The organism is Duganella sp. FT27W, assembly GCF_009295655.1.
GTDB lineage: Bacteria > Pseudomonadota > Gammaproteobacteria > Burkholderiales > Burkholderiaceae_D > Rugamonas > Rugamonas zoogloeoides.
Map to the genome: position 1 here is coordinate 170613 of NZ_WHIV01000001.1, position 57671 is coordinate 228283.

At 65.3% G+C, this 57671-nt stretch carries 52 protein-coding genes (1 of these 52 only partly in view); 33 read left to right on the forward strand and 19 right to left on the reverse strand.

What is annotated here, in order from left to right; all coding sequences use genetic code 11:
* Nucleotides 1-38 precede the first annotated feature (38 nt).
* The 6 genes from F8197_RS00770 to F8197_RS00795 form a co-directional block, all read right to left on the reverse strand.
* Nucleotides 39-932 (reverse strand): LysR family transcriptional regulator, encoded by an 894-nt coding sequence (locus F8197_RS00770; protein ID WP_152879191.1) that lies wholly within the window; start codon nt 930-932, stop codon nt 39-41.
* Between the two features lie 130 nt (nt 933-1062).
* Nucleotides 1063-1518 (reverse strand): nuclear transport factor 2 family protein, encoded by a 456-nt coding sequence (locus tag F8197_RS00775; protein ID WP_152879193.1) that lies wholly within the window; start codon nt 1516-1518, stop codon nt 1063-1065.
* A 221-nt stretch (nt 1519-1739) separates the two neighbouring features.
* A complete protein-coding gene (locus tag F8197_RS00780) occupies nt 1740-2033 on the reverse strand; it encodes a KilA-N domain-containing protein (RefSeq protein ID WP_227012002.1) in 294 nt (97 codons plus the stop codon).
* Between the two features lie 236 nt (nt 2034-2269).
* On the reverse strand, nt 2270-4768 hold the full coding sequence (locus F8197_RS00785) for a TonB-dependent receptor (protein WP_152879195.1): 2499 nt from the start codon (nt 4766-4768) through the stop codon (nt 2270-2272).
* Between the two features lie 96 nt (nt 4769-4864).
* Nucleotides 4865-6208, reverse strand: coding sequence for a sigma-70 family RNA polymerase sigma factor (locus tag F8197_RS29350; RefSeq protein ID WP_152879197.1), 1344 nt, complete (start codon nt 6206-6208; stop codon nt 4865-4867).
* A 27-nt stretch (nt 6209-6235) separates the two neighbouring features.
* Entirely contained in the window at nt 6236-6673 is a 438-nt protein-coding gene (locus F8197_RS00795) for a VOC family protein (protein ID WP_152879199.1), read from the reverse strand.
* Nucleotides 6674-7061: 388 nt separating this feature from the next.
* Between F8197_RS00795 and F8197_RS00800 the strand changes: the two genes are divergently transcribed.
* The 3 genes from F8197_RS00800 (at nt 7062) to F8197_RS00810 (ending at nt 9282) form a co-directional block, all read left to right on the forward strand.
* On the forward strand, nt 7062-8285 hold the full coding sequence (locus F8197_RS00800; protein WP_152879201.1) for a hypothetical protein: 1224 nt from the start codon (nt 7062-7064) through the stop codon (nt 8283-8285).
* 83 nt (nt 8286-8368) lie between these two features.
* Nucleotides 8369-8773 (forward strand): DUF2384 domain-containing protein, encoded by a 405-nt coding sequence (locus F8197_RS00805; protein WP_152879203.1) that lies wholly within the window; start codon nt 8369-8371, stop codon nt 8771-8773.
* Nucleotides 8770-9282 (forward strand): RES family NAD+ phosphorylase, encoded by a 513-nt coding sequence (locus F8197_RS00810; RefSeq protein ID WP_152879205.1) that lies wholly within the window; start codon nt 8770-8772, stop codon nt 9280-9282. The genes F8197_RS00805 and F8197_RS00810 overlap by 4 nt, the downstream gene beginning before the upstream one ends.
* On the opposite strand, the gene pbpG is transcribed toward F8197_RS00810, so the two are convergent.
* Nucleotides 9279-10298, reverse strand: coding sequence for a D-alanyl-D-alanine endopeptidase (pbpG, locus tag F8197_RS00815; protein ID WP_152879207.1), 1020 nt, complete (start codon nt 10296-10298; stop codon nt 9279-9281). The genes F8197_RS00810 and pbpG overlap by 4 nt on opposite strands.
* A 149-nt stretch (nt 10299-10447) precedes the next feature.
* Between pbpG and F8197_RS00820 the strand changes: the two genes are divergently transcribed.
* Together F8197_RS00820 and F8197_RS00825 are read left to right on the forward strand one after the other, a co-directional pair.
* A complete protein-coding gene (locus F8197_RS00820; RefSeq protein WP_152879209.1) occupies nt 10448-11110 on the forward strand; it encodes a response regulator transcription factor in 663 nt (220 codons plus the stop codon).
* The gene (locus F8197_RS00825; RefSeq protein ID WP_152879210.1) at nt 11107-12462 is read left to right on the forward strand and encodes an ATP-binding protein; all 1356 of its coding nucleotides are present in this window, start codon (nt 11107-11109) and stop codon (nt 12460-12462) included. The genes F8197_RS00820 and F8197_RS00825 overlap by 4 nt, the downstream gene beginning before the upstream one ends.
* Here the strand turns inward: F8197_RS00825 and F8197_RS00830 are convergent.
* From F8197_RS00830 to F8197_RS00850, 5 genes are all read right to left on the reverse strand, one after another.
* Nucleotides 12446-14017 (reverse strand): methyl-accepting chemotaxis protein, encoded by a 1572-nt coding sequence (locus F8197_RS00830; protein ID WP_373996748.1) that lies wholly within the window; start codon nt 14015-14017, stop codon nt 12446-12448. The genes F8197_RS00825 and F8197_RS00830 overlap by 17 nt on opposite strands.
* 225 nt (nt 14018-14242) lie before the next feature.
* Nucleotides 14243-15415 carry a PAS domain-containing sensor histidine kinase gene (locus F8197_RS00835; protein ID WP_152879212.1) on the reverse strand — a complete coding sequence of 391 codons (1173 nt, stop codon included), beginning with the start codon at nt 15413-15415 and terminating at the stop codon, nt 14243-14245.
* Nucleotides 15412-16224: an alpha/beta fold hydrolase gene (locus F8197_RS00840; protein WP_152879215.1), complete on the reverse strand. Its 813-nt coding sequence runs from the start codon at nt 16222-16224 to the stop codon at nt 15412-15414. Before F8197_RS00840 ends, F8197_RS00835 begins: the two co-directional genes overlap by 4 nt.
* Nucleotides 16225-16405: 181 nt before the next feature.
* Complete coding sequence (locus F8197_RS00845) at nt 16406-17038, reverse strand: superoxide dismutase (RefSeq protein WP_152879217.1); 633 nt, start codon at nt 17036-17038, stop codon at nt 16406-16408.
* A 112-nt stretch (nt 17039-17150) separates the two neighbouring features.
* A complete protein-coding gene (locus F8197_RS00850; protein ID WP_152879219.1) occupies nt 17151-19190 on the reverse strand; it encodes a PAS domain-containing protein in 2040 nt (679 codons plus the stop codon).
* A 135-nt stretch (nt 19191-19325) separates the two neighbouring features.
* On the opposite strand from F8197_RS00850, the gene F8197_RS00855 reads away from it, so the two are divergent.
* Entirely contained in the window at nt 19326-21326 is a 2001-nt protein-coding gene (locus F8197_RS00855; RefSeq protein WP_193333296.1) for an ATP-binding protein, read from the forward strand.
* Between the two features lie 33 nt (nt 21327-21359).
* Here F8197_RS00855 and F8197_RS00860 read toward each other — a convergent pair whose 3' ends face one another.
* Together F8197_RS00860 and F8197_RS00865 are read right to left on the reverse strand one after the other, a co-directional pair.
* Complete coding sequence (locus F8197_RS00860) at nt 21360-22265, reverse strand: tetratricopeptide repeat protein (RefSeq protein ID WP_152879223.1); 906 nt, start codon at nt 22263-22265, stop codon at nt 21360-21362.
* Nucleotides 22266-22475: 210 nt separating this feature from the next.
* Nucleotides 22476-22766, reverse strand: coding sequence for a c-type cytochrome (locus F8197_RS00865; RefSeq protein ID WP_152880731.1), 291 nt, complete (start codon nt 22764-22766; stop codon nt 22476-22478).
* Between the two features lie 238 nt (nt 22767-23004).
* Between F8197_RS00865 and F8197_RS00870 the strand changes: the two genes are divergently transcribed.
* From F8197_RS00870 to F8197_RS00930, 13 genes are all read left to right on the forward strand, one after another.
* Nucleotides 23005-24099: an LLM class flavin-dependent oxidoreductase gene (locus F8197_RS00870; RefSeq protein ID WP_152879225.1), complete on the forward strand. Its 1095-nt coding sequence runs from the start codon at nt 23005-23007 to the stop codon at nt 24097-24099.
* Nucleotides 24100-24142: 43 nt separating this feature from the next.
* A complete protein-coding gene (locus F8197_RS00875) occupies nt 24143-26515 on the forward strand; it encodes a glycoside hydrolase family 3 protein (protein WP_152879227.1) in 2373 nt (790 codons plus the stop codon).
* Nucleotides 26516-26539: 24 nt separating this feature from the next.
* Complete coding sequence (locus F8197_RS00880) at nt 26540-27145, forward strand: NADPH-dependent FMN reductase (protein WP_152879229.1); 606 nt, start codon at nt 26540-26542, stop codon at nt 27143-27145.
* A 115-nt stretch (nt 27146-27260) separates the two neighbouring features.
* Complete coding sequence (locus F8197_RS00885; RefSeq protein WP_373996749.1) at nt 27261-29480, forward strand: TonB-dependent receptor; 2220 nt, start codon at nt 27261-27263, stop codon at nt 29478-29480.
* A gap of 14 nt (nt 29481-29494) precedes the next feature.
* Entirely contained in the window at nt 29495-30160 is a 666-nt protein-coding gene (locus F8197_RS00890) for a gluconate 2-dehydrogenase subunit 3 family protein (RefSeq protein ID WP_152879231.1), read from the forward strand.
* Between the two features lie 16 nt (nt 30161-30176).
* Complete coding sequence (locus tag F8197_RS00895; protein WP_152879233.1) at nt 30177-31880, forward strand: GMC family oxidoreductase; 1704 nt, start codon at nt 30177-30179, stop codon at nt 31878-31880.
* Nucleotides 31881-31934: 54 nt separating this feature from the next.
* Complete coding sequence (locus tag F8197_RS00900; protein ID WP_152879235.1) at nt 31935-32585, forward strand: TetR/AcrR family transcriptional regulator; 651 nt, start codon at nt 31935-31937, stop codon at nt 32583-32585.
* A 98-nt stretch (nt 32586-32683) separates the two neighbouring features.
* The gene (locus F8197_RS00905) at nt 32684-33646 is read left to right on the forward strand and encodes a sugar phosphate isomerase/epimerase (protein ID WP_227012003.1); all 963 of its coding nucleotides are present in this window, start codon (nt 32684-32686) and stop codon (nt 33644-33646) included.
* A 24-nt stretch (nt 33647-33670) separates the two neighbouring features.
* Nucleotides 33671-34639: a sugar phosphate isomerase/epimerase gene (locus F8197_RS00910; protein WP_152879237.1), complete on the forward strand. Its 969-nt coding sequence runs from the start codon at nt 33671-33673 to the stop codon at nt 34637-34639.
* A gap of 18 nt (nt 34640-34657) precedes the next feature.
* Complete coding sequence (locus F8197_RS00915) at nt 34658-35896, forward strand: MFS transporter (RefSeq protein ID WP_152879239.1); 1239 nt, start codon at nt 34658-34660, stop codon at nt 35894-35896.
* Between the two features lies 1 nt (nt 35897).
* On the forward strand, nt 35898-36671 hold the full coding sequence (locus F8197_RS00920; protein WP_152879241.1) for a TIM barrel protein: 774 nt from the start codon (nt 35898-35900) through the stop codon (nt 36669-36671).
* Nucleotides 36668-37642: a TIM barrel protein gene (locus F8197_RS00925; protein ID WP_152879243.1), complete on the forward strand. Its 975-nt coding sequence runs from the start codon at nt 36668-36670 to the stop codon at nt 37640-37642. The genes F8197_RS00920 and F8197_RS00925 overlap by 4 nt, the downstream gene beginning before the upstream one ends.
* A 132-nt stretch (nt 37643-37774) precedes the next feature.
* A complete protein-coding gene (locus F8197_RS00930) occupies nt 37775-38251 on the forward strand; it encodes a hypothetical protein (protein ID WP_152879245.1) in 477 nt (158 codons plus the stop codon).
* Nucleotides 38252-38293: 42 nt separating this feature from the next.
* Here the strand turns inward: F8197_RS00930 and F8197_RS00935 are convergent, their stop codons facing one another.
* Nucleotides 38294-39055, reverse strand: coding sequence for an SDR family NAD(P)-dependent oxidoreductase (locus F8197_RS00935; protein ID WP_152879247.1), 762 nt, complete (start codon nt 39053-39055; stop codon nt 38294-38296).
* A gap of 165 nt (nt 39056-39220) precedes the next feature.
* Here F8197_RS00935 and F8197_RS00940 point away from each other — a divergent pair, with 165 nt between their 5' ends.
* Both F8197_RS00940 and F8197_RS00945 read left to right on the forward strand, forming a co-directional pair.
* Entirely contained in the window at nt 39221-40033 is an 813-nt protein-coding gene (locus F8197_RS00940) for a DUF4019 domain-containing protein (RefSeq protein ID WP_152879249.1), read from the forward strand.
* Nucleotides 40034-40056: 23 nt separating this feature from the next.
* On the forward strand, nt 40057-40455 hold the full coding sequence (locus F8197_RS00945) for a VOC family protein (RefSeq protein WP_152879251.1): 399 nt from the start codon (nt 40057-40059) through the stop codon (nt 40453-40455).
* A gap of 12 nt (nt 40456-40467) precedes the next feature.
* Here the strand turns inward: F8197_RS00945 and F8197_RS00950 are convergent, their stop codons facing one another.
* Genes F8197_RS00950 through F8197_RS00960 form a run of 3 tightly spaced genes read right to left on the reverse strand, consistent with a single transcriptional unit; the run spans nt 40468 to nt 43907 of the window.
* Entirely contained in the window at nt 40468-41931 is a 1464-nt protein-coding gene (locus tag F8197_RS00950; protein WP_152879253.1) for an MFS transporter, read from the reverse strand.
* A gap of 26 nt (nt 41932-41957) precedes the next feature.
* Nucleotides 41958-42872 (reverse strand): LysR family transcriptional regulator, encoded by a 915-nt coding sequence (locus F8197_RS00955; RefSeq protein ID WP_152879255.1) that lies wholly within the window; start codon nt 42870-42872, stop codon nt 41958-41960.
* Between the two features lie 15 nt (nt 42873-42887).
* A complete protein-coding gene (locus F8197_RS00960; protein ID WP_152879256.1) occupies nt 42888-43907 on the reverse strand; it encodes a LacI family DNA-binding transcriptional regulator in 1020 nt (339 codons plus the stop codon).
* A gap of 197 nt (nt 43908-44104) precedes the next feature.
* On the opposite strand from F8197_RS00960, the gene F8197_RS00965 reads away from it, so the two are divergent.
* The 10 genes from F8197_RS00965 (at nt 44105) to F8197_RS01010 (ending at nt 55396) form a co-directional block, all read left to right on the forward strand.
* On the forward strand, nt 44105-45343 hold the full coding sequence (locus F8197_RS00965) for an MFS transporter (protein WP_152879257.1): 1239 nt from the start codon (nt 44105-44107) through the stop codon (nt 45341-45343).
* A 29-nt stretch (nt 45344-45372) separates the two neighbouring features.
* Entirely contained in the window at nt 45373-46362 is a 990-nt protein-coding gene (locus tag F8197_RS00970) for a sugar phosphate isomerase/epimerase (RefSeq protein ID WP_152879258.1), read from the forward strand.
* Nucleotides 46363-46382: 20 nt separating this feature from the next.
* Nucleotides 46383-46760, forward strand: a complete 378-nt coding sequence (locus F8197_RS00975; RefSeq protein ID WP_152879259.1) for a DUF6379 domain-containing protein — start codon at nt 46383-46385, stop codon at nt 46758-46760.
* Nucleotides 46761-46768: 8 nt separating this feature from the next.
* Nucleotides 46769-47836 (forward strand): sugar phosphate isomerase/epimerase, encoded by a 1068-nt coding sequence (locus tag F8197_RS00980; RefSeq protein WP_152879260.1) that lies wholly within the window; start codon nt 46769-46771, stop codon nt 47834-47836.
* A gap of 18 nt (nt 47837-47854) precedes the next feature.
* Nucleotides 47855-49015, forward strand: a complete 1161-nt coding sequence (locus F8197_RS00985) for a Gfo/Idh/MocA family protein (RefSeq protein ID WP_152880737.1) — start codon at nt 47855-47857, stop codon at nt 49013-49015.
* Between the two features lie 229 nt (nt 49016-49244).
* Complete coding sequence (locus F8197_RS00990; RefSeq protein ID WP_152879261.1) at nt 49245-51461, forward strand: TonB-dependent receptor; 2217 nt, start codon at nt 49245-49247, stop codon at nt 51459-51461.
* 8 nt (nt 51462-51469) lie between these two features.
* Nucleotides 51470-52630, forward strand: a complete 1161-nt coding sequence (locus F8197_RS00995; RefSeq protein WP_152879262.1) for a S9 family peptidase — start codon at nt 51470-51472, stop codon at nt 52628-52630.
* 15 nt (nt 52631-52645) lie between these two features.
* On the forward strand, nt 52646-53599 hold the full coding sequence (locus F8197_RS01000) for a VOC family protein (RefSeq protein WP_152879264.1): 954 nt from the start codon (nt 52646-52648) through the stop codon (nt 53597-53599).
* 1 nt (nt 53600) lies between these two features.
* Complete coding sequence (locus F8197_RS01005; protein ID WP_152879266.1) at nt 53601-54419, forward strand: cyclase family protein; 819 nt, start codon at nt 53601-53603, stop codon at nt 54417-54419.
* Entirely contained in the window at nt 54416-55396 is a 981-nt protein-coding gene (locus F8197_RS01010) for a fumarylacetoacetate hydrolase family protein (RefSeq protein ID WP_152879268.1), read from the forward strand. The genes F8197_RS01005 and F8197_RS01010 overlap by 4 nt, the downstream gene beginning before the upstream one ends.
* 11 nt (nt 55397-55407) lie before the next feature.
* Here the strand turns inward: F8197_RS01010 and F8197_RS01015 are convergent, their stop codons facing one another.
* Nucleotides 55408-56376, reverse strand: a complete 969-nt coding sequence (locus F8197_RS01015) for a LysR substrate-binding domain-containing protein (protein WP_152879270.1) — start codon at nt 56374-56376, stop codon at nt 55408-55410.
* Nucleotides 56377-56475: 99 nt separating this feature from the next.
* Here F8197_RS01015 and F8197_RS01020 point away from each other — a divergent pair, with 99 nt between their 5' ends.
* Nucleotides 56476-57315, forward strand: coding sequence for a transketolase (locus F8197_RS01020; RefSeq protein ID WP_152879272.1), 840 nt, complete (start codon nt 56476-56478; stop codon nt 57313-57315).
* A protein-coding gene (locus tag F8197_RS01025) for a transketolase family protein (RefSeq protein WP_152879274.1) crosses the window boundary here: on the forward strand, nt 57312-57671 show its start. 642 nt of this gene lie beyond the right edge of the window; 360 of the gene's 1002 nt are visible here — the first part of the coding sequence; it begins with the start codon at nt 57312-57314; its stop codon lies off the right edge, out of view. Before F8197_RS01020 ends, F8197_RS01025 begins: the two co-directional genes overlap by 4 nt.

The following is a 57671-nucleotide window of genomic DNA, read 5'->3' on the forward strand; positions in this document are numbered from 1 at the left end:
GCTGCTGGTGCTGGCCTTTACCGGCCGTGAGCGTCCCGCTAGGGCTGGTAGCGCACCGCGTCAAGGAACAGGGTAAACGCGGCCGACGGGTGGCGCCGGCTCGGGTAATACAGGCGGTAGCCGGGGCAGGCGGGGCACCAGTCATCCAGCACCCGCACCAGCCGGCCGGCGTCGATGTGCGGCTGCACCTGGTCTTCCGGGATGTAAGCCAAACCCAGGCCGTCGAGCGCCGACTGGATGCGCAGCGCCAGGTTGTTGAACACCAGTTGCCCGTCCACCTTGACCTTGACCTCGCGGCCATCCTTGGCGAACTCCCAGGTATAGATCGCGCCGTGGGTGGGCAGGCGCATATTGATGCAGTTGTGCTCGGTCAGGTCGCCTGGCACCTGCGGCGCCGGGTGGCGCGCGAAATAGCCGGGCGCCCCCACCACGGCCCAGCGCAAGTCGGCGCTGATGCGCACGGCGATCATGTCCTTGTCCACCTGGTCGCCCATGCGCACGCCGGCGTCGTAGCGTTCGGCCACGATGTCGGTCAGGCGGTTTTCCGAGTGGATTTCCAGGCGGATGTCGGGGTAGTCGGGCAGCAGCTTGTTCAGTGCCGGCTGCAAAATGGTCAGCGCCGAGTGCTCGCCCGCACTGACACGGATGGTGCCGGCCGGTTTCAGGCGGCGCTCGCCCAGCAACGCCAGTTGCGCCTCGATTTCCTCGAAATGCGGGGCGATGTTGGCCATGATCTGCAGCCCGGCCTCGGTGGGCGAGACGCTGCGCGTGGTGCGCACCAGCAGCGGCAGGGCAAGGCGCTGCTCCAGCGCCCGCACGGTCTGGCTCAGCGCCGATTGCGACACACCGAGCCTGGCCGCCGCCTTGGTAAAACTGCCTTCGCGCGCGACCGCGATGAAGGCGAGGATGTCATTGAGATTGTTTTGTGCCATGGCATCAGACTTTACCACCGATGGCGGCGCGGTATAAGGTCTCCTAATAAATGCTTGGCGTATTACCCCACTTCAGCGCGCACGCGCGGCGCTTGAGCAAAAACTGGCGGAGAAATCCCCGCCTCGCTGACTAGAACATCGGGTTGCCGCTGGCAGTGCGCTCCGGCACGGCCTGGGTCACATCCCAGTGTTCGACGATTTTGCCGTTTTCCAGTTTGAAGATATCGACGATGGCGTTGCCACGCGTGCCCGGTTCGCGTACGGCGTGGACGTGCAGGATGACGAAGTCGCCATCGACAAAACTTTTGACGATGGTGCTGTGCGAGCCCGGGTACTTATCGCGCAAGAAAGCGATGAACTGGCGGAAGCCTTCGGGGCCGTCGGCGGCGTTCGGATTGTGCTGGACGTAGCGCGGCCCCACGTAATGCAAGGCGGCGTCGGCATCCTTGCGATTGAGGCCAGCTTCGTAAAACTTCAGTACTACCTCGCGGTTGGCCTGGGCTATATCCGCCTGGCGCTGGGGACTGGCGCAGCCGCCGGCAAGCACGCTAGCGGTTAGAAATACTGGAAGAAACGGGCGGCGCATGGCAGATGGTCTCCGGATCGATAAGGGGTTGATTCTAGCGCCCGCCAAGTACTGCTGCCAGCCTGCTGAAGTAAAAGGTTGCTGATTGACCGGAACTCACACTCCGCTCAACGCTTTCAACGAGACGTGACTTGTCAGGCTCTGCAACTGCCGTATAGCGATCTCGTTGAGCTTCTGCAAGCGCAACCCTTGGGTTAAACCCATGTGTATGAATTCGGCATTCAGATGGCATTGGTTTGTTTCACCCAATCCTTGACACTGAGTTTGTAGCTGTTCAGGCCGACCTGGCTTTTAATTATGGCGAATTCGCCATAATTAAAATCTGGATTATTGAGCCGTTCCCAGATGCTTAAAAACTCGACAGTGTTCCGATTTCGCAGCCAGTCAGCAATGAAGAAATCTCCATCCTTGGCATGAAGCATATCGGTAAGGGAGATGTAATCGACGTCGTCGTGAGACAGCACGCTGATCTCCAAACTCTGCACTTCGATAACTTTCTTTTTATCTCGGCTCATAGCGGAATCCCGACTGGAAAGCATCTTTTTCCTGAAAGCGACAATGTCTAAAGGTTGAGGTTCGCCACTGACTTCACCAGCGACGAGCGCCGTCCGAGTCGCTTCGAGTTGCCTAAGAAGTTGACGGTCATGTACACGTTTCTCATGAAATTTCTTGATGCCATCTGAGCGGACGAACTTCCTACCATCGATGCATTGTAGTGCAGTTTTATGAGCGGCAGACCGTCACACCACCATCAGAACTGATACTTCAAACTCGCCGACACATTGCGCGGATCGCCGAAGTAGCCGCCGTAGAACGTCGTATCGAGCGAGCTCAGGTAGGTTTTGTCGAACAGGTTGTTGACGTTGACCGTCAGTGCCACGCGCGGGTTGAACTGGTAGCGCGCCATCAGGTTGGCGATGGTGTAGCCGTCTTGGCGCGCCGTGACCGCCTTGCCCAGCTGCCACGGCGTGGCGGTGAAGTGCATGCTGCTCTGGCGGTTGGCGCCACCGCCGATGGTCAGGCCCTGCCAGGCGCCGCCCAGGCGGTACGTGGTCCACAGCTTGAACAGGTTCACCGGCGCGGCCGTGGCGATGCGTACGCCCTTGCTGTCTTCGGTGGTGCTGTGGCTGAAGCTGGTGCTGAGGTTCCAGCCCGGCGCCAGCTGGCCCGTCACTTCGAGGTCGATGCCGCGCGTTCTGGCGCCGGCCACGGCCAGGTAAGCGGGCTGGTTCAGGCTGCCGGGAACGACCTGGCCGGGATCGCGTTCGGCCAGGTTGTCCTGGCGTGTTTCGAACAGGGCCACAGCCGCATCCACGCGCCGGTTCAGCCACGCGCTTTTCCAGCCCGCTTCGTAGCTCTTGCCCTCGCGCGGGTCCAGTCCCACGCCGTTCCGATCGCGCACGCTTTGCGGCTTGAAGATGCTGGTGTAGCTGGCGTACAGCGTGTGGTCCGGTGTCACCGTGTACACCACGCCCGCATACGGCGTGACCTCGCCGGAGGCCCGGTATTCGGTCAGTTGGTCGGTGTAGCCCGGCTGCAGGTAATCAAAGGTGTAGTGGTAGCGGTAGTTGCTGGTGCGCGCACCAACGATCACGGCCAGGTCGTCGGTCGGTTTCAGGCGCGTGGCCAGGTAGGCGCCGTTCTGGCGAATCCTGGTGTCGTTGTTGAGCAGCACAGGCGCCGGCGACGGTTCGGCCGTGTAGCCGTTCCAGGTGTAGAAGTTGACCGCGCGGCCTTCGACATCGGTGACATCGGGCGAACTGCGGTCATCGAACTTGGCATAATTGAAGCCCGCCACCACTTCGTGCTTGCGGCCGAACAGTTCGAACGGGCCCTGCACCTGCAAGTCCACGCCATCCTGCTTTTGCCAGCCGACGCCCACGCCGCCGAACAGCATCATGTTCTCGCCGGTTGCGCGGTCGGGGAAACCCCAGCTGGCCGAGGCCTGCTTGCTGGTGCGCTTGCTGTACATGTGGTTGAGCGCCAGCTTGACGCTCCAGTCGGACGGCAGCTTGTGTTCGAGCGTGGCAAATGCGTTCAAGGTATTTTGCTTGCGGCTGCTCCAGCGCGAAGCGGGGTTGACCGAGCGCGGGAAATCGGTCTGGCCGCCGTCGCTGTAGAACAGCGGGAAACTGGCGAACGACACGCCGCGCGGATCGGACCGGGTGTAGTCGACGCCGGCCGACACCAGCGTACCCGGCGCCAGGTCCGCCTCCACGATCCCGTACAGCACCTGCTTCTTTTGCGAGTAGTAATCGATAAAACTGTCGCTTTGCTGGTGCGCCGCCACCACGCGCCCGCGCACGGTGCCGTTGGCATTGAGCGGGCCCGATACATCCACTTCGGCACGCCGCATGTCCCACGTACCCAGCGCCGCGCCGGCGCTGCCCTGCAAGGTGGCGGTGGGGCGCTTGCGCATCAGGTTGATGGTGCCCGACGGTTCGCCCGCGCCCGTCATCAGGCCCGCGGCGCCGCGCAGCACCTCGATATGGTCGTACAGCGCCATGTCGCCGGTGCTTTGCGGGGTGGCGGTGGTGGTGATCACCAGCGTGGTGGGCACGCCGTCGAACTGGTAGCTGTCGATGCCGTAACCGCGCGAGAAAATCGAAAAACGCTCGCTGTCGATGTGCTGGATATTGATGCCCGGCGTCTGTTCCAGCACGCTGGCCATGGTGTTGAGGTTTTGGTCGTCCATGCGCTGGCGCGTGATCACGCTGATGCTCTGCGGCGTATCGCGCAGCGCCAGCGACAGCTTGGTGGCGGTGCTGGTCGCGCCGATGGTGTAGGCGCCGCTGCCGTCACTGAGGTTGCCCAGGTCCTGCGCTTGCACCTTCACCTCGCGCAGCGTGCTGACCGGCGCGTCGGCCAATAGCGACTTGCGCAGCACGTAGCCACCGTCGCTGCTGCTGACCGCTTCCAGGCTCGATCCGGCCAGCAGGGCGGCAAAGCCCGAGGCCACGCTATGGTCGCCCTGCAAACCGCTTGATTGCCGGCCTTCGGCCAGGGCCGGGTCGAACGAGAGCGCCACCCCGGCGGCAGCGGCAAAGCGTGCCAGGGCGCCGGCCAGCGGGCCTGCCGGGATCTGGTAAGTCTTGTGCGCAGCGCCAGCCTGGGCGGCGGGCGGCGCGGACTGGGCGTGGGCCGGTGCTAACGACATGAGCGACAACAGCGGCAGCGCGGTCAGCAGCGCCAGGGCAACGGGCGCCAGCGCAGGGCGGGCGGTCAGGTGGGACGATTTTTGCAGGGACATGGCTTCTTCAATCGATGGTTGGTCGGAGCATTCGGATCATTTGCTCCCTGTAGGCCGTACCAGATTGAAAATCATGCAGAAGTTTTTGAAAAATATTTATGCGGCGCCTACCGTTACCCAGTACCGGGTCAGGCGCCGTACCCGCACCGGCAACGACCGCGCCAGCACCGCCAGCGCCTGGTCGGTATCGGCCACCGGGAATGCGCCGGACACGCGCAGGCTGGCCACCGCGCTGTCGCAGGCCAGGTGGCCGGTGCGGTAGCGGCCCAGTTCCGCCACCAGGCGGCTCAATGGCCAGTTGTCCACCACGATGCTGCCGTGGCGCCAGGCGTCGGCCAGGTCGTCGCCGGTTTGCAGCGGCGCGGTGCCGGCCGCGTTGAATACCAGTTGCTGGCCCGCGCGCACCAGCACCGGCGGCGTTTGCAGCGCTGCGCGGGCAGGGCGCACGGCCACCGCGTGTTCGAGCACCACCAGCGTGGTGGATTCCGGCGCGTGGCGCACCGTGAAGCGCGTACCGAGCGCCCGCATGGCGCCGTGCGCGGTCTGCACCACGAACGGCCGCGTATCGCGTGGCGCGCCCGCATGCGGCCGGTGCGCGGTTTCGATCACGATCTCGCCGCTGCGCAGCACTACCGTGCGCTGGCCGGCGTCGAAGCGTACATCGACCGCGCTGTCGGTGTTGAGGATCAGCAGCGAACCGTCGGCCAGGCGCACGCTGCGCTGTTTGCCGACGCCGGTGCGGTATTCGGCCAGCGCCGACCGCCACGGCGCGGCGTCATCGGCGCTGCCGTACACTGCGTAGCCGATGGCGCCGCCGGAGGCCAGCAACGCCAGCCCGCGCAGCGCCTGGCGCCGGCCCTTGAGCGGCACCTGCAGCACCGGCGCGCCGATGTGCGGCGGGATCGCCTGCATCATGCCGCGCACCGAGTCCATGCCGGGCGCCACCCGGTGGCAGTGCGCGATGGCGTCCGCCATATAGGTATTCACCGTGCGCAGCGACACGCCGAGCCGTTCGGCGATCGCCGGGTAGGTCAGGCCTTCCAGTTGCGAGAGTAAAAACGCCTGGCGCATGGCCGGCTTCATGCCGTCGAGGATGGCGTCGATGGCGGTCAAGGCTTCGAGGATCAGGGCGCGCGCCTCGGGGGAGGGCGTGTGCTGTTCGGGCAGCGCGGCGAGCGTATCGAGATAGGTGCGTTCGAGGTCCTGGCGGCGGAAAAAATCGGCCACCAGGCCGCGCGCGATGGTGCTGAGGTAGGCGCGTGGCGCCAGCACGTCGGGCGCTTCGTGCTTGCTCAGCACCCGGATGAAGGTGTCCTGCGCCAGGTCGGCGGCATCGCCGGCATTGCCCAGCTTGCGACGTAACCAGCCCTGCAACCAGCTGTGGTGGTCGCTGTACAGGGCGCCGATGTCCGGCTGGGGCAGGTGGTTGGTCGCTGGCATGCCTTCAAAGCAGAACAAGAATCATTCTCAATTGTAGTTAACTTGCCCGGTTGGCGCAATAGCGACGTTGAGCACCCAGGTCACGCCGAAGCGGTCCTTGAGCATGCCGTACAGCGGCGACCACTTTGATGGCGCCAGCGGCACGATGACGGTGGCGTCCTCGGCCAGCCTGGCCCAGTAACCGGCGATCTCGTCAGCGCTGTCGCCGCCCACGGAAACGTAGTAGGCGTTCTGGCCCGGGTCCCACGGCATCGCTGCCGGCACGTCGAAGGCCATCACGCAAAAGCCGCTGTCGGCCACAACCTGGCCCCAGATAACCAGGTCGGCATCTGCCGGATCGTGGGGCATGCCGCCGTCGCCGTAGGTGACCAGCGTGGCCTGGCCACCGAATACCGCGTGGTAAAAGTTAAGGGCCTGGCGGGCGGCGCCGCGCAGGTTGATATGGGCTACGGACTTGATGGACATGCAAGATTCTCCTTGGTGATGAGTGTTCCGGGGCGGTATCTGCCGGTCAACCGGACGGGGTAATGGTCGCGACCGGTGGTACTATATCGGCCCCTCCTGCCAACTTCTGTCAGTAGTCATGCTGCGATCCGATCACTTGCTTCGCTCGCGGCAGGCCTTGTTCACCATGCCTGCACCGGTCACGGTGCAGTGACTGACCCGCGCGACTGGCGTTTACACCCGGTCTATCCAGCGCACGGCAGGGATTTCGTTCCAGGCGGAGCGGGTGCAGGCTGTCGAAGCCACCCGCAACAGCTTCCGGTCCCGGCGCGCAGCCAAGTTGCGCACCTGTTCGGGCCAAGGCAGATCGATGCGCAGGAAGCGCCGCCACCGTTTTAAAGGAAATAATATGTTGTCGAAAAATGTCAAAGGCTGGTGCGCATGCGCAGCGGCCACTACCCTTCTATTGTCCGGCGGTGTCGCCATGGCGGCCGACGCGGGCGCTTCGCCCCTCACCGTGGGCGGCGCCATCCGCTTCAATTACGTGTACAAAAGCTGGCAGGACGAGTATCGCAACGGCTTCTTCGGCCTCGACACGGCGCGGCTGGACGTCAACTACGACGACGGCACCAACCTCGGTTCGGCCCAGTATCGCTACAATAATTTCCCGAAAGGCCAGGGCGGCTACTGGCAGCACTTCCTGCACCACGGCTGGGTCGGCCGGCGCTTTGCCGACAAGAGCGAGCTGCACATTGGCGTGGACAAGAACCTGTTCGGCTTGCAACCGTATGCATCGAACAATTTCTATGAGTCGATCGCGTTTTACGCCGGCTTCGAAGACAAGTACGACCTCGGCGTGACCTACCTCAGCAAGCCGGGTCCGGTCGAATGGCAGCTGGGCTTTTACCCGCGCGACGGCGGCTCGTATGGCGGCGGCAGCAACACCGCACCCTCGGCCAACCGCTACTCGTACAACATCGTTGCCGACGACGACGCGCAAGGCTTTGGCACCGGCCAGCGCGACACCGAGCGCAACACCCTGATCGGCCGCGTGGCGTTCAAGGTGGGCGACCAGGGCCAGCACGAGGTGGGCGTCTCCGCGCTGACCGGCGAGATCCGCAACGCAGCGCGCGCCAACGGCGCCGTCAACACCCGCCGCAACGCGTTCGCGGTGCACTTCAAGGGCAAGTCGGGACCGGTCAACGTCATGCTGCAAGCGATGCGGTACGACTATCACACCAGCCACGAAGCAACCCAGACCTACGGCGGCCTGGACGCCAACAGCTTCGTCATGATCGGTGGCTTCGGCTACCCGTACCCGGTGGCATCGAAAGGCGACATCTACATCGCCAACGCCAGCTACGACATCGGCGGCAAGGTGGGGCCGTTTTCCGGCTTCAAGGTCTATAACGACTACAGCATGCTGCACAAGCGCGTGGGCGGCTACAAGGACTCGCCGCAAAACGTTACGGGCCTGAGCTTCTCGGCGGGCAAATGGTCGTTCTCCGCCGACTTCATGCTGGGCAAGCACCACCCGTACATCTCGCCCGACTTCGGCGGCCTGGGCGCTACCTCGGCCGAACATCCCGGTTATAGCCGCCGCATCAATTTGCAGGCGGGGTACTACTTCTAAGACCGGCAAAGACAGGCGCATTAAGCTTGCATAACACCAGAAATAGTGCAAATATGGTGCATACTTGATGCGAAGGAGTTGCTATGTTAGTGCTCGATATCGACACGCTACCGGTGTTCGAACGGGACTTTGATGGTTTTCTGGAGTTTCTCAATGGCGAAACCAGCCGTCCTGTAATTTCGCCCAAGAGTTTCGCTCTGGTGTTTAATTTCGACTTGCAAAGTCTCGCTGCGGCTGCGCGTGTACATCGCAATACCATCACGCGGGCGCCCGAGTCCGAAGGTGTTCAACGTTACTTGCGAGAATCGGTGCGGGTCGTTCGTGCTGCCGCAGATGTTTCGCACAGCATCGAGAAGGCGATCTACTGGTACCGGAATCATCCGATACCGACCTTCGACTACAAGACGGGTCAGCAACTTATTTCCGAAGGCCGGACTGACGATGTGGTGACCTATCTGCAATCACTGCGGCAGGGGTTCGCGGGATGAGACTGATCGCGCTGGCATGCAACGCCTTTCGCGTACACGATCCGAAATGGTCGTTTGCGCCGGTGTCTGGCGCCGGCGCCGCCAGGTTTGGTGGGCGGGCGAATAGGCCAGGTATCAATGCCTTGTACTTGTCCCTGGAGTTGGAAACAGCGCTAGCCGAATATAGACAACTCGATGCGCTTATTGCGCCGGCAATGATGGTCAGCTATGAGTTGACGGTTGATCCCGTCGTTGACTTCCGGGGCGGATATGGCGCAGGATGGGATTCCATCTGGCAAGATTTCGATTGTGATTGGCGGCGCATGGTTTTCAATGAGAAAATCGAGCCACCATCGTGGGTGATCGGCGACTTGGTCATGTCGACTGGTACCAAGGGCATACTGTTCAACTCAGTCATTACCGGCGGTAGTAATCTGGTGCTTTACACCGATATGCTGGCACCAACCGATGTAATCAAGCCGTACGATCCCACTCAAAGCCTTCCACGCGATCAAGCTTCCTGGCACTAGTGCCGCCGCTTTACCTTCCCAGTTCGGTATCCCGCCAGCCACGACCGCGCCCGGTTGGCATCGGCTGCGTGCGAGTATTTGCCTTGGGAGTTGAGGAACACCATCACAGTCGGGCGATTGTTGACCATGGTGTAGAGCACCATGCAGCGGCCCGCTTCCGAGATGTAGCCGGTCTTTTGCAGGCGGATGCGCCAGTTGCTGCTTGCGGTCAGGCGGTTGGTGTTGTGGTACACGCTGGTGCTGCGGCCCTGGCGGATGCTGAACTGGTGGTCGGTCGAGTAGCGCCGGATCAGGGCGCTCTTTTCTGCGGCAATCACCAATTTTGCCAGGTCGCTCGGCGTCGAAACGTTGGCGCTCGACAGGCCGGTCGGCTCCACGTAGCGCGTGTTGCGCATGCCCAGCGCGCGGGCCTTGCGGTTCATCGCGGCGACAAAGGCGCGGGTGCCGCCGGGATAGTTGCGGCCCAGCGCGGATGCGGCCCGGTTTTCCGAACTCATCAACGCCAGGTGCAGCATGGACGTGCGCGACAGCTTGGTACCCACTTGCAGGCGCGAGGTCGAATACTTGAGGCGATCGACGTCGGCGCTGGTCACCGTCAGTTGCTGGGTCATGCTCTGGTTGGCGTCGAGCACCACCAGCGCCGTCATCAGCTTGGTGAGCGAGGCGATCGGCATTACCGTGTTCTGGTTCTTCTGGTACAGCACGTCCTGCGTCTTCGGATCGATGATCACCACCGCGCTCGACCGCAAGGCGGCCAGGTGCGCGGCGTTGGGGGCTTGCGAGGCCGCCACCGCCTGCGCCATCTTGCGCTGGCGCAGCGGCTTGACGGTTTTGACTTGCCTGGCTTTGACCGGCCTGGCCTTGCTGGCCTTGGTGGCCTTCGCCTTGGCGGCCTTCGCCTTGGTAGTCTTGCCGGAACTCTGTTTTTGGCGCGACTCGGCGCCATGCGAATCCACGGGCGCTTGCAGGCCCACCAGGCAAATCAACGAAAAAATTAACGGCTTCAGTAGTTTCATGCTTTTCATGCAGCGGGGCCCGGGCTGGAACAACAACGTCCGCATGGTAGGCACGCACACTTAGCAGTCACTTAGCGGACGTTCGCTGAACGAAGCCGTTAAAATACCGCGCTTGTGCCGCCATTCGGCGCGGAAATCGAAGGGATGTCATGCGGGTGCTGTTGGTGGAAGATGATGACATGATCGGCAATGCGATCCAGCAGGCGCTGCGCGAAGCCAGTTATGGCGTGGACTGGGTGGTCGATGGCGACGCCGCGCTCGATTCGCTGGCCTGCAATCCATACCAGATGGTGCTGCTCGACCTGGGTCTGCCCCGGCGCGACGGCATGTCCGTGCTGCACACGCTGCGCGCCGCCGGCCGTGGCGTGCCGGTACTGGTGCTCACCGCGCGCGACGCTACCGAGGACCGCGTGGCGGGCCTGGACGGCGGCGCCGACGACTACCTGGTGAAACCGTTCGCGCTGTCGGAACTGCTGGCGCGCATGCGTGCCGTCACCCGGCGCCAGGCGGCCGCCGTCGGCCCCAACCTGGGCAACGGCGTGATCACGCTCGATCCGGCCACCCACGAAGCCTGCCGCGAAGGGCGGCAAGTGCGCCTGACCGGTCGCGAGTTCGCGCTGTTGCAGGCGCTGATGGTGCGGCCCGGCGCCATCCTCTCGCGCAGCGAACTCGAAAACCGCATCTACGGCTGGAACGAGGAAGTGGAAAGCAATGCGGTCGAATTTCTGATTCACGCGCTGCGCAAAAAACTGGGCACCGACGCCATCAAGAACGTGCGCGGCGTGGGCTGGATGGTCTCCAAGGCGCCATGAACACATCGCTCCAGTACCGGTTGTCGGCCACCATCGCGCTGGCCGTGGTGCTCATGGCCGGCAGCGCCGCCGTCTTTACCTTGATCGCTTCGTGGAACGATGCCCACATCGCCCAGGACAAGCAGCTGCGCCAGATCGCCCACCTGATCGGCCGCCTGCAAACGGGGCCGGTCACGCTGGCCGCGCGCCAGAAGATCAGCGGCATCACGCTCGACGAACGCATCGTGGTGCGCTTTCTCAATCCCACCCCGGGCGAACCCGAGGCCGCCGACGGCCTGCCCGTGTTTTCCACGCCGCTGGTCGATGGCCTGCAAACGGTGGACATGGAACGCGATTCATGGCGCGTGTTCGTGCGCACCGATAACAGCGGGGTACGCCTGGCCGTGGCCCAGCAAACCCGCGTGCGCAACGCGGTGGCGATCAATAACGCCTGGCGGGCATTGGTGCCGTTCGGATTGCTGGCGTTGCTGCTGCCGCTGCTGGTGCACTGGCTGATCCGCAAACTGTTCGGGCCACTGCGTGCGGTAGCCGACGAGGCGGGCCGCCGCTCCCACTATGACCTGCGCCAGCTCGACGCCGCCGGCCTGCCCGACGAGGTGCAGCCGCTGGTGGCCGAAATCAACCGCCTGCTCACGCGGGTGGACGTGGCGATGCAAACCCAGCGCCGTTTCGTGGCAGACGCCGCCCACGAACTGCGCTCGCCATTGACGGCCATGTCGCTGCAAACCGAGCGCCTCGCCGCTGCCGACATGCCCGACGAAGCGCGCCGCCGCATGCAGACGCTGGCCGCCGGCCTGCAGCGCACGCGCGTGATGCTCGACCAGTTGCTGGCGCTGGCCCGCTCGCAGCAGGGCGCGCCGGACCTCGCCGCGCCAGCGCCGGTATCGTTGCAGCAGGTGGTGCGCGCGGTGATCGAAGACTTGTACCCGCTGGCCGAGCAGCGCCGCATCGACCTCGGCGTGCTCAGCACCGACGACGCGCAAGTGGCCGCCGCACCGCTCGAGCTGCACATGCTGGTGAAAAACCTGGTTGACAACGCGCTGCGCTACACGCCGCCTGGCGGCCGCGTCGACGTGGCGTTCCGCCGCCACGCGGCTGGCGTGGACCTGATTGTCGATGACAGCGGCCCGGGCATCCCCAAGCCCGAGCGCGAGCGGGTGTTCCACGCGTTTTACCGCATCCTGGGCAGCGGCGAAGCCACCGGCTCGGGCCTGGGCCTGGCGATCGTGAAGGCGGTGGCCGACAAGGCAGGTGCCACGGTCAGCTTCGATACCGCGCCGCTGGCGCCAACCGGCTTGCGGGTGGTGGTGGCGTTTCCCGCCGCTCCGGGAGCAGCTACGCCCGCAGCTTGAACACGGCCACCGCCTCGGTCAGCGCTGCTGCCTGCTGTTGCAGCGCGTCGGCCGCCGCTGCCGCTTCTTCGACCAGCGCGGCATTCTGCTGCGTGACGCCGTCCATGTGACTGATGGCCGAGCTGATCTGGGCGATGCCCTCGGTCTGCTCCTGGCCCGCCACCGTGATTTCGGCAATCACCGCCGTCACCCGCTGTACGCTGGCCACCACGTCGCCCATGGTGGCGCCGGCCAGCGCCGCCTGCTCGTTGCCCGAGGCGATGCGGCCGACCGAGTCGTTGATCAGCGTCTTGATTTCCTGCGCCGCCGTGGCCGAGCGCTGCGCCAGGTTGCGCACCTCGGTGGCCACCACGGCAAAGCCGCGCCCCTGTTCGCCGGCGCGCGCCGCTTCCACCGCTGCGTTCAGCGCCAGGATATTGGTCTGGAAGGCGATGCCGTCGATGGTGCTGATGATGTCGACGATCTTGTTGGATGAGGCGCTGATCGCGGTCATGGTGGAGACCATCTGTTCCACCGCCTGGCCGCCCTTGACGGCGATGGCGGATGCGCTGTCGGCCAGCTCGCCGGCGGCGCTGGCGTTGTCGTTGTTCTGCTTGACGGTGCTGGTCAGTTCCACCATCGAAGCCGCAGTTTCTTCCAGCGCGCCGGCCTGCTGCTCGGTGCGTGAGGACAGGTCGAGATTGCCGGTGGCGATTTCGGTGGAGGCGGCGTGGATGGCGACCGTACCGTCGCGCACCCGGCCGACGATGCCGGACAGGTTGTCCTGCATCTGGCGCAGCGCTTGCAGCAGGTCGCCGATTTCGTCGGTGGTGTCAGCGCGCACTTCGGTGCGCAGGTCGCCGGCCGCCACCGTTTGCGCCACGGCGACCGCCGCGTACAGCGGCAGCGTGATGCTGCGGATCAGCCACAGCACGGTGATCGAGCCGATTGCCAGTACCAGCGCCAGTGCCAGGGCGATGGTCAGCGTGGCGCGCTGGTGGGCCGCCGCGTTGTCGGCCTCGATGCGTTTCGTTAATTCCTGGGCCTGCTTGCCGATGTAGTCCACGATCTCGTCGATCTTGCGGGTCGGTTCGCGGTCTGCGCCCTGGACCAGCGCATCGACCTTGTCGGCCGAAGTCGCCTGGGCCGGGTCGAATTGTTCGAGTGCCGCCAGGTACCGCTGGGTCAGTGCTTCCTGGGTGCGCAGGGCATCGTCCACCATCGGCGTGGCGATGGCCAGCTTGTCGAGCATGGCGTCGAGTCTCGCCAGTTCAGCGTGGGTAGTATTGCCGCCCTTGATGAAGGCGGTGCGGTACTTGTCGAGTGTGTCCTGGTCGTCGCCGCGCACCAGGATGTTTTTCCATTCCTGCACCTGGATCTTGAATGCCACCTGGGCGCTGCGCGCGGTGTCGCTGGCCTCGGCCATTGCCACCAGGCGCGCCATGGCTGCGCTGGCGCGGGTATTGCCCTCGTCAACTGCGCGCCAGCCGACGACGCCCACGATCAACAGGGCGATAAAGAAGAGCGCGGACAACAAGCCGAGCCGGACACCGATTTTCAAGTTGCCGAGTTTCACAGGACCACCTTTGTAGATATGTTAAGTGCGTTCCCGGTTGCCTGATCGGCAGGCGGCCTGCCGCCGCGCGCCGATGAGACCGGGGCGGCATGGATTGGGATATTTGCTGGGAACGCTAAAGGCGGCGGGGGTGGGGCCGCAGAAAAGCGCCGCAATTGCGGCGTTGCGTCATTCTAACGTATTTCCGATTGGAAAGTGTCGGCGCTGTGGTGGTCCAGCCACGCCTCAACTGGTGCGGTTGTCCAGCAGCGGCAGCCAGACCGTGAAACGGCTGCCGGCACCGGCGCCGTCGCTATGAGCGGAGACGTCGCCGCCGTGCAGCTCCACCAGCCCCTTGACCAGCGACAGGCCGATGCCCAGTCCGCCCTGGGCCAGGCCGAGGCCGGGCGCCAGTTGCAGAAATTTGTCGAAAACCAGCGCCAGTTGTTCCGGTGCGATGCCGATGCCGGTATCGCTGACCTCGATCCAGAGCCGGTCGTCGCGGGTGCCGGCCCGCAGCGCGATGGCGGCGCCGGCGGGGCTGTATTTTCTGGCATTGTTGAGCAGGTTGGCGAGGATTTGCGTCAGGCGTGCAGGGTCCACCATTGCCCGCAGCGGCTGCGCCGGCAGGTCCACCGTCAGGTGCTGCCCGGCCGCCAGCATGGCCGGCAGCGCCTCGTCGGCCGCGTGGCGCAGGGTAGGGACGATGTCGGTTGCCACCATTGCCAGCGACACCTTGCCCTGGCCGATCTGCGAGACGTTGAGCAAGTCGTCCACCAGGCGCGTGATCTGCGTAATCTGCCGGCCCAGGATCTCGGTGGGGCGGTCGCTGCCGTTCGCTGCGTGTGCCCGCAGCCGCAGTATCTCGATGACGTTGTGCATGGCCGCAAGCGGGTTGCGCAGTTCATGTGCCAGCGTGGCCAGGAACTCGTCCTTGTGGCGATGCTGCAGCGACAGCGCTGCGTTGGCAGCGCTGAGCTGGGCCTGTGCCATGGCCAGCTCGGCGGTGGCGGCTTCGGCGCGTTCGCGTTGGGCGCGCAATTCGCGCTCGTACAGTTTGCGGTCGGTGGCCACCAGCAGCGCGATCTCGTCGTGGATCACGCCGTCGTGCTGGCGCCGGATGGCGCTGAGCATCATTGGCAGGCGGCGCCGCTGCTTGTCGAACAGGTCCAGCTGCACTTCCGAGACCGAGCCCTGGATTTGCAGCAGCGGCGTCCAGTGGGTATGCAGGAATACCCGCGCGCCCATCGGCATCAGCTCGGAGAACCGTTTATTTCCAACCAGTTCGGCCTGCTCATAACCGAGCCAGCGGCATACAGTGAGGTTGGCGCGCACGATGACGCCGTCGACACCGACGACCAGCAGGCCGCACGGGGTATCGTCCCACCTGTCTGTCGCCGCCGGCGCCGCAGCGATCATGCTGTGGGCGGTGGCGGTGAAAGAAACGCCTGCATGGCGGCGATGCTGGCGTCGGGCGCGCTCAGGTGCGGGCAGTGGCCGTGGTTGGCAATTATCACCAGCGTGCTGTCGGGCATGGCATGGTGCATGAATTCGCCTACTTCCACCGGTGCGATCAGGTCGTCGCTGCATTGCAGGATCAGTGCCGGGGTGCGCGACCGGGCAAAGTCGGCACGGTGATCGGACAGGAACGTCACGCGGGCGAAATGCTTGGCAATCGCGGGATCGGTGCGGCAGAAACTGTTGGCCAGTTCCTCGCCCAGTTGCGGCTGGTCGGGCGCGCCCATGATGGCGGGCGCCATGGTGCTGGACCAGCCGAGATAGTTCGCTTCCATGGTGTCGAGCAGGTCGGCGATGTCTTCTTCGGAAAAACCACCGCGGTACGGGTCATCGTCGATATAGCGCGGCGACGGACCGACCATGATCTGCGACGCGAATTTTTCCGGCGCCAGGTTCGACGCCAGCACGCCGATGGTGGCGCTGACGGAGTGACCCACGAAAATCACCGGGCCGGTGGCAAACGCGTCGATCAGTTCGAGCAGGTCGTCTGCATAGCCTTGCAGCGAGCCGTATTTTTGCCGGTCGTAGGCAGCCAGATCGGAGCTGCCGCTGCCCACCAGGTCGAACAGCACGACGCGGTAGCGGCTGGCGAACTCGGGTACCAGGTGCCGCCACATGCTCTGGTCGCAGCCAAAGCCATGGGCCATGATCATGGTGGGCAGGCCATCGCCTCCATGAATCTTGACATTGTTTCGTGCGCTTAAATTCATTGAGGGATCAGGTGGTTGCGAAAAGCAGCGCCTGCTGGACTGTTAAAATTATGTCCATTATATAGTGTGATGCAAGTGACGGTCGCGCGCGCATGACTGCCAGGCGATAATAAAGGGTGGCTAGGAGCGAACACGGCGGTTCCTCGTTGGCTTGCCCTCAAAAGTTACCTGCAACCGTTGATCAGGAAGTAACAGCTTGCTCGTAACGGCGCGCCACTTCTTCCCAATTGATGATGTTGAAGAAGGCCGAGATGTAGTCGGGACGACGGTTCTGGTAGTTCAGGTAGTACGCGTGTTCCCACACGTCGAGGCCGAGTATGGGCGTACCGCCCGACAAACCGACGAATTCACCCATCAACGGGCTGTCCTGGTTGGCGCTGTTTTCCACCAGCAATTTACCGTCCTTGCCCACCGTGAGCCAAGCCCAGCCGCTACCGAAGCGGGTTTGCGCCGCCTTGATGAATTGTTCCTTGAACCGCTCGAAGCCGCCCAGGTCGTTATTGATGGCGTCTGCCAGCTTGCCGGTCGGCTCGCCGCCGCCCTTGGGGCTCAGCACGGTCCAGAACAGCGCATGGTTGGCGTGGCCGCCACCGTGGTTGCGCACGGCGGTTTGCGCCGCTGACGGCAGGGAGCCGATGTCCTTGATCAGTTCTTCGACCGCCACTGGCTCGATGCCGGCGTCGTTCACCGCGTTATTGAGGCTGGTGACATAAGTCTGGTGGTGCTTGGTGTGGTGGATTTCCATCGTGCGCGCATCGAAATGCGGCTCGAGGGCGTCGTACGCGTACGGTAAAGGCGGTAATTCATAAGCCATCGTGATTCTCCGTTCAGGTCGATTAGTGGGACCGGTGCGCGGTTGCGGCACCGGATGGGGGGCAATATTTGCATTCCCATATCGACAATACCAGAATCGGCGCGCGCTTGTTTCAACCAGCGGTGTCGGCCCCCGGCAACACTGACAACACCGGCAAGGTGATCACGAAGCGGCTGCCCAGGCCGGCGCCGTCGCTGAACGCGCGCACGCTGCCGTCATGCAGGGCGGCGATGCGCTGCACCAGCGCCAGGCCCAGTCCCAGGCCGCCCTGCTGGCGGTCGGGCGTGCGCTTGGCCTGGATGAACAGGTCGAACACGTGCGGCAGCAGCGCCGGCTCGATGCCGGTGCCGGTGTCGGTGACTTCGATGCGCGCCTGGCCGTCCGCCACCGCCAGCGCCAGGGTAATGGCGCCGCCGGGCGGCGTGTACTTGGCTGCGTTGTTGAGCAGGTTGACCACGACCTGCACCAGCCGCAGCCGGTCGCCCAGCACCAGCGTGGCGCCGGGCGCCAGGTCGAGCACCAGCCGGTGCTGGCGGGCGTCGATCGTCGGCTGCGCCTGTTCCACGGCGTGGTGCAGCACGTCGCGCAGGTCGAGCGGCTGGCGGTCGATGCCGATCATGCCGTGCGTGACGCGCGAAACGTCGAGCAAATCGTCCACCAGGCCGGTCAGGTGCCGCACCTGGCGCAGGATGACTTCTCCCGCCCGTTGCACGCTGTCCGGGTTGGTGTGGGTAAGCAGCAGGATCTGGGCGGCACTGCTGATGGGGGCCAGCGGGTTGCGCAATTCATGCGCCAGCATGGCCAGGAATTCGTCCTTGCGGCCATTGGCCTCGCGCAGGGTTTCCTCGGCGCGTTTCTGGTTGTCGATGTCGGTGCAGGTGCCGAGCCAGCGCGTGATGCGGCCGTCGTCGTCGCGCAGCGGCAGCGCGCGGCCCAGCACCCAGCGGTAGGCGCCGCTGTGGTGGCGCAGCCGGTACTCGATTTCATAGGTGTCGCCGGTGCGCAGGCAGTGCTGCCACAGTTCCCACGCCCGCGCGCGGTCGTCCGGGTGGAACATCTCGCTCCAGCGGTGGCCGTCGGTGGCGTTACGCGGCGCGCCGGTAAAGCCGTGCCACTGTTCGTTGTGGTAGTCGTTGTAGCCGTCGGGCAGGTTGGACCACACCATCTGCGGCATGGCCTCGGTGATGATGCGAAAGCGCGCCTCGCTCTCGCGCAGCGCAGCGGTCACGCGCAGGCGCTCGCTGGCCGTGCGGATACGGGCTGCCACCTCCTTGATCAGCAGCAGTTCCTCCACCGACCAGTCCCGCGTGGCGGCGTTGTTGACGAACAGCACGGCGACCAGGGCGCCATGTTCGACCACCGGCACATTGACGAAGGCGCCGGCGCTGCGCCCGCGCAAAGCTGCTGCCGCCTGCGCGGTGCGGCTATCGTGGTCGACGTCGCCGATCACGATCAGCTTGCCCAGTTTGAGGTCGTCGATGAAGTGGCCGTAGTGGCGAAATTCGGTTTGCCCCGCCAGTGTTTCGACCCCGTCCGCGCACCAGTCGCGCACCACGTGCAGGGTGTCGCGCACCGTGTCGATGGTGCCGAAGCCCACCCGACTGGTGCCCAGCGCGTCGCCGAGAATGGCGGCGGCCTGGTAGCCGATGTCCTCGGGCGTTTTCAGGTCGCGCAGCACGTCGGTCAGGTTGGAGAGCACCTCGCGCATGCCGCGCCCGCGCGTGAGGAAGGCCGCGGTCATTTCCTCCACCGACTGGATGATGCAGCGCACGGCGCCGTCGGCCGCCAGCACCGGCGTGTTGACCGACCGCCAGTAGCGCGGCAGGAAGTTGGCGCCGCCGGGTTCCGGCGCCACGTCGTAGCGCATCGCGGCCATCTTGTCGGGTTGGCCGGTAGCCAGCACCCGCTGCAGCGACGCGCGCAGATTGGCCACGCCGTCGGCGTGCGGATCGTCCGGGTTGTCGGGAAACGCCTCGAAGATGTTCAGGCCGACGATGCTGGCGCGGTCGCGGCCTGCAACAGCCAGATAGGCGGCGTTGGCAGCCAGAATGGTCAATTGCAGCGACAGCACCAGGCAGGGTGCGGGCGCGGCGTCGAACAGGGTGTCGAAGCCGATGTCGTCGAGGGGAGAGGCGGGCAATGTCGGTGTCATGGGCTGGCGGTTATGTGCAAAGAGCGGTGCTGCGGATATTTTACGCTGCAGGCGGCCTCGCCCCGTAGCATTTGCGCCATATCGCCGCCAGGTCGCGTGGTAAGATCGCCCCGGTTATTCATGTGGAGCTTGGCAATGACATCCAATACCGTGCACGCGTTGCCCGGCTTTCTCGACGGCGGCGGCGAAATGGGCGTGCTCACGCGCGACCATGACTGGAGCCGTCATCCGCTGGGACCGCCGGCCGGCTGGCCGTCGCTGCTCAAGTCCACCCTGCGCCTGATCCTCACCAGCAACCACCCGATGTTCATCTGGTGGGGCGACGACCTTTACCAGTTCTACAACGACGCCTATCGGCGCACCCTGGGCGCCGAGCGCCATCCGGCGGCGCTGGGCCAGCGCGGCATCGATTGCTGGGAAGAGGCATGGCACATCATCGGTCCGGAAATCGACCACGTGATGGCCGGCCAGGGCGCCACCTGGCACGAAAACGCGCTCATTCCGCTGACTCGCAACGGCAAGCGCGAAGAAGTCTATTGGACCTACGGATACAGCCCGATCCAGGATGAGGAGCGCGTGCGTGGCGTGCTGGTGGTGTGCGCCGATGTTACCGAGGACATGCGCACCAGGCAGATACTCAAGCAATCGTACGTGACGGTGATCGAATCGATGGACGAAGGCCTGGCCGTGATCCGCATCATCCTCGACGAAGCCGGCCGGCCCTGCGATTACCGCTTTCTCGAAGTGAACCCGTCGTTTGAACGGCAGACTGGCCTGGTGGACGTGGTCGGCAAGACCGCGCGCCACCTGGTGCCCGACCTCGAGGAGCGCTGGTTCCAGATCTACGGTAACGTGGCTCTCACAGGCGAACCGGTACGCTTCCTGGAGGGCTCGGAGCCGATGAACCGCTGGTTCGAGGTGTATGCCACGCCGGTGGGCTCGAAAGAAGACCTGATGGTGGCTCTGATGTTCCGCGACGTGACCGACCGTACCCGCAGCGAGCAGGCGCTGCGCACCGCCGACCGCCGCAAGGACGAATTCCTGGCCATGCTGGCGCACGAGTTGCGCAACCCGCTGGCGCCCATTTCGGCCGCCGCAGAACTGCTGCAAATGCCGGGCGCCGATGCGGCGCGCGTGCAGAACGCCAGCGCCGTGATCGGCCGCCAGGTGCGTCACATCACGGGCCTGATCGACGACCTGCTCGATGTGTCGCGCGTCACGCGCGGCATGATCCCCTTGAATGCCAGCGCCACCGACCTGCGGCGCGTGGTGGCCGACGCCATCGAGCAGGTGCGCCCGCTGATCGACAGCCACGGCCACCGCCTCACCGTCAGCACGCCGCCGGCGCCGGCGCTGGTGATGGGCGACGCCAAGCGCCTGGTGCAGGTGCTGGCCAACCTGCTGAGCAACTCGGTCAAATACACGCCGGGCGGCGGCGACATCGTGCTGCGGCTCGATACCGGCGGCGGCCAGGTCAGGCTGGCCGTGATCGACAATGGCATCGGCATGACGGCCGACGTGCTGGCCCACGCGTTCGACCTGTTCGCGCAGGCCGAGCGCGAAACGGACCGCTCGCAAGGTGGCCTCGGGATCGGGCTGGCGCTGGTGAAAAGCCTGGTGGAACTGCATGGCGGCACGGTGGCCGCGCAGAGCCCGGGACTGGGGCAGGGCAGCCGCTTCACCATCACGCTGCCGCAAATCGTCGAAGAACCGGCGCCCGTTGCGGTAGCCGGCGACGTTGCCGCCTCGCCCGCGCCGGTATTGCCCACCAGCGCCGCGCTGCGCGCCATGGTGGTGGACGACAACGAGGACGCTGCCGACATGCTGGCCATGTTCCTCGAAATCCACGGCCACCAGGTGCTGACCGAAGACGATCCGGCGCGCGTGGTGGAACGCGCGCTGGCATTCAAGCCGCACGTATGCCTGCTCGACATCGGCCTGCCCGGCATGGACGGCTACGAACTGGCCCGCCGCCTGCGCGCCACGCCGGGCCTGGACGGCGTGGTACTGATCGCGGTCACCGGCTACGGCGACGAGCAAGCCAAGCAACAAGCCACCACCGCCGGCTTCGACCACCACTTCGTCAAGCCGATCGACCCGGCCAGCCTGGTGGCGCTGGTGGCAACGCTGGCGTGATGCGGCGGGTGCTCGTCACGCCTGGCAACAGGTTTACCTGATGCTGGTACCGCCGGCCGGTTTGAGGATGGCGTCGGCCCTGGCCAGTTCCGCCTGGGAGAGCTGCGGCGTAACGTCGGCCAGCGCCAGTTCGGCGTCCGGGTAGCGCGCCTGCTTGGCCAAGCTGAACCACACGTAAGCCATCGACAAGTCCCTGGCGCCGCCTTCGCCATTGCGCGACATCACGGCCAGGTTGTACATCGCATCCGGTTGCGCCTGCATGGCGGCCGTGTTGAACAGCTGGCGCGCCGTGACCAGGTTCTGATCGACCACTTCGCCTTTATAGAAGTAGGTGGCAAGCGCGTTCTGCGCAGCCGGCACGCCCTTGACGGCGGCTTCCTTGTAGTAGGTCAGCGCACGCTTCGGATCGGACGCCACGCTTTCGCCGAAATCGTACATGCGTGCCGCTGCCAGTTGCGCACCCGGGTGGCCCGCTTGGGCGCCCGTCGTGAAGTAGGCGCCGGCCAGTGTCCAGTCCTGCGCCACGCCATCGCCGTTGTAGTACACCTTGCCCAACTGGTAGAGCGCCGCCGGGTAGCCCGCTTCGGCAGCTTCCTTTAGATATTTGATGCCCTTGTCGATATTCTTGTCGCCGGCAAAGCCGGACAGGTAGGCCGTGCCCAGCATGGCGGTGGCCGGGATGTAGCCGGCGTCGGACGCCATTTCGTAGTAGTCGCGCGCCTTGCGCAGGTCGCGCGGCACGCCATGTCCGACCATGTAGATCTTGGCCAGGGTCATGGCCGCTTCCGCGCGCACGCTCATCAGTTCGGGATGGGCGGGATCGAAGCGCATGCGGCCATCGACGCTGAAGCGCTGGTCCACGACCTTGTGCAGCCAGGCGATCGCTTCAGTAGTGTCGGCCGGCACGCCCTGGCCTTGCAGGTACATGCGACTCAGCATCAACGCGGGCCGAGCGGCGCGCACGCGTTGCAAAATAATCAGGGAAATGACTTAGAACCTATCCCGGTAGGGAGGAGGCAGCGGATTGCGATGCCGCGGTAGCGGGGGCAAGGCGCGAGGAAGAAGCATGGCAGGCCATGCGATGACGAACAACGCAGGCCCCGCTGGCGAGGCGCGCAAGCAGCGCCTCATTCCCTACCGGGATAGGTTCTAAGGCGCCAGTATCCACTTGACCAGAGTTTTCGCCTCGGCGTCCGACACCTGCGGATTGGCCGGCATCGGAATCGGCCCCCACGCGCCGGCGCCGCCCTTGAGTACCTTGGTTGTCAGCAGTGCTTCGGCGTCCTTCTGGCCCTTGTATTTGGCGGCGATGTCCTTGAACGACGGTCCCACCAGCCTGCTGGTGGCGGCGTGGCAGGCCATGCAGTTCCTGGCCTTGGCCAGGTCGGGGTTGGCGTGCGCCGGCGCGGCCGTCAGTGTGGTCGTGGCGGCCAGCGCCATCAATCCCATGGTAGTCCAGTACTTCACAGCAGTCTCCTTGGTTTAAGAGCGGCCATTGTAGTGGCGCCTCCGCGCGCCCGGCATCCGTAGTTTGGATAGCTGCCATCCGCGTGACAAATCGGCGTTGACTTCCAAATTCACCTCAAATAATATAATTAGAATTCGGATTCTGATTTAAGGGTGGCGCGCCGCGAGGCGGCCGAATCCGTGACCCGTAACCATATGACTGGATTTCCCCATGCGCTTCTCCGTCTTCCTCAATGCCCGCACCATGAGCGCGGACGCCGACAAACAGCTGATCGTGGACCTGGAGCAGCACGCGCTGCTGGCCGGCAAACTCGGCTTCGACGCCATCTTCATGCCCGACCACCATTTCAACGGCTACATGCCGGTGGCCAGCGACAGCTATATGTTCGCGTCGTACCTGGCGGCCAAGCTGCCGGACATGCACTTCGGCTTCTCGGTGACGTCGGTGCCGCTGCACCACCCGGTGCGCTTTGTCGAGCGTATCAACATCCTCGACCATCTCACCCGTGGCAAGCTGCTGGTCGGTATCGGCTCGGGCACCACGCCGGAAGAGATGATCGGCTTTGGAGTCAACTACAAGGACGCCGGCCGCATCGCCGAAGAAAACCTGGAAGCGGCCGAAGCGCTGTGGGCCAAGCAGATCGACGACGCGCCGGTGGAGCTGACCGGCTTCCACCAGGGCCGCGTGCTGCAACGGATCGCGCCCACGTCCTATGGCCCGAAACATGCGCGCCTGATGCCGGTGGCCCTGAAAGAGAGCAGCGCCACGCGCGCCGCCGTCAACGGCTGGCCCGCCTTCATCCCGGCGTTTACGCCACCGAAAATCGGCGGCACCGATCCACTCAGCCACGTCACCAAGCACTTCGGCAATTACCACCGCCAGTTGCTGGCGGCCGGCCACAGCGACGCAACGGTGGCCGATGCGCTGTCGTGGACCACGCATAGCTACCAGTGCGTGCACCTGGCGCCCACCGACGAGCAGGCGCACCGCGAAGTGCAGGAAATCCTCACCGATTACCAGGAAGCCATCGACCGCGAAGCAGCGTTCAACGCCAAGGCCGAAGCCGACGACGCCAACAAGAAGACCGACCGTACCGGCCATGCGCTGACCGAAGACTGGATGGCTACCTGGTGCCTGTACGGCAGCCCGGAAACCGTCATCAACAAGCTGCGCGCGTACCAGGATATCGGCATCGGCAACATCCTGTGCGGCACCACCACCGGACCGCTGACGGCCAAGCGCCTGGCCTATGCCAACCAGACCCTGGAACTGCTGGCCCAACACGTGGTACCCGCATTCAAATAATGATGGCCGCCCGCACCAGGGCCGCCCACTGGAGGAGACCAGCATGGAACAACATTTGAGCGTGGCCGACATGGCCATGCTGACCGCCGGCGCCACGATGTGGACCACGGCGGCAGTGCCGGCGGCGGATATTGCGTCGCTGTCGATGGCCGACGGCCCGATGGGCGTGGCCGGCGCCCGTGTCGATGAGCGTGACGTCTCGCTGCTCACGCCGGCGCCAGTGGCGCTGGGCGCCAGCTGGGACCCGGCGCTGGTGCAGCAGATCGGGCAACTGGTGGGCGGCGAGGCGATCCGCCGGGGCGTCGATCTGATGCTGGCGCCCAACCTGAACCTGGCGCGCAGCCCGCTGGCCGGGCGCGCCTTCGAATATTTTTCCGAAGACCCGCTGCTGTGCGGCCAACTGGGCGCTGCCTGGATAGACGGTTGCCAGTCCACCGGCACCGGCGCCGTGGCCAAGCACCTGGTGTGCAACGACAGCGAAACCGCGCGCGACCAGATGAACGCCGTGGTCGATGAGCGCACGCTGCGCGAAGTGTATCTGCTGCCGTTCGAGCTCGCGGCCGAAGCCCGCTGCGCCGGCATGCTCACCGCCTACAACAAGGTCAATGGCAGCTGGTGCGCGGAAGCGGCGCCGGTCGTCACGGCGATCGCCAAGAACGAATGGGGCTTTCCCGGCGTGTTCATGAGCGACTGGTTCGGCACCCATTCCACGGTCGGTTCGCTGCAGGGCGGCCTGGACCTGGAAATGCCGGGGCCGGCGCGCTTTCTGGGCGCGCACAGCGCCGGCGCGGTGGAGCAGGGCGCGGTGCCAGCGGCCCGCCTGGTTGACGCGGCCACTCGCGTGGCCAATACGGCGCGCCGGTTCGGCGGCGCCAAGGGCACACCGATGAACGACAGCGCGGCGGCCGACCTGCTGGTGCAAGCCGCCGCCGCCGGCTTTACCCTGGTGCGCAACGAAGGCGGGATTTTGCCGCTGGACTCAACCCGCTACCCGCGCATCGCCGTGATCGGCCCCAACGCCAGCGCACCGTGCTTCCAGGGCGGCACCTTTGCCAAGATCGCAGTGAAACCCGACGCCGTGCTGCCGATCGAGGCGCTGCGCCAGCGCTTCGGCGCAGCGATTACCGGCTACACGCCCGGCGTCGATCCGCAACCGAAGCTGCCGCGCATGGCGGCGCAGCCGGCGCGCGACCTGGGCGACGGCTGCTTGCGCGGCATGACCATCGATTACTTCGACAACCAGGACTGCGACGGCGCACCGCTGGCGAGCGAAACGCGCGACACCAACTCGCTCACCTGGTTCCACGGCGTGCACGACGCGGGCGCCTTGCAGCGCGACGCCGCCACCCGCGCCAGCGGCAGCTACACCGCTTCCGACACCGGCGGCCACCTGTTCTACGTGGGCGGCACCGGCGCGCTGCGGCTGCTGGTCGATGGCCAGGAAGTATTCCGGCGCGACGAGCAGCTGGCGCCCGGCGACGTGATGGGCCGCCTGAAAAGCGGCGACGCCGACAGCGTGACCGTGCAACTGGCGGCCGGGCAAACGGTGGCCGTGGTAGCAGAGCTGCGCTACGCGGCAGCGCGCTGCCAGGGCCTGTGGTACGGCGTGCGCGGCCCGGGCAGCGCCCAGTCGATGATGGCGCAGGCCGTGGCAGCGGCGCAGCAGGCCGACGCCGTGATCCTGATGGTGGGCGAAACATCGGACGCCAGCGTGGAAAGTAAGGACCGTCCCGACACCCACCTCCCGAGCGAACAGATCGCGCTGATCGAGCAGGTATGCGCCGCCAATCCCAACACCGTCATCGTCACCAACGTGGGCCACGCGTTCGACACCCGCTGGGACGGACTGGCCCGGGCGGTGCTGCACTGCTGGTACCCGGGCCAGGAATTCGGCGCGGCGCTGGCGCAGGTGCTGGCGGGCGACCGCGAACCGGGCGGCCGCCTGCCGGTCACCATCGCCGCTGCCGACGCCGACTACCCGGCGCTTTCCCTGCAGCCGGACGCCAACGGCGACCTGCACTACAGCGATGGTGTGCGGGTGGGCTATCGCGGCCTGGCTGCCAACGGCGTGGCGCCGCGCCAGGCCTTTGGCGCCGGCTTCGGCTACGCCAGCTTTGAACTGGATGCACCGCAGCTGCACGACGTGGCGGACGGTTGGGAGGTCACCGTCAAGCTGCGCAACACCAGCCACCGCGTGGGCGCCGAGGTGGTGCAGGTGTACCGCGACCTGCCGGAGCTGACCCTGGTCGGCTTTGCCAAGGCCACGCTGGCAGCCGGCGCGGAGCAGGAACTGCGCATTGCAATTGCCGCGCGCCGCATGCAGGTGTGGGATGGCGGCTGGACCGACGTGGCCGGACCGGTGCGGCTGCTGGTCGGTCGCTCCAGCATCGACCTGCCATTCACCATCACCATCTAAATAATATAAACGGAGACGAACACCATGAACCACTACACCAACAACGCCCGCGCCAACGGCCGCACCCCATACATCGTCGGCATTGGCGGCACTACCCGCCCGGGTTCCAGCACCGAGACCGCGCTGCGGGTGGCGCTGGCCCACGCGGCGGAACTGGGCGCGCGCACCGAGTTGTTCGGCGGCGCCGCCCTGGCCGCGCTGCCCGGCTACAACCCCGAGCAGCTGGAGCGCACCGAAGGCCAGCGCGCACTGGTGGCAGCGGTGCGCCAGGCCGACGCCGTCATCTTCGCCTCGCCCGGCTACCACGGCGGCGTGTCGGGCCTGGTGAAAAACGCCATCGACCTGCTGGAAGATCTGCGCGCCGACGAGCGCGTGTACCTCGACGGCATGCCGGTGGGCTGCATCGTCACGGCGGCCGGCTGGCAGGGCTGCAACACCACGCTGGGCGCGATGCGCTCGATCGTGCACGCGCTGCGCGGCTGGCCCACGCCGATGGGCGTCACCCTCAATACCGCCGGCGTGCGCCTGTTCGACGGTGACGGCCAGTGCCTGGAGCCGCAGGTGACCAGCAGTTTGCGCCTGCTGGCGGAGCAGGTGGTGGGTGTGCGCAGCCCAGTTGCAACAGCATAATAAAAACTGGAATTCCGGTTCTAAATTCGTGCTATCCTGATTTGCAAGTGACACGTGCCACCCGATGGCGCGGCCCAAAACGAGACTGCAAAAGTCCAAACGTCGGAGACAAAAAGTGCCCCTTGAAATCGATGCAAGCCCCGGCTTGCGCGCGGTTGCTGCGCGCCCGCCTCATGCTGACCACCATGCCCACAACCATGTTCACCACCGTGTCGGCATCGCCAGCCTCGGCGCCATCCTGCTGGCCGCCTATGGCAGCGCCGCCGCTCAGCAACCGTCCCAGGACAACCCGCTGATCGAAGTGATCGTCACTGCGCAGAAAACCGCGCAGCCGGCGTCCAAGACGCCGTTGGCCTTGTCGGTGCTGGGCGGCGACGACTTGCGCCAGAGCGGCGCCACCAACGCCGTGGCGCTGACCGAGCTGGCGCCCAATGTGCAGATCTCCACCGACTCCGGCAAACTGCAGGTGGCCATACGCGGCGTGGTCAGCCTGGACACCAGCGAGAAGGGCGACTCGTCCACCGCCTTCAATGTCGATGGCGCCTACATCGGCCGCAGCGAGGCGCAACTGGGCAGCTTCCTCGACCTCGAGCGCATCGAAGTGCTGCGCGGTCCGCAAGGCACGCTGTACGGCCGCAACGCCACCGCCGGCGCCATCAACCTGATCACCAACAAGCCGGGCAAAAAGCTCGAGGGCCGCATCGATACCGAGATTGGCGACTTCGGCGCCCGCCGCGTCGAGGGCATGGTCAACCTCCCGGTCAACGACACGCTGGCGCTGCGCGCGGCCGCCGTCAAGGTGCGTCACGACAGCTACCTGAAACCCGGTCCCAACACCGTGGGCCTGACCGACCAGGACGACACCGCCGCCCGCGTGCACGCGCTGCTGACCTTCTCGCCGACGACTACCTGGCTGTTGACGGCCGAACGCAGCAAGGCGGGCGGCAACGGCGCCAGCTCGGTGCCTCTGACGAATTTCTTTACCGGTACGCCGATTGCCAGCGGTAACAACCTGGCCAACCCCGTGTACGTGGACCGGGGCGCGGACACGCAGCGCACGGCCGCCGCGCGCTACACGGACACCGGCAGCTACAAGGACGACGTGGCCACGTCGCTGCGTTCGGAACTGAAAACCACGCTGGGCGACGCGGTGGACGTGACCTGGCAGTTCGCCCGCCTGGAATCGAGACTCAATGAACTGAACAACGGCACCTATTTCGGCTTCCCGATGTACAACCCGATGTTCGGCGACTCCACCCAGCGCACGCACGAGCTGCGGTTCAATTCCGCCGGCGCACCGCGCCTGTCGTGGGTGGCGGGGCTGTACCACTACGACGAGGACATCTTCCGCTCGTCCACCTTCAATACGCAAACGCCCGGCCCGCTGATCGTGCTGCCGTTCACGCCCACGGTGCACAGCCGCTCGAAAGCGGCGTTCGGCCAGCTGACGTACCGCGTCGATCCGCAACTGCGCGTGACGTTCGGGGCGCGCACCACGCGCGATGAAAAATCGGGCTTCGATCCGCTCAGCGGCAGCCTTACCGGTCCCGGTTACACGGCCCACGTGGCAAGCAGCAAGTCCAACTACCGGCTTGCCTTTGATTACGACCTGCGCCCGGCCGTGATGGTGTATGCCAGCCTGTCCACCGGCTACAAGGCGGGCGGCTTCAACGACACCAGCGGCTCGGCCTACCTGCCCGAGAACATCACGTCGCTGGAAGCGGGCGTCAAGGGCCGCTTCCTCGACAACCGCCTGCGCCTGGGCGCCGCCTTGTTCCGCTACGACTACAAGGACATGCAGCTGACCTCCGTGGTGTGCACCGGCTCCACGGCAGCCACCTGCGGCGCGCTCACCACCAACGCCTCCAACGCCACCATCGACGGCGTGGAAGTGGAAGGCACCTGGCAGGCCACGGCGGACGACCGCATCAACTTCTCGCTGGCCACGGCCGACGGCAAGTTCAAGTCGTACACGCCCGACGGCGTGGCCGACTGGTCGGGCCAGCAGATCGACCGCGCGCCGGCCTACAACGCCAGCCTCGGTTATGCCCACACGTTCATGTTCGACAGTGGTGCCAGTGTGGTGGCCAAGGTGGGCACGCGCCTGAACGGCGCCTACTTCCTCAGCGATTCGGCGTCCGCCTCGCGCTACCGCCAGCCGTCGTACCGCAAGAGCGACATCAGCGTGACCTACACGGCGGCCGCGCAGAAATTTTACGTGCAGGCGTTTGCCCGCAACCTGGAAAACACCATCACCATCGACAGCCTGGTGCCGGGCGGCTTCGGCATCGGCGCGCCGCGCACCATCGGCCTGCGCGCCGGCACCCAGTTCTAGCAGAGAGGCGAACCATGAACATCTCCAAAGTGCATTTCGACGGTAACGCCGGCCAGCACCACGCGGCGCATGAAGAACGCGGCGTTTCGCGGCGCGACGTGCTGGGCGCGCTGCTGGCGGCCACCACGCTTGCTGCCGTGTGGACCGCGCCGGCGGCGGCGCAAGCCCTGAAAGCCGCTGGCGCGCCCGTTGCCGCCAACACCGCCCAGGCCTTGACCGCCACCGAGCTGGCCACGTTGACAGCGGCGGCCGAAACGATCATCCCCGCCACCGACACCCCGGGTGCGACCGAGGCCGGCGTGCCGCAGTTCGTCGCCACCATGGTGGCCAACTGGATGACCGCCGACGAAGCGTCATTCTTCCGCAAGGGATTGGCCGACCTGGACGCCGCCGCGCAGCAGCGCCACGGCCGCGCCTTTGCCGCGTGCAGCGCGGAGCAGGGCGCCGACGTGCTGCAAGCGCTGCGCGCCGCCAGCCCGTATGGCGGCCGTACGTTCTCGCTGACCGACCGCATCCTCGATCCCAAGTCGCCGTTCTACCTGCGCTTGCGCGACCTGGTGGTGCTCGGCTACTTCACGTCCGAAGTGGGCAGCAACCGCGAACTGCGCTACATGCCGGTGCCCGGCAAGTTCGAATCGAATGTGGACATCAAGACCTGGCCGTACCAGGTCGTCATCTGAAAGCAGGGGACCGCACATGAATCCGAAAAAGCAGAACACGCAATTCGACGCCATCGTCATCGGCTCGGGCATTACCGGCGGCTGGGCCGCCAAGGAACTGACCGAAAAGGGGCTGAAGGTACTGATACTCGAACGCGGCAAGCCGCTCGAACATCAGACCGGCTACATCCACGAGTTCACGCCGCCGTGGCAGGCGCCCAACCAGGGCTTGCCCGAGCGCGAACTGTTTGCGCGCGAGTACGCGGTGCAGAGCAAGATCGAACGTGGCGCCTTCAGCTGGGCCAACCGCCAGTACTGGATCAACGACCGCGAAAACCCGTACCAGGAAACCAAGCCATTCCGCTGGCACCGCACCGACGTGCTGGGCGGGCGTTCGCTGACCTGGGGCCGGCAGTCGTACCGCTGGGGCGACGACGACTTCAAGGCCAATGCGCGCGACGGCCATGGCAACGACTGGCCGATTCGCTACGCCGACCTGGAAAAATGGTACACGCACGTGGAAAAATTCATCGGCGTGAGCGGCCAGCCCGAAGGGCTGGAGAGCTTCCCGGACGGGCACTATCTGCCGCCGATGGAAATGACGGCGCTGGAGCGCGCGCTCAAGCAGCGCATCGAGGCGAAATGGCAGGACCGCCGCGTGACCATCGGCCGCGTGGCCAATCTCACCGTGCCGCACGACGGCCGCGGGCCGTGCCAGAACCGCAATATCTGCAACCGCGGTTGCTCGTTCGGCGCGTATTTCAGTTCGCTCAGTTCCACCTTGCCGGCCGCGCAAAAGACCGGGCGCCTCACCATCCGCACCAACAGCGTGGTTGAAGCGATCGATGTCGATCCGCGCACGAAGCAGGCCACCGGCGTGCGCGTGATCGATGCGCAGAGCGGCGCGCGCACCACGTTCAAGGCGAAAGTGATTTTCCTGTGCGCGTCCACCTACGGCAGCCTGCAGGTGCTGCTGCAGTCGCGCAGCGCGGCGCACCCCAACGGCATCGGCAACCACAGCGACGTGCTGGGACGCTACCTGGTCGATCACCATGGCGTGGCAGCGTTTGGCGAGGTGCCGGGATTCGAAGACCGCAACTACAAGGGCCGCCGCGCCACCGGCATCCTGATCCCGCGCTTCCGTAACGTGGGCGGGCAGGATGCGGACGCCGATTTCACGCGCGGCTACGGCTTCCAGGGCGGCGCCATGCGCGACGACTGGACCAATACTGCTGCGCTCACCGACGATTTTGGCGCCGGCATGAAACACAATATCGCCCGCCCCGGCAAGTGGGTGGCGTTCCTCGGGGCGTTCGGCGAGCAGCTGCCGCAGGCGCATAACCGCGTCACGCTCGACGACAGCAACAAGGGCGGCTTCGGCCTGCCGCAGCTGCGCTTTGACGTCGCATACGGCGAAAACGAAAAGCGCATGGCGATCGATGCCGGCAAGCAGGCGGAAGCCATGCTCAAGGCGGCGGGCGCCGCGCGCGTGCAGCTGGCGCCGGTGCGCAGCCTGCCCGGCACGTCGATCCACGAGATGGGCGGCGCGCGCATGGGCCACGACCCGGCCACCTCGGTGCTCAACGCCCACAACCAGGTGCACGGCGTGCGCAACCTGTTCGTCACCGACGGCTCGGCCATGGCGTCGAGCGGCACCGTCAATCCGTCGCTCACCTATATGGCGCTGACGGTGCGGGCAGTGGACTTCGCGGTGGCCGAGCTCAAAGCAGGGCGGCTGTAACGGCGCCCTTTGGCTATAATCCGACCCATCATTCTTATCCGGACCACGACACCCATGCCGCCACTCAGTGCCCACGCCCGCGCGCCCAAACAGGGCCGCAGCCGGCTGTCTTTCGAGCGCATCATCGAAGGCACCATCGACCTGCTGCGCGAGCGCGCCTACGACCAGATCACGCTGGCCGATATCTGCGAGCGTTCGGAAGTGTCCACCGGTTCTCTGTACGGACGGGTGGCGGGCAAGGACGAACTGCTGCGCGTGGTGCAGGTGCGCTTCCTCGAGCGCCTGGCCGAACAGTTCACCGACGAGGCGGCGCGCATCGAACGCGAGGCCACCGGGCTGGCGCAAGTGGTGCCGGCCGTGGTGCAAAGCCTGGGCAACCTGCTGCGCGAGAACGCCAGCGTGCTGCGCTCGTTCATGCTGCGCGGTCCCACCGATGCGGCCATCAACGCGGCCGGCAAAAAGTCGGCAGAAGAGAACCACGCCAAATTCATCCGCCTGCTCAAGGCCTGCGGCAAGGAGATCCGCCACCCGCAGCCGGACCGCGCCATCGACTCGGGTCTGCTGCTGGTCTATGCAACCCAGGCGCGTTTTCTGGGCCTGGACAGCTTTGGCGGCAAGGGCGAGGACGCCGACTGGCACGATCTGCTCGACGACCTCAGTGACATGATGTTGGCATTCCTGTTGTTTACGCCTCCCAAGCGCTGACCGGGCGTGGTGCGCGGCTTTCGCCGCGTGCCAGGTCGCGCATCCAGGGCATTAGCCTAAAACATAATCAACATTCTAATTCTAGAAAAGGAATCGGCATGAGTTCATCTATACCTGCACCTGCTCCGAAACTGCGCTGGGCCTATATGGACCACTGGCGCATCGACACGCCGCAAGGGCAACTGTCGCAATACACGTCGGTCAAGCGCTTCGACGCCTTCCTCAAGCAGATCTCGGCCATCGGCTACGAGGCCATCGAGACGTTCGACTTCCACCTGGGCCCGTTGCGCGAGCTGTTCGGCTCACTGGAAAATGCCCGCGCCTTCATGCAGGAGCGCGGCATCGACAAGGTACTGAGTCTGTTCCACGCGGTGATGTACGACGAACGCCAGAGCGCGCCGCACATCCGCAGCACGCATGACCACATCTTCAACTACGCCCAGCACATCATGCGCTCGAGCCAGGGCCTGGGCGTGGAAAACTTCATCGTCATGCCGGCGGGCCTGTACTACGACGTCGAACCGGTCACCGACGACAAGCTCAAGGCCTGCGCCGAGTTGTGGAACCGGGTGGGCAAGATGACGCTCGAATACGGCGTGAAAACCTGCTGCCACCACGAGTTCTTTTGCGGTATCCGCAGCGCCGAGGAGCTGCGCAAGTTCTACGAATACACCGACCCGCGCTACGTGTTCTTCTACTGCGACACCGCGCAGCACGTGATCGCCGGCGTCGATCCGGTGGACCTGTACCTGAAACTGCACGACCGCTGCGGCGGCTTCCACATGAAGGACACGCTCGACGTGGACCTGACCGGCGACTACCGCCGCAAGCCCGACGCCGAAGTGATGGCGCCCACCACGCCGCGCTGGTTCCACGAGATGGGCGTGCCGGGCGGGCTGGTGGACTTCCCGGCCATGCTCAAGGCCATGAAGGAGTGTGGCTACGAAGGCTGGGTGGGCGTGGAGCACGACAAGGCCGATGTCGGCGGGGGCAATTACCCGGAAAGCACGGCGCTGTCGGCGTGGTACATCCAGCACGTCCTGAAAAAAATCTACGCCTGAATTTACCGCTAAGCGAGGAACAACATGACACAACAGATCAAATGGGGCTACGCCGTCAACCAGTGGAAAGCCGGCTTTACCAGCTTCGCGCGCCTGGAAGAAATCGAACGTGCACTGAAGGTGACTGCCGCCTGCGGCTTCTCGGCCGTGGAACTCAATGCCGGCAGCGGCCGCTGGGACCCGATCGGGCGCCCGGAAAACATCGACATCAACTTCGGCTCGCCCGAGCACTTCCGTCTCAAGTTGCGCGACTGGGGCATTACGCGCGTGGCCAGCACGTTCTTCGACTCGACCCTGATGAGCTTTGAGGAGCTGCACTTCGGCCTGTCCAGCACCGAGCCGGCCGACCATGCGCGCATCGTCGCGCAGGCGAAAATCCACGCCGCCATGCTGGCGCAACTGGGCGGCGAATTGCTGGTGGTGCGTCCGTTCCCGTCGTTCTGGAAGGAGGGCGCTTTGAACGCCGAGCGGATGGCGGCAGCGGCCGACTGCTGGAACCAGGTCAGCGCCATGGCGGCGGCACTGGGGCTGAAAACCGTGCTGCACATCGACGCGCTGTCGGCGCTGCGTACGGCCGACGAAATCGAACAACTGCTGGCGCTGTGCGATGCGGATAACGTGGGCCTGGCGTTCGACACGGCGGAACTGACCATCGCCGGCCACGACGTGGTGGCGCTGTACCGCCGCTTCCATCAACGCGTGCTGCACTTCCATTTCAAGGATGCGCTGGCGATCGACACGCTGGGCGAGTACCAGTTGCCCAACGCCGAGCGGGCGCTGATCGCGGCCGGCGGCGAACGTGAAATCCCGCGCTGGTTCGGCGAGATGGGTACCGGGCTGGTGGACTTCCCGGCGCTGCTGGCGGCCATGCGCGAACTCGGTTACGCGGGCTGGATCATCGTCGAAAGCGACAAGGGACCGGAACCGATCGCCACCGGCATGATGCTCAACAGCTGGTACAAGCAGAACGTACTGGATCGCCACGTGCGCTAAGCGCAGAAAGGACGCACCGTGAATCCGATCCAGACCGGAGGCCCCGCAGGCGCCTCCATCGCCACCGACCCGGCCCTCACCGGCGCACCGCGCGCGCGCCCGGGCGGCGCCGCGCAAGGCATCGCGCTGATGGCCGTGATGAGTATGCCCACCCTGGCGCTGGCCGCGCTGGTGCCGGGCCTGCCGCAGCTGTTCCGGCAGTTCTCGTCGGTGCCGCATTTCGAACTGCTGGTGCCGATGATTATCACAGTGCCATCCCTGTGCGTGGCGCTGTTCTCGGGCTTTGCCGGCGCCATTGCCGACCGCTGGGGGCGGCGCAAGCTGCTGCTGGTGGCGTTGATGGCGTTTTCGCTATTGGGCCTGGCCCCCATGTTGTTCGACAACCTGTGGCTGATCGTCGCCAGCCGGGTGGTGGTGGGCCTGGCCGAAGCGGCCATCCTCACCGTGGGCAATGCGCTGATGGGAGACTACTTCGAAGGCGAGCAGCGGCAGAAGTGGCTCGGCTACCAGAACATGTTCGCTCCCTTGATCGGCTCCGCCATCCTGCTGTCGGGCGGCTTTTTGGCCGGCATGCACTGGCGCTATCCGTTCCTGCTGTACCTGGCCGGCTTCGTGGTGTTTGCGCTGGCGCTGGCGTTCTGCCGCGAGCCGCAGCGCTCCACCGCCGATACGCGGGCGGCAGCGGGCGTGGCGGCCACGCCGTTCCCGTGGCGCGCCACCGTCCTGGTGTGCGGCGTGACGGTGCTGTTCTCGCTGGTGTTCTTCGTGCAGGCGGTGCAGCACGGCCGCATCTTCAACGACATGGGCGTGGCGTCGCCCGAGCGTATCAGCGTGCTGGCCACGGTGGCCAGCCTCGGCACGGTGCTGGGCGGTTACCTGTTCAAGCGCCTGACCGGGGTGTCGGTGCGCATGCTGTTGGCTACCTGCCTGGCGTTTTACGGTGTCAGCTATGTCGGCGTGGCGTTCGCGCCCAACCTGGCGCTCGGGCTGCCGCTCGACGCGCTGGGGCAGGTCGGCGGCGGCTTGCTGCTGCCGTCGCTGGTGACGTGGGCACTGCTGCATTACGGTTTCGAGCATCGCGGGCGCGGCATGGGCCTGTGGGGCGGCGCCTTTTTCCTCGGGCAGTTTCTCAGCCCGCCGCTGGTCTCGCTGATCGGCGTGTTCACCCCCAGTTTCCTGGCCAGCGTGGCAGTGATCGGCGTCCTGTGCCTGATCGTTGCCGTTGTCCTGGTCTTCAACCATACCAAGGATCATTGAGATGAAATTTGCAGCTTGTATCGAATGGATGTTCACGGAAGCCGGCGACGACCTGCCGGCCCGCATCCACGCCGCCCACAAAGCCGGCGTCACCGGCGTCGAATTCCACCTGTGGCGCGAAAAGCCGATCGAGGCCATCGCCCGCGCCGCCGACGCCACCGGCGTGCGCGTGCGCAGCTTTTGCGTGGAGCCGCGCCGCAGCCTGGCCGATCCCGCCGATCACCAACAGGTGCTCGCAGCCGTGGCCGACGCGATTCCGGTCGCGCTTCAATTGAACGGCGCCGCCATGGTGCTGGCCTCCGGCTTTACCCGCCCCGACGTGCCGGTGCAGGAGCAATTCGACGCCGTGGTTGCGGTATTGAAGCGCGCCGCCGCCATGGCGCAGGCAGCGGGCGCCGTGCTGTGGCTTGAGCCGGTGTACATGGTGGTGGGCGGCCAGCGCATGTTCGTCGACACCATCGGCCGTGGCCTCGACATCGCTGCGGCCGTGGACAGCCCGGCACTGCGCGTGCTGGCCGACGTGTTCCACTCGGCGCAAACGGCCGAGGACCTGGCGGCCGCCATCGGCGACCGCATGCCGTACGTCGGCCACGTGCAGGTGGCCGACACCGATGGCCGCCACGAGCCGGGTACCGGCGGCATCGACTGGCCGGGTGTGATGCGGGTGCTGAAGGAGAAGGGGTACCAGGGCGAGATCGGCCTTGAATACTTCCCGACCGTGGGCGCCGAGGAATCGCTGGCATTGACCAGGCGGGCGTTGGGGCTGGCGGCATGACGTCTGGACGACTCGATTCACCAATGCGCCGGCGCGTGCTTGGCGCGGTGGGAGCGCTGGCGGCTGTGGCTGCTTCCACGGCGGCGGTCAGCGCCCCGGCCATGGGCCAGGCGCAGGCACGGACGCCGGTGATGGCAGCGTCGGGTACGCCGCGCAGGCGGCTGCGGCAGGGCATTACACCGCACCTGTTCGGCGCCACCATGGATGAAACCTGCCGCATGGCGGCCGCGCTGGGCATCGAGGGACTCGACTTCGCCAGCGACCCGGCCGACTGGCCGTTGATACGCCAGCACGGCTTGATGGTGTCGCTGCTGCGCGTCGATTACGGCGGCGGCATCTCACGCCCCGGCCGTGCGCCGGCCGGCCCGGCCGGCTGGAACGCCATCGGCACGATCGAGCGTGATGGCTTGTTCGAAGCGGCGCTGCACGACCGCATCGACGCGGCGGCCGCCAACCGGATCCCGAGCATCATCGTCACCTGCGGCGAACGTGGCGCCATCGGCTACGACGAAGGCAAGCGCAATGCGATTGCCTTCCTGCGCCGGGTGGCGCCGCACGCCGAAGCGCGCAAGGTGCTGCTGGTGATGGAGAACATCAACACCGGCCACACCGGCGGCCCGCCCGCGCCGCCGGGCAGCATGTTCGACCACCTGCCGTGGGGGCTGGACGTGGCAACGCAGGTGGGCTCGCCGTCGGTCAAGCTGCTGGTGGACCTGTACCACGCCCAACTCATGGACGGCAACCTCACCAACTTCCTGCGCCAGCACATGCCGCTGATCGGCCACTTCCACACCGGCGGCGTGCCGGGCCGGCACGAGATCGACGAGACGCAGGAGCTGAACTACCTGCACCTGGCGACGACGATCGCCGATGCGGGATTTACCGGTTTTGTCAGCCATGAGTGGACGCCGTCGGCGGGGCAGGACAAGGTGGCGGTGTTGCGCAAGTGTGTGGATATTATTGACGTGTAGCGGATTCACAGTGGCAGGCTGGTGCAGCTGCGCGCGATGCGCATCCGCAATATCCTTGTCTTTAGAGTAACAAGGCCTTACACTGGACCTGTAAGGCCATCCGTTCTCGTTCAACATCTCCAGCGAACCTCTATGCAAGCACTACTCAGGATTTCGATATTCCTCATTGTCGTTTCGGGCCTGTCGCCAGTGGCGATTGCACAGCCAGCCAATGGAGCCGCAACCGAGTTCGTTTTACGCCAAAACGTCGGCAGTAACTTGAAAACGTTGGGACTGGCGACGGCACGGAAAACCCAGACCTTCGCCATCCTTGTCAGCGGCATGGGAATGCTTGGAGCTGAACGGCTGGTATCGAAAGAGCTGGACTATCATGCGCCGCAATTCCAGGGACAATGGAACGACAACCTTGCCAAGGCTTATGCTCAAAACTTTACGTCGGAAGAGCTGAAGTCACTTGCATCGGAAGGGCGAAATTCCAGATATTTTGGCAAGTTAAGCGAAAAGCAGGCAGTCGTGGGCGACAGCATGCAGCGCATGAGTGCACCTGTTTTAACCGCATATGTTTCCGCAGCGCTGTACAGTGCATTTTCCAAGATGCCCGCTAAATAACAGGAAAAATAGCGAAGTCCTCAGGAGCTGCCTTAGGTGGATCTATTGAGGTGGCTGCCCATTGGAAGCCCCCAACCCCGCATCGACCGGCAAATTCACCCCGGTAATCAAACGTGCGTCGTCACTGGCAAGAAACGCCATCGCCGCTGCCACCCCGTCCGGATCTTCCGGAGCGCCGAGCGGCATGCGTTCCTTGAACTTGGCGACCAGTTCCGCATCCTTGAGCATGTCTTCGGTGAGCCCGGTCCTGGTGAAACTGGGATTGACCGCGTTGACGCGTACACCATCCTTGGCCGCATCGAGCGCCATCGCGCGCACCATATTGCTGACGGCGCCTTTCGACGTGTTATAGGCGAACATTTCCCAATCGCCGCCCAACCCCGAGACGGACGAGGTCATGACGATGGCGCCGCGTGTTTTGACGAGTTCCGGCATCGCGGCCTTGGCCATGTGGAAATAGCCGCTGACATTGACGGCCATTACGCGATCGAAGTCTGCTTCGCTGGTCTGCATGATGTCGCCTTCGCTGCCGATGCCGGCGTTGTTGATCAGGACATCGAGCCCGCCGAAGCGCTCGACAGTGGCCTTGACGGCATTGGTCGCGGTCTCCTGGTGGGCGGTGTCACCGACCTGCACCAACACGCAGTCTTGCGGGAATTTCGATGCGACTTGTTTGAGGGCGTCTGCATCGATATCGAGCATGGTGACACGGGCGCCTTCGTCGAGGAAGCGGCGGGTGGCCGACAGGCCCATGCCGGAGGCGGCGCCGGTGATCAGTACGGTTTTGTCTTTGAAACGGGTCATCTGGTTCCTTTCATGGAGGTCTGTTAGTTCAAGAAAATCTTGTAATAACGTTAGCACAGCCATTGGAAACGTCGCATTTCGGTACTCGCAGGCAATCGAATGATTTGACACCGGTGGCCGCATGCTATTCTGGCCGCAAGATAAAAATACCAACCTTGCTCACCTATGCATATTCTAAAAATCGGTTTGATATTGGCTACCGCCGCCGCTCCGCTGACCGGGTTTGCCCAGGTGTTGGACAACGCTATGGCCAAGGTGTCCGAGGTTAATGTCCAGCGCTCCGGTGACAATGAGTACCAATTGACCTTAAAGAGCTACCGCAGCAGCAATGTGACAGCCGGGCAGGAGGAACTGATGCCGAAAGCAGCCCAATTGTGCGCGCCCCGCAGCGCGTCTTTCGGCAGGTACTCGTTTAACATGACAGAGCAGATCGCCGGCGCCAAGGACAAGCCGGGAATGCTGGTGCTGCGACAGGATATTGAGTGCGGTGCTGCTGCTTCGGCGGCGCCGCCGGCCGCTGCGCAAGCCGGCACCGCACCAGGTGCTGCAACGGAAGAACAAGTCCGTCGGGTCGAGGAGCAAAGCCGGCTTTACTTTGACGCCAGAGACCAGGGCGAATACACCCTTGCGTACGAGGTGCTGGCTGCGAGCGCGAAACACGCCACTTCTTTCGAGGCCTGGAAGGGCATCAAGCAGGCCTTCAATGCCAAGGCCGGAGCAGCGCAGCAGCGCACCATTTCCAAAATAACGTGGTATCGCAATCCGCCCCAGGTCGAACCGGGGCTGTACGCGGCAGTGGATTTCACCAGCAAATTTGCCGAGATCGATATTCATTGCGGATTTTTGGCGTGGCGCGAGCAGTCCGATGGCCAGTTCGTCCTGGTTCGAGAGGAAGAAAATTATATCGACAAGCAAACGCAGCAAAGGCTCAAACCAGATGATATCGAGAAGGTGCGACAGCAGTTCAGGTGCAAGTAGACTTGTATACGAAAGGATCCGCCATGAAAAACCAGATCATCCTCAACCTGCCGGTGCAAGACCTGGCCAGGTCCAAAGCGTTCTTCGCTGCGCTCGGCTTTACCTTCAGTGACCGCTTCAGCGGCGAGAACGCGGTGTTCATGAACATCGTCGGCGACACCATCCAGGCCATGCTGACGACCGAGCCATTTTTTGAATCGTTGATCGGCAAGCCGGTCGCGCAGGCGAAGCAGGCCAACGAAGTCGTGATCTGCCTGAGCTGCGACAGCCGCGAAGAAGTCGATACCCTGATCGCCAAAGCCGTTGCCGCCGGCGGCCGCACGCCGCACCCGCCGGAAGACCATGGCTTCATGTACGACCAAGGTTTCGAGGACCTCGATGGCCACCTGTGGAACCTGGTGTGGGTGGCTGAGGAAGCCTGAACCGATGCTCCGTTATCGGGCCGGCATCGGCATCACCGTCGCCAGCCGCAGCGTCCCGACCACCGCCACCACCAGCAGCCCCAAAAACAGCGGCAGAACCTGCAAATACGCACTGGCATAACGCAGCGCGTCGGCAGTCTCCATCTGCACGCCGTGGAAGAACAGCAGCCCGCCCAGCGCCACGCCGAAGGCGGCGGCGATCTGCTGCACGGCGGTGAACATGCCGGCGGCCACGCCGGCTTCCGACATCGGCACATCCTGCAGCGTGGCGTTCGAGAGCTGCGGACCGCACAGGCCCATCCCCAGTCCCATGCCCAGCTGCGCCAGCGCCAAAGGCCAGTGCAGCAGCACGCCGCCGTGCACCGACCACGCGGTCAGGCACAGGCTGGTGGCGGTGACCGACACGCCGACCAGCATCACGCGCACGCCCAGCAGGCGGTGCAGGCGCGGCCCGATCAGGGTGATGCCGCCCATCGCGCCCACGGCAATCGGCGCGCACGCATACGCCATTTGCGAGGCGCTCAAGCCAATACCCGTTTGCAGCACGAAGGTCATCACCAAGAGGTAGCCGGGCAGCACCGGGTTGATGCACAGGGTGCACAGCAGTCCCAGGTTCACCTTGCGCAGCTTGAACAGGTCCAGCGGCACCAGCGCATCGCCGCGCGCGGCCTGGCGCCAGCGCAGGTATTTCACGGTGGCCCAGGCCAGCGGCAGCGCGGCCGCCAGCAGCACCATCAGGCCCACCGGCCAGCCGCGCGACGGGCCTTCGATCAGCGGTGCGAGCACCGCGAACAGCACGGCCACCGTCAGCGCGGCGCCGGTCAGATCCACAGGCGTGGCGTTGACGCCGCGTCCCGCCGGCAGCAGCGCGATGCCGGCGGCAATGCTGAACAGGCCGATGGGCAGATTGATCAGGAACGTCAGGCGCCAGCCCAGACCGAACCAGTTGGCGTCGATCAGCAGGCCGCCCACGATGGGACCCAGCGCAGCGGAGAAGCCGCCCAGAAAGCCGAAGATCGTGTACACCTTGTAGCGCTGGTCGGGCGGGTACATCACCTGCACCAGCGCCATCACCTGCGGCACCATCAGCGCCGCACTCACACCCTGCGCCACGCGCGCCAGTTGCAGCGACAGCGCATCGGGCGCCAGCCCGCACGCCATCGAGGTAATCGTAAACAGCACGATCCCGATCAGGAACATGCGGCGGTAGCCGAAGCTGTCGCCCAGGCGGCCGCCCACGATCAGCAGCACCGCGAACGCGGTGGCATAGCCGGCAATGATCCATTCCAGCGCGGCCTTGTCGGCGCCCAGTGTTTCGCCGATCGACGGGATGGCGACGTTGATGATGGTGGTGTCCAGCAGGTCCATCACGAAAGCCAGCGCCACGGCGATCAGGGCCAGGGTACGGCGGCGTGGCGAAAACGAGGCGGCGGCGGCAAAAGCGCTGCCCTCCGAACCTTTGACGGCAGGATGCATAGGTAATTCCCGAATTGTGAAGTTGATTAGACGAGCGTGGCGGCGTTGATGATCTTGTCGCGGATCCAGGCGATGGCAGGATCGTTGGTGCGGTGCTTATGCCATTGCAGCATCTGCACCAGGCGCGGAATGCGCGGCGGCGGCTCCCACAGCTTGATCGGCATGGTCTCCCGCGCGCGCTCGGCGATGCGGCGATGGACGGTGGCGATGCGGTCGGTGCCGACCACCAGCGCGGGCAGGGCGCTCATGCTGGGCACCGTCACTTCCACCCGGCGCTTGACATCGAAGCTTTCCATGAACCAGCCGTCGAACGTGGCCAGCGGGTTGGTGTGGGTGTTGATGAAGGTGGCGATCACGTGGCCGCAGGCCAGGTAGTCATCGAAAGTGAGCCGGTCGCGCACGCGCGTGTTGCCCTCCCACGTCACGCATAGGTAGTCTTCCTCGAACAGCGCGGCCGACGGGTGCTCCTTGGCCAGGTACTGCGACGGGATCACCAGGAAGTCGGCCTCGCCCTGTTCCAGCACCTCGGCGGGGCGGTCGGTCTGGTCGCGCAGGCGGATGCGCATGCCGGGCGCTTCGCGGTACAGCGCTTCGAGCAGCGGCGGGATCAGCACCGCCGTGGTGTAATCGGACACCAGCAGGGTAAAGGTGCGGGTCTCGGTGGCGGGATCGAACAGCGGCTGGGCGGCGATGGTGGTGTCTATGCGCATGAGGATCTCGCGCACCGGCTCCACCAGCTCCTTGGCGCGCGGCGTCAGGATCAATTGCCGCCCCGACGGCACCAGCAGCTCGTCGTTGAAGTAGGCGCGCAGGCGCGCCAGTGCGCTGCTGGTGGCCGGCTGGCTGAGGAAAATCTTTTCCGCCGCGCGGCTGATATTGCGCTCGGCCAGCAGCGCGTTGAGCGCCACCAGCAGGTTCAGATCGAGTTTATTGAAACGCATGGAGTCTCCGCGAGGTCAGGCCGAGGCGCGCACGATCAGCGCGTGTTGCAGGATCAGCGATTCGGCCGGTTCGCCGGCCAGGCGCTTGAGCAGCAGTTCGGCCGCCGCCGCGCCGAGTTCGCGCACCGGCTGGGCGATGGTGGTGAGCGCCGGTTCGAACACCTGCGCCACCGGGATATCGTCGAAGCCCATCACCGCCACGTCCTCGGGCACGCGCCGGCCCACGCGGCGGAAGGCCTTGATGGCGCCGATGGCCAGCGTGTCGGCCACCGCGAAGACGGCGGTGGGCGGCGCTTCGAGCGCCAGCAGCGCGCCAGCCGCTTCCATGCCATGCACATAGTCGGTGCCGCGGGCGATGCGCACCAGTTGCGGATCCACCGGCAGGTTGGCGCGGCGCAGCGCGTATTCGTAGCCGTCGTGGCGCTGGCGCGCCCACATATAGTCTTCGCTGGCGCTCAGCAGCGCAATGCGCTGGTGGCCACGATTGATCAGGTACTGCACCGCGTCGATGGCGGCTTGCCGGTGGTCGATGCTCACGCTGGGTACCTCGCTGTCGCCCACGTGTTCGGAGCAGGCCACCCACGGCAGGTCGGGAATCTCGCACAGCAGCGGCTTGAGGTCGGCGTAGCGCGCCAGGCTGATCACGCCGTCGGCCAGCTTGTTGTACAGCGAATCGAGTTCCGCGCTGTGGCGCGACAGCGTTTGCGAGGCTTCGGCGATCACCAGGCCGTAGCCGCGCTGGCGCGTGACCGACTCCACGCCCTTGATGATTTCGGCGAAATACGGGTTGGCGAAGTCCGGCACCAGCACCAGCAGCAAACGGGTTTCGCCGCGCATCAGGCTGCGCGCCAGCGCATTGGTGCGATAGCCCAGCTCCTCGACTGCCGCCTCCACCCGTGCCCGCGTATCGGCGTTGACTGCCTTGGTGCCATTGAGTACCCGCGAGACGGTGGCGATCGACACGCCGGCCGCGCTGGCAACTGCTGAAATCGAGGCCAGCTTGGGGGCGGGAAGTACTTTGGATTTGGCGGACATGGTATGCAAGGCTGGGAAAAGTTTTCCCAATATAGCGGAAAAAGTGGCCCAGGTGGCGCTATCGAGCTATTGAAGATATGGATACGACATATCCACAGAATGCGTGCCTCCGTGATGCTTTTTTGATTGGGCGCATGGCGGGAAAGCGCTATCATCATTTCAGGCTTTCAACGCCATCATAAAAAAGGAGACAGGCAATGCGTAGTGAATTTTCCACGGAGGGGGGCGCCGTGCCAACGGCGCGACGACAGGCGGACTGGCGCCAGGGCTGGATACTGGTGTTCTCAGGCTTCCTGCCGGTGATGGCGATTATCGCCCTGGCGCCCACTTTGCCCACGCTGCTCGCACACTTTTCGGACGTGCCCAATGCCAAGCTGATGGTGCCTCTGCTGATCACGGCGCCCAGCGCCTGTATCGCGCTGTTCGCCCCGGCCGCCGGCGCGATTGCCGACCGTTTCGGGCGCCGCCGGCTGCTGCTGTGGGCCATGGCACTGTATGGTCTCGGCGGCCTGATGCCCTTCCTGATCGATAATTTCTGGGCCGTGGTGGCCGGGCGCGTGGTGATCGGCATCGGCGAAGCCGGCGTGCTCACGGTGGTCAATACGCTGCTGGCGGACTACTACGAGGAAAAGGACCGCCACCGCTGGCTGATGATACAGGGCGTGGTGGGCTCGATGCTGGGCACCATCACCATTGCCTGTTCCGGCTTCCTGGCCGCGCAGGGTTGGCAGTACCCGTTCCTGGTGTACGCCGTGGCCATTCCGATCTTCCTTGCCAGCCTCGCTTACCTGTTCGAGCCGGAGCCGCGCAAGAAGCCGGTGACGTCCACCGGCGCACCGGTCGCCGCCACGCCGTTCCCGTACCTGATCGGCCTGCTGGTATGCGGCGTCACCGTGGTGCTGTCCACCATCTACTACGTCCAGGTGATCAACTTCTCGCTGCTGCTCAAGGAGCTGGGCGTGGTCGATCCCAAGTCGATCGGCTTGAGCATGGCCATCCCCAGCATCGGCGTGCCGCTCGGCGCCATCGTGTTCAAGTTCACCACGCGCTTCGGCGCCGGCGCGCAGATTTTCCTGGTGTTCGTGTGCTATGCCATCGGCCTGGGTGGCATCGGCATGGCACCCGACTACAAGGTGGCGCTGGCCTTTGCTTTTGTCCAGCAACTGGCCAACGGCATCATCGTGCCGGCGCTGATCGCCTGGGCGCAGAGCAAATTCTCGTTCGAGCACCGCGGCCGTGGCATGGGCTGGTGGGCCAGCTCGTTCTTCGTGGCGCAGTTCCTGTCGCCGGCCGTGGTCAACGCCATGCGCGGCTGGACCGGCAACCTGCAGGGCGCGTTTGTCGCCTTCGGCATCATCGCCGCCGTGTGCGCACTGATCGCCTGCCTGCTGCGGCTGCGGCCACGCGTGCCTCCCGCTTCCAACGCAGCAGCATGACCTTCACTTTTCAGACTTCGAGGTTTACCATGACACCACAACACAACATCAAGCGCGGCGTATCGCTCTACAGCTACCAGTACGAGACCTTCCTGCGCAAGATGACGCTTGACGACTGCATCGCCCACGCCGCCAGCCTGGGCGCCAACGGCATCGAAGTCGTGAGCGAACAATCGTTCACCGGCTTCCCCAACGTGCCGCCCGAGCAGATCGCCGGCTGGTTCGCGTCGCTCGAGCGCCACGGCGCCTACGCCCAGTGCCACGACATGTTCCTGGACGTGAAACTCTATAAGGACCGCAAGCTCAATCACGAGGAAATGGTGGCGTCGCTCCAGCGCGACCTGCGCTTTGCCAAGGCGATCGGTTGCCGCAAGGTGCGCGTAATCGTCAACACGCCGCCCGAGGTGGTGGTGGCCTGCGTGCCGCTGGCCGAGGAGCTCGACGTGCGCATGGGCATCGAAGTGCATTCGCCGTTCCACTTCGACCACCCGTGGATCCTGCGCTACACCGAACTGACACGCGCCACCGGCTCCAACCACGTGGGCTATGTGCCCGACATGGGCATGTACATCAAGAATTACCCGCCGGTGTTCCGCGACCGCTTCCTGCGCCTGGGCGCCACGCCCAAGGTCGTGGACTACATCCTCGAAGCGCACCAGGCGCGGGTGCTGCCCGACTACGTGCTGATGGACGTGCGCAAGATGGGCGCCAACCCGGTGGACCTGCAAATGGCCGAATCGCTGCGCCATAATATCTGGAGCAATCCGCGCCGCCTGCTCGAGTTCATGCCGTGGATTTTCAATATCCACGCCAAGTTCTACGAGATCGACGACAGCGGCAAGGAGCCATCGATTCCGTACGACGAAATCATCGCGGTGCTGATCGAAGGCGGCTACGACGGCCACCTCTCGAGCGAATACGAAGGCCAGCGCCATATCGAGGATGCCTTCGAAGTCGATGGACGCGAACAGGTGCGCCGTCAGCAGGAAATGTTCAAGCGCCTGCTGGGCGAAGCTTAAAGAAAAACAGGAGACCGACCATGTACGATCAACACATCATTTATCCGGGCAGCGTCAAAAATACCGCCGACGGCTGGCAACTGGGTGCGCGGCTGCCGTACTATCGCGGCCAGATCCTCTCCGCCGTGGAAGACATCGCGCTGACCGTGGACGGCGTCAAGGTGCCGCGCGAGAACGTGCGCTTCACCGTGCGCGGCAAAACCCGCACGCTCGACGAAGTGGAAACCACCTATGACGAACGCTGGGAATTCGGCGAAGTGGCCGAGGTGTCGGTGCTGCAGCCGGGCGGCCTGTCCGCCGGCGCGCACACGGTAACGGCGGCGGTGCAGCTGCGCATCTCGTACCTGCCGTGGAGCCCCGTCACCACCTGCACCATCGATACCACCATCACGGCGTGAGGAACAGCATGGCCACCACCATCAAGGGACCGGCGATTTTCCTGGCGCAGTTTGCCGGCGAAGCTGCACCTTTCAACAGCTGGCACGCCATCACCAAGTGGGCCGGCGACCTCGGTTACCAGGGCGTGCAGGTGCCCACCAACGACGCCCGGCTGTTCGACCTGGCGCTGGCAGCGCAAAGCAAGACCTATTGCGACGAGATGGCCGGCATCGCCCGCGCCAACGGCGTGGCCATCACGGAACTGAGCACCCACTTGCAGGGCCAACTGGTGGCCGTGCATCCGGCCTACGACGAAGCGTTCGACGGTTTCGCCCCGGCCGAGCTGCGCGGCAATCCGGCGGCGCGCCAGCAATGGGCGGTGCAGCAGATGCTGCTGGCGGCCAAGGCGTCCGCCAACCTGGGCTTGACGGCGTCGATCAGCTTTTCCGGCGCGCTGGCCTGGCCGTTCGTCTATCCGTGGCCGCAGCGCCCGGCGGGGCTGATCGAGTCGGCCTTCGACGAGCTGGCGCGGCGCTGGACGCCGATCCTCGACGCCTACGGCGAGGCCGGTGTCGATCTGGCCTTCGAACTGCATCCGGGGGAAGACCTGTTCGACGGCGCCACCTTCGAGATGCTGCTCGAGCGCGTGAACCACCATCCGCGCCTGGCGATCGCCTACGATCCTTCGCACTTCCTGTTGCAGCAGCTCGACTACCTGGGTTTCATCGACCGCTACCACGACCGCATCAAGGTCATGCACGTCAAGGATGCCGAGTTCCGTCCCGATGCGCGCCAGGGCGTGTATTCCGGCTACCAGCCGTGGGTGGACCGCGCCGGGCGGTTCCGGTCGCTGGGTGACGGCCAGGTGGACTTCAAGGCCATCTTTTCGAAGTTCGCCCAGTACGGCTTCGAGGGCTGGGCGGTGCTGGAATGGGAGTGCTGCCTCAAGCATCCGGAGCAGGGCGCGGCCGAAGGCGTGGCGTTCATTCGCGACCACATCATCCGCGTGACCGACAAGGCGTTCGACGATTTCGCCGGCAGCGCAACCGACGCGGGCCGCAACCTGCGCATGCTGGGCATCGCCCAGGCAGCGTAGCGAACACAGGGAGCCATGATGGAACAAGCAGCGATTTTTCCCGGCCGCGTGCGGCTGGGCATGGTGGGCGGCGGCGAGGGCGCCTTTATCGGCGCCGTGCACCGCCACGCGGCGCGGCTCGACGACCGCTACGAACTGGTGGCCGGCGCACTGTCGTCGAGCGCCGAAGCGGCGCGCCGTTCCGGCCTGGCGCTGGGGCTCGATCCGGCGCGTACCTACGACAATTACGAGCAGATGGCATGCGCCGAGAGCGCGCGCCCGGACGGCATCGAGGCGGTGAGCATCGTCACCCCCAACCACCTGCACGCGCCGGTGGCCAAGGCGTTCCTGGAAGCGGGCATCCACGTCATCTGCGACAAGCCGGTCACCACCAACAGTGCGGACGCCCGCATGCTGGCGGCACTGGCGCAGGAGCGCGGCCTGATCTTCGCCGTCACCCACAACTACTCGGCGTATCCGCTGGTGCGCCACGCGCAGCAGATGGTGCGCGAAGGGCAGCTCGGCACCATTCGCGTGGTGCAGGTGGAGTATGCGCAGGACTGGCTAGCCGCGCCGCTCGAACAGAGCGGGCAAAAGCAGGCGGCGTGGCGCACCGACCCGGCCAAGGCCGGTGGCGGCGCGATCGGCGACATCGGCTCGCACGCCTGGCAACTGGCGGACACCATCGTGGGTGTGCCGGTCGAGGCGTTGGCGGCGGAACTGACTTCCTTCGTACCGGGGCGGATTATCGACGACAACGTGCAGGTGCTGCTGCGGTATGCGGGCGGCGCGCGCGGCATGCTGTGGGCCAGCCAGGTGGCGCCGGGCCATGCCAATGAGCTGCGCATCCGCGTGTTCGGCAGCGCGGGCGGTATCGAATGGGCGCAGCAGCAGCCGAACGAATTGCGCTGGACCCCGTTGGGCGAACCCACGCGCATCATCACGCGCGGCAGCACCGCCATGAACGCAGCGGGTGCGCGCGTGAGCCGCATCCCGGCCGGCCACCCGGAGGGGTATATCGACGCCTTTGCCGCGCTGTATTCGGAAATCGCCAGCCACCTGCTGGCGCGCAGAAGCGGCGGCGATCCCGGCGCCGCGCATTTTCCGACCATTGCCGACGGCTTGCGCGGCGTGCTGTTTATCGAAACCGTACAGGCATCGTCTTGCTGCGGTGGTGCGTGGACGCCTATGCTCTCCTAGCGACGTCCTGCCAAAGCGCACCATCTTCGCCCCGCCGGCCTCGCGCTCGCGGGGCTTTTTTTCGCGTGGATTTTTGTTCGTCTATCCGCTTCGTGAATGGATGCTATCCAAACTATCGGCTATGGGAAAACACGGGTAAGCGCATATCATTTTTTTGCCCGCACATAAACGGCACCAATAAAACAAAGCGGCATCCCCAGAAGTGCCGCGCCATCCACAGGAGACATTCATGCACAACCCCAAGCTGACATCGATCGCCAAGGCACTGCTTGCCGCCGGCGTCATATCCACCGCTACCGCCACCGCGATGGCCGACGAAGCGCAACCGAAGCCGCAAGGCGGCATCGCTGAAGTGATCATCACCGCGCAAAAGATCGCCCAGCCGGCCAGCAAGACGCCGCTGGCGCTGTCGGTGCTGTCCGGCGAAGACCTCAAGAACGCCGGTACCGTCGATCCGCGCGCGCTGGCCGAGAGCCTGCCCGGCGTGGAAATCGCCCAGGAAAGCGGGATGCTGCAAGTGTCGATCCGTGGCGTGACCAGCCTCGATATGACCGAGAAAGGCGATCCGTCGGCTGCCTTCCACGTCGATGGCGCCTACGTGCCGCGCTACGAAGCGCAGGCTGCCGCGTTCTTCGACCTCGATCGCATCGAAGTGCTGCGCGGCCCGCAAGGCACGCTGTACGGCCGCAACGCCACCGCCGGCGCGATCAACCTGATCACCAACAAGCCGACCCGCAAGCTCGAAGGCAAGGTCGGCGTGGAGCTGGGCAACTACGGCACCCGCCGCTACGACGCCGTGCTCAACGTGCCGCTGGGCGACACCTGGGCCATGCGCGCCGCCCTCAACGGCAACAAGCACGATACCTATCTGCTGCCAGGCCCGAACACGATCCCGCTCGAGAGCCAGGACGACAAGTCGGCGCGCGTGCACCTGCTGGGCAAATTCACGCCGACCACCAGCCTGCTGCTGACGGCGGAGCGCAACGAGATCGGCGGCGGCGCGGCCTCGCCGGTACCGATCACGAACTTCTTCACCGGCACCCTGGTCGGTACGCTGCCCTTTACGGCGCCGGGCCGGGGCAATCATATCCAGAACCCGGTGTACGTGGACCGTGGCACCGATGTCCAGCGCACTGCCGCCTGGCCGTTCAAGCAGGACGCCGGCTCGCACCGCGACAACCGGGCGGACTCGCTGCGCGGCGAATTCAAGACCAGCCTGGGCGCCACCGAGTTGACGTACCAGCTGGCGCAGATGAAGCTCAAGCTCGACCAGTTGAACAACGGCGTGTATTTCGGCTTCCCGTTCACCACCCTGAACGTGGGCGACAGCAAGGCCATCTCGCACGAGTTGCGTTTGAATTCCACCGGCGACGGCCCGCTGCGCTGGGTGGTGGGCGCCTACAAGTTCGACGAAGACATTTTCCGCCGCGCGGCCTACACCACCTACGTCACCGCGCCGTTCGGCAGCTTCAATATCGTGCTGCCGTTCCTGGCCACGCTCAACAACAAGTCGCAAGCGGTCTTCGGCCAGGCCACGTATGCGCTGCGCCCGGACACCCGCCTGACCGTCGGCGTGCGCCACACCAAGGACCGCAAGTCCGGCTATGACCCACTGAGCGGCGAAGCTGCCGTGCCGCCGGCCACCACCAGCAGCAAGGCTTACGCCGAAGATGTCCGCTTCAGCAATACCAGCTTCAAGGTGGGCGTGGACCACGACCTGCGCGACAACCTGATGTTGTACGCGAACGTCTCCACCGGCTACAAGGCTGGCGGCTTCAACGCCGAAGCCGACACCGGCGTGTACCGCCCCGAGACCCTGCGTTCGTACGAGGCAGGCCTGAAAGGCCGCTTCTTCGAAAACAATATGCAATTGTCGGCCAATGTGTTCCACTACAATTACAAGGACCAGCAGCTGACGGTGACCACCTGCCGCACCAACGATCCCTCGACCTGCCATTCGTTCACCACCAACGCCGCCAACTCCACCGTCAATGGCGTGGAAATCGAAGGCAAGCTGCGCGTGGGCCAGGACGGCATGTTGCGCGCCAACTGGGCCGCTACCGACGCCAAGTTCAAACGCTACATCGTCTCGCCGACCATCGATTTCTCGGGCCAGAAGCTCGATCGCGCGCCGACGTCCACCATCGGTCTCGGTTACACCCACAAGTTTTCGCTCGAGAGCGGCGGCGAGATCGCGGCCACCATCGGCACCCGCCATTCGACCTCGTACTACATCAGCGACCCAACCGAAAACATCCGCTACCGCCAGCCCAGCTATCACAAGTCCGACGCTTCGATCGGTTATGAAAGCGCGGCCGGCAACTGGAACGTGCAGCTGTTCGTCAAGAACATCGAAGACATGGTCAAGATCGAAAGCCGCGTGCCGGGCTCCTTCTTCATCAGCGATCCGCGCACCTACGGCATCCGCGCGGCCTACAACTTTTAATCACTGCCATGTTCAAATACTTCCCCACCAATTACGTCTGGAACCTGTCGGTAGACCTGGCCATCGAAATGGGCGCGCGCATCGGCGAGATCGAGGAAATGTGCGCGCCGCTGCAAGACGCCGCGCGCCAGCCCGATGCCGAGGGTACGCGCGCCTTCCGCGAAAGCTGGGCGCGCATGGCCGACAAGCTGTGCGACCTGGCCGGGGAGGACGAGCAGCGCGGCCGCCTGATCTCGGCCGGCGACAAGTACTCGCGCGCGGCCATCTACTACCTCACGGCGGAACGCCTGCAGGCGCACGGTGCGCCGGGCCGGGCGGCGTTGTACCGTCGCTTCCTCGACGTGTTCGCCAAAGGCATCGCGCTGGCCGGCGAAAACTGCCAGCGCGTCGAGATTCCTTACGACGGCGGCATGCTGTCGGCGCTGTACGTGCGCGCCGAAAATGTGACCGGACCGGCGCCTCTGCTGGTGCAGGTCAACGGGCTCGACTCGACCAAGGAGATGAAATACCGCGTGGGCCTGCCACGCTGGCTGGCGCAGCGCGGCGTGTCGTCCCTGGTGGTCGATCAGCCGGGTACCGGCGAAGCGCTGCGCCTGCACGGTATGACGGCGGTATATGACAGCGAACGCTGGGCCAGCAAGGTGGTCGATTGGCTGGAAACTCACGCCGACGTCGATCCACAGCGCATCGGCATGGAGGGCGTGTCATTGGGCGGCTATTACTGTCCGCGCGCAGTCGCCTTCGAGCCGCGCTTCGCCTGCGGCGTGGTGTGGGGCGCCAACCACGACTGGCGCGACGTGCAGAAGAAGCGCCTGGCGAAAGAGGGCAGCTTCCCGGTGCCGCATTACTGGGAGCACGTGCGCTGGGTGTGGGGTGCGCAAGACATGGACGACTTCATGCGCATTGCCGAAAACGTCCACCTTGATGGCGTGCTCGATCGCATCCGCGTGCCGTTCCTGGTCACCCACGGCGAGAAAGACTCGCAGATCCCGCTGGCCTGGGCCGAGCGCACGTACGAACAACTGGTCAACAGCCCCCGGCGCGAGCTCAAGGTGTTCACCGCGCGCGAGGGCGGCGTGCAGCACTCGAGCTTTGACAACTCGGCCAACGCCGGCGCCTACATCGCCGACTGGGTGGCCGAAACCCTGCGCGGCCGCACCTCACTTTAACCTGAAGGAATCACCATGAACATTACCGGACTCGAAGGCCTGGTTTTCGGCGTCGATGATGTCGCCGCCTGCACCCAGTATCTGACCGACTACGGCCTCGAACCGATCGGCGCCGGCCGCTTCGAAGCGCTCGACGGCACGGCCATTACCATCGCCGCAGCGGATGCGACGCACTTGCCGCCGGCGCTGGGCACCGGCAGCATGCTGCGCAAAACCATCTACGGCGTGGCCGACCAGGCCACGTTGGCGGCCATTGCCGCCGAACTGCGCACCGACCGCGAAGTGAAACAGCTGGCCGACGGCAGCATCGAAGCGCTCGACGACATGGGCTTTCTGCTCGGCTTCCAGCTGACCGCGCGCCGTGCGCTCGACCTGCGCGCCGAAGCGGTCAACGCGCCGGGCGCCAGCGTGCGCCGGCCGCTCAATATCCCGGCCGTGAACGAGCAGGCCGAAGCGCGCCCGCGCACGCTGTCGCACGTGGTCTACTTCGTGCCCGACGCAGCCAAGGCGGAGGCGTTTTACACGGGTCGCCTCGGGTTTCGCTGCACCGACCGGCTGCTGGGCGCCGGGCCGTTTTTGAAGCCGGCCGGCACCGACGACCACCACACGCTGTTCCTGATCCAGACCCCGCCGTTCATGAAGGGCTGCGAGCACTTCACCTTCCACATGGGCGGCCCCACCGAAGTGATGCTGGCCGGGACACGCTTCGTGAACAAGGGCTACCAGTCGTTCTGGGGGCCGGGCCGCCACAAGATGGGATCGAACTGGTTCTGGTACTTCAACAGCCCGCTGGGCTGCCACGTGGAATACGACGCCGACATGGACCTGCACGACGACGAGTGGGTGGCGCGCCAGGCGCCGATGAGCGCGGACGCCTCGCAGCTGTTCCTGTTCCAGTCGCGCGACAAGTGGGCGCCGGGCGGACCGCCGCCGGGCAAGGGCGGCCCACCAGTCGTGAAGGGGGTGTGACATGGGCCGCCAATTCATCGACCTGTCGATCTTCCTGGAAAACGAGGTGCTGTCCGACCCGCCACCGCTGGCGCCGAAGATCACGTACCAGAAGCACGCCGACACGCTGCACGAATTCATCGCCATGATCCCCGGCACCACTGCCGAGGATTACCCGGACGGTGAAGCGGCAGCGGTGGAGTGGGTCACCATGACCACGCACTGCGGCACCCACCTCGATGCGCCGTACCACTTCCACTCGACCATGGATGCGAAGACGGGCGAGAAAAAGGCGTCGATCACGATCGACGAGGTGCCGCTGGAATGGTGTTTCCAGCCCGGCGTGAAACTCGATTTTCGCCACTTCCCGGACGGCTACGTGGCCACGGCCGCCGACGTGGCAGCGGAGCTGGCGCGCATCGGCCACGACCTGCAACCGCTCGATATCGTGATGGTCAACACCCGCGCCGGCAGCCGGTACGGCAACAACGACTACATCTCGGCCGGATGCGGCATGGGCTACGAGGCCACCATGTACCTGCTCGAGCGCGGCGTGCGCCTGACCGGCACCGACGCCTGGAGCTGGGACGCGCCGTTCTCGTACACGGCGCAAAAAATCGCGGAGACGGGCAACAAGGCGCTGATCTGGGAAGGCCACAAGGCCGGCCGCGACATCGGCTACTGTCACCTGGAAAAGCTGCACAACCTGGAAGCCTTGCCGGCGCACGGCTTTTACGTGAGCTGCTTCCCGCACAAGGTGCGGCGCGGTTCGGCCGGCTGGACCCGGGCGGTGGCCATCGTCGACGATGCGCTGCTGGCATTGCCCCGGAGCGCGGCATGAAGTTCGCCTCGCTGCGCTGCGAAGACCCGGACGGGCGCCTGTTGCTGGTCTCGAGCGACGCCAGCCGCGCGCTCGACGCCAGCCTGGTGGCGCCAAATTTGCTCACGGCCCTGCAACGCTGGGACCAGGTCGCGCCGGCCTTGCAGGCGCTGTCCGACCGCCTCAATGACGGTAGCTATCCGGCCACGTTCTCGTTCGATCCCCATGCCTGCGGCGCACCGCTGCCGCGCAGCTACCAGTGGTGCGACGCCTCGGCCTTTCTGCACCACGGCCGGCTGATGGAGCAGGCGTTCAATACGCCGCCGATACCCGACTTCGACACCATCCCCGTGATGTACCAGGGCGCCTCCGACGATTTTCTCGGCGCGCGCGATCCCGTGCCGCTGCCCGACGAGCGCCTGGGCATCGACTTCGAGGGCGAGTTCGGCGTGTTGGTGGACGCGGTGCCGATGGGCGTGACGGCGCAAGCCGCGCACCAGCGCATCCGGCTGCTGGTGCAGCTCAACGACTGGAGCCTGCGCGCGCTGGGGCCGCGCGAAATGAAAAGCGGCTTCGGCTTCCTGCAGGCCAAGCCATCGACCAGCTTCGCGCCGCTGGCCATCACGCCCGACGAACTGGGTGAGAACTGGCGCGACGGCCGGGTGCAACTGAACCTGGAAGTGCACCTGAACGATACGCCGTTCGGCCGCCCCCACGGCGGCGAGATGAATTTCAGCTTCGGCCAGCTGGTGGCCCACGCCGCCCGCACGCGCAAGCTGTCCGCCGGCACCGTGATCGGTTCGGGCACGGTATCGAACCGGTCGCGCGAGGCGGGCAGCGCCTGCATTTCCGAGCGCCGCGTGCTCGAGATGATCGATCGCGGCGAAGCGCACACGCCGTTCATGCACTTCGGCGACCGCGTGCGCATGGCCGCCACCGACACCCGGGGCGGGCGGCCGTTCGGCGTGATCGACCAGCGCGTGGTGCGGGCCGGGTAGGGCGCCAGTCCCTATCGCAGGGGACCGGCGACCGCCGCCGGCTCCGCATGCCCCAGTTCCGCCAGCAGCCACTGCTTGAACCGCACTAGTGCCGCATGCCGGTGCTGGCTGCGCGGGTGGACCAGGTAGTGGCCCACGTAGCGCACCGAGGTGGTCTGCCCGCGCAGCGGCGCCACCAGCCTGCCGCTGGCCAGCTCGCGTTCGGCCAGCAGGGTCGATTCCATCACCACTCCCAGGCCATCGACGGCAGCCGCAATCGCCATCGCGCTGCGGTCGAACGCCAGCGCGAAGTCGCCCGGTGTGCGCAGGTTGTTGGCGTCGAACCAGCCGCGCCACTGCACCGACTGGCCGTCGCTCTGGATCAGCGGCAGACCATACAGATCCTGGGCCGTCGTGATGCGCGCGGCCAGTGCCGGGGTACACAGCGGCGTCAATTCTTCGATCACCAGCGGCATCGCCTCGTGCATCGACGCCGCCGGCGCGCCGTACACCACGTCGATATCGTAGTCGTCGTTGTCGAACTTGGCATAGCGGGTGTCGGCGGAGAAGCGCAGGTTGATACCCGGGTGGTCGGCCACGAAGCGCGCCAGGCGCGGCATCAGCCACTGGGTACCGAACGACGGCGCCGTGTGCAGCCGCAGCGGCATTTCCTTCGCTTCCGGGCGCGCCTGCTGGAACCCGCGCTGCATTTCATCGAAGCCCCGCTGCACGTGCGCCAGCAGCAGCCGGCCTTCGTGGGTCAGGGTGATGGCCCGCGTGGTGCGCACGAACAGCGTCAGGTTCGCCGATTCCTCGAGCTTCCTGATCGCGTGGCTCACCGCGCTGCGCGACAAATCCACTTCCACCGCCGCCGCCGCGAACGACCCGGTGCGCCCGGCCGCCTCGAAAATCCGCAGCGCCGTCAACGGCAGGCGCTTGAATGGATTGATTGGTGAATTCAGTTCATCAACCGGTGCAAAAGAATCGTTTGTCGTGGTCATAGTTTTACGTAAAAATCCGGTTCAGTGATAGCAAGGCGTGCACAGGTGAATATTTTGCATCAAAGCGCCGATTTAGTCCACGTCAGACCGGAGGAGACCATGACGGAACAGGAATTACAGACCCACGCGTGGCGGGTGCGCCGCTACGCCTTGCGCATGGGCGAAGTACAGGGACAGGGCTACGTGGGCCAGGCGCTCGGCTGGGCCGACGTGCTGGCCGTCGCGTACTGCCACGCGATGAATATCCGTCCGGCGGAACCGGAATGGGAAGGGCGCGACCGCTTCCTGCTCTCGCACGGCCATTACGCCATCGCCCTGTACGCGGCGCTGCTGGCGGCCGGCGTGCTGGCCGAGGACGAACTGGAAACCTACGGCGGCGACGACAGCCGTCTGCCGATGTCCGGCATGGCTACCTACACGCCCGGCATGGAAATCTCGGGCGGCTCGCTGGGCCAGGGCCTGGCGATCGCCGTCGGCATGGCGCTGGGCTTGCGCATGAAGGGCAACCCGGCGTTCGTGTACAACTCTATGTCCGACGGTGAGCTCGACGAGGGCGCCGTGTGGGAGGCCGCGCTGTCGGCAGCGCACCACGGACTGTCGAACCTGATCAACCTGGTGGATATCAACCGCCAGCAGGCCGACGGCCCCTCGCACGAGATCCTGCAGTTCGAGCCGCTGGTGGACAAGTGGCAGGCCTTTGGCTGGCACGTGCAGCGCGTGGATGGCAACGACCTGGCAGCGGTGATCGCCGCCTTCGACGCCGCCCGCGCCGCCACCGGGCCGCAGCCGCGCGTGATCCTGTTCGATACCCTGATGGGCAAGGGCGTGCCGTTCCTCGAAGCGCGCGACAAGAACCACTTCATTCGCGTGGAAGCGGACGAATGGCAGCAAGCCATTACTGATCTCGACGCCAACCACGCCAACCGGAGCCACGCATGAACACTACCACTCCCGCAAAACCCCGGCTGACCACATCGTCGATGATGGCCTCCATCGCGGCCGAAGGCCAGCGCACCGAGGCCGCGCCGTTCGGCCATGCGCTGGTGGAGCAGGCCAAGGCCGATCCGCGCATCGTCGGCATGACCGCCGACCTGGCCAAGTACACCGACCTGCACATCTTCGCGCGCGAGTATCCGCAGCGCTTCCTGCAAATGGGCATGGCCGAACAGCTGCTGATCGCCGCCGCCGGCGGCATGGCCAAGGAAGGCTTCATTCCGTTTGCCACCACCTACGCGGTATTCGCCACCCGGCGCGCCTACGATTTCATCCACCAGGTGGTCGCCGAGGAAAACCTC

Bases quoted from the DNA above. Each gene is read 5' to 3' on its own strand.
- F8197_RS00770 (WP_152879191.1), bottom strand. From the start codon at position 932: ATGGCACAAAACAATCTCAATGACATCCTCGCCTTCATCGCGGTCGCG.
- F8197_RS00775 (WP_152879193.1), bottom strand. From the start codon at position 1,518: ATGCGCCGCCCGTTTCTTCCAGTATTTCTAACCGCTAGCGTGCTTGCC.
- F8197_RS00780 (WP_227012002.1), bottom strand. From the start codon at position 2,033: ATGAGCCGAGATAAAAAGAAAGTTATCGAAGTGCAGAGTTTGGAGATC.
- F8197_RS00785 (WP_152879195.1), bottom strand. From the start codon at position 4,768: ATGTCCCTGCAAAAATCGTCCCACCTGACCGCCCGCCCTGCGCTGGCG.
- F8197_RS29350 (WP_152879197.1), bottom strand. From the start codon at position 6,208: ATGCCAGCGACCAACCACCTGCCCCAGCCGGACATCGGCGCCCTGTAC.
- F8197_RS00795 (WP_152879199.1), bottom strand. From the start codon at position 6,673: ATGTCCATCAAGTCCGTAGCCCATATCAACCTGCGCGGCGCCGCCCGC.
- F8197_RS00800 (WP_152879201.1), top strand. From the start codon at position 7,062: ATGTTGTCGAAAAATGTCAAAGGCTGGTGCGCATGCGCAGCGGCCACT.
- F8197_RS00805 (WP_152879203.1), top strand. From the start codon at position 8,369: ATGTTAGTGCTCGATATCGACACGCTACCGGTGTTCGAACGGGACTTT.
- F8197_RS00810 (WP_152879205.1), top strand. From the start codon at position 8,770: ATGAGACTGATCGCGCTGGCATGCAACGCCTTTCGCGTACACGATCCG.
- pbpG (WP_152879207.1), bottom strand. From the start codon at position 10,298: ATGAAACTACTGAAGCCGTTAATTTTTTCGTTGATTTGCCTGGTGGGC.
- F8197_RS00820 (WP_152879209.1), top strand. From the start codon at position 10,448: ATGCGGGTGCTGTTGGTGGAAGATGATGACATGATCGGCAATGCGATC.
- F8197_RS00825 (WP_152879210.1), top strand. From the start codon at position 11,107: ATGAACACATCGCTCCAGTACCGGTTGTCGGCCACCATCGCGCTGGCC.
- F8197_RS00835 (WP_152879212.1), bottom strand. From the start codon at position 15,415: ATGATCGCTGCGGCGCCGGCGGCGACAGACAGGTGGGACGATACCCCG.
- F8197_RS00840 (WP_152879215.1), bottom strand. From the start codon at position 16,224: ATGAATTTAAGCGCACGAAACAATGTCAAGATTCATGGAGGCGATGGC.
- F8197_RS00845 (WP_152879217.1), bottom strand. From the start codon at position 17,038: ATGGCTTATGAATTACCGCCTTTACCGTACGCGTACGACGCCCTCGAG.
- F8197_RS00850 (WP_152879219.1), bottom strand. From the start codon at position 19,190: ATGACACCGACATTGCCCGCCTCTCCCCTCGACGACATCGGCTTCGAC.
- F8197_RS00855 (WP_193333296.1), top strand. From the start codon at position 19,326: ATGACATCCAATACCGTGCACGCGTTGCCCGGCTTTCTCGACGGCGGC.
- F8197_RS00860 (WP_152879223.1), bottom strand. From the start codon at position 22,265: ATGCTGAGTCGCATGTACCTGCAAGGCCAGGGCGTGCCGGCCGACACT.
- F8197_RS00865 (WP_152880731.1), bottom strand. From the start codon at position 22,766: ATGGCGCTGGCCGCCACGACCACACTGACGGCCGCGCCGGCGCACGCC.
- F8197_RS00870 (WP_152879225.1), top strand. From the start codon at position 23,005: ATGCGCTTCTCCGTCTTCCTCAATGCCCGCACCATGAGCGCGGACGCC.
- F8197_RS00875 (WP_152879227.1), top strand. From the start codon at position 24,143: ATGGAACAACATTTGAGCGTGGCCGACATGGCCATGCTGACCGCCGGC.
- F8197_RS00880 (WP_152879229.1), top strand. From the start codon at position 26,540: ATGAACCACTACACCAACAACGCCCGCGCCAACGGCCGCACCCCATAC.
- F8197_RS00890 (WP_152879231.1), top strand. From the start codon at position 29,495: ATGAACATCTCCAAAGTGCATTTCGACGGTAACGCCGGCCAGCACCAC.
- F8197_RS00895 (WP_152879233.1), top strand. From the start codon at position 30,177: ATGAATCCGAAAAAGCAGAACACGCAATTCGACGCCATCGTCATCGGC.
- F8197_RS00900 (WP_152879235.1), top strand. From the start codon at position 31,935: ATGCCGCCACTCAGTGCCCACGCCCGCGCGCCCAAACAGGGCCGCAGC.
- F8197_RS00905 (WP_227012003.1), top strand. From the start codon at position 32,684: ATGAGTTCATCTATACCTGCACCTGCTCCGAAACTGCGCTGGGCCTAT.
- F8197_RS00910 (WP_152879237.1), top strand. From the start codon at position 33,671: ATGACACAACAGATCAAATGGGGCTACGCCGTCAACCAGTGGAAAGCC.
- F8197_RS00920 (WP_152879241.1), top strand. From the start codon at position 35,898: ATGAAATTTGCAGCTTGTATCGAATGGATGTTCACGGAAGCCGGCGAC.
- F8197_RS00925 (WP_152879243.1), top strand. From the start codon at position 36,668: ATGACGTCTGGACGACTCGATTCACCAATGCGCCGGCGCGTGCTTGGC.
- F8197_RS00930 (WP_152879245.1), top strand. From the start codon at position 37,775: ATGCAAGCACTACTCAGGATTTCGATATTCCTCATTGTCGTTTCGGGC.
- F8197_RS00935 (WP_152879247.1), bottom strand. From the start codon at position 39,055: ATGACCCGTTTCAAAGACAAAACCGTACTGATCACCGGCGCCGCCTCC.
- F8197_RS00940 (WP_152879249.1), top strand. From the start codon at position 39,221: ATGCATATTCTAAAAATCGGTTTGATATTGGCTACCGCCGCCGCTCCG.
- F8197_RS00945 (WP_152879251.1), top strand. From the start codon at position 40,057: ATGAAAAACCAGATCATCCTCAACCTGCCGGTGCAAGACCTGGCCAGG.
- F8197_RS00950 (WP_152879253.1), bottom strand. From the start codon at position 41,931: ATGCATCCTGCCGTCAAAGGTTCGGAGGGCAGCGCTTTTGCCGCCGCC.
- F8197_RS00955 (WP_152879255.1), bottom strand. From the start codon at position 42,872: ATGCGTTTCAATAAACTCGATCTGAACCTGCTGGTGGCGCTCAACGCG.
- F8197_RS00960 (WP_152879256.1), bottom strand. From the start codon at position 43,907: ATGTCCGCCAAATCCAAAGTACTTCCCGCCCCCAAGCTGGCCTCGATT.
- F8197_RS00965 (WP_152879257.1), top strand. From the start codon at position 44,105: ATGCGTAGTGAATTTTCCACGGAGGGGGGCGCCGTGCCAACGGCGCGA.
- F8197_RS00970 (WP_152879258.1), top strand. From the start codon at position 45,373: ATGACACCACAACACAACATCAAGCGCGGCGTATCGCTCTACAGCTAC.
- F8197_RS00975 (WP_152879259.1), top strand. From the start codon at position 46,383: ATGTACGATCAACACATCATTTATCCGGGCAGCGTCAAAAATACCGCC.
- F8197_RS00980 (WP_152879260.1), top strand. From the start codon at position 46,769: ATGGCCACCACCATCAAGGGACCGGCGATTTTCCTGGCGCAGTTTGCC.
- F8197_RS00985 (WP_152880737.1), top strand. From the start codon at position 47,855: ATGGAACAAGCAGCGATTTTTCCCGGCCGCGTGCGGCTGGGCATGGTG.
- F8197_RS00990 (WP_152879261.1), top strand. From the start codon at position 49,245: ATGCACAACCCCAAGCTGACATCGATCGCCAAGGCACTGCTTGCCGCC.
- F8197_RS00995 (WP_152879262.1), top strand. From the start codon at position 51,470: ATGTTCAAATACTTCCCCACCAATTACGTCTGGAACCTGTCGGTAGAC.
- F8197_RS01000 (WP_152879264.1), top strand. From the start codon at position 52,646: ATGAACATTACCGGACTCGAAGGCCTGGTTTTCGGCGTCGATGATGTC.
- F8197_RS01005 (WP_152879266.1), top strand. From the start codon at position 53,601: ATGGGCCGCCAATTCATCGACCTGTCGATCTTCCTGGAAAACGAGGTG.
- F8197_RS01010 (WP_152879268.1), top strand. From the start codon at position 54,416: ATGAAGTTCGCCTCGCTGCGCTGCGAAGACCCGGACGGGCGCCTGTTG.
- F8197_RS01015 (WP_152879270.1), bottom strand. From the start codon at position 56,376: ATGACCACGACAAACGATTCTTTTGCACCGGTTGATGAACTGAATTCA.
- F8197_RS01020 (WP_152879272.1), top strand. From the start codon at position 56,476: ATGACGGAACAGGAATTACAGACCCACGCGTGGCGGGTGCGCCGCTAC.